At 63.5% G+C, this 57,359-nt stretch carries 53 protein-coding genes (2 of these 53 running past the window's edge); 16 read left to right on the forward strand and 37 right to left on the reverse strand.

Going from position 1 to position 57,359, the window contains the following annotated elements; translation table 11 throughout:
- A protein-coding gene (locus L8V00_RS03030; protein ID WP_269944178.1) for a neutral/alkaline non-lysosomal ceramidase N-terminal domain-containing protein crosses the window boundary here: on the reverse strand, positions 1-859 show its start. The gene continues 1,220 nt to the left of window position 1, outside the view; only the first 859 of its 2,079 coding nucleotides appear in the window; the start codon lies at positions 857-859; its stop codon lies off the left edge, out of view.
- A 249-nt stretch (positions 860-1,108) separates the two neighbouring features.
- Here L8V00_RS03030 and hrpA point away from each other — a divergent pair, with 249 nt between their 5' ends.
- On the forward strand, positions 1,109-5,110 hold the full coding sequence (hrpA, locus tag L8V00_RS03035) for an ATP-dependent RNA helicase HrpA (protein ID WP_269944179.1): 4,002 nt from the start codon (positions 1,109-1,111) through the stop codon (positions 5,108-5,110).
- 13 nt (positions 5,111-5,123) lie between these two features.
- On the opposite strand, the gene nrdR is transcribed toward hrpA, so the two are convergent.
- Both nrdR and L8V00_RS03045 read right to left on the reverse strand, forming a co-directional pair.
- Positions 5,124-5,615, reverse strand: coding sequence for a transcriptional regulator NrdR (gene nrdR, locus L8V00_RS03040; protein ID WP_035003731.1), 492 nt, complete (start codon positions 5,613-5,615; stop codon positions 5,124-5,126).
- A 90-nt stretch (positions 5,616-5,705) separates the two neighbouring features.
- The gene (locus tag L8V00_RS03045; protein WP_035003728.1) at positions 5,706-6,089 is read right to left on the reverse strand and encodes a hypothetical protein; all 384 of its coding nucleotides are present in this window, start codon (positions 6,087-6,089) and stop codon (positions 5,706-5,708) included.
- 333 nt (positions 6,090-6,422) lie between these two features.
- On the opposite strand from L8V00_RS03045, the gene lexA reads away from it, so the two are divergent.
- Together lexA and L8V00_RS03055 are read left to right on the forward strand one after the other, a co-directional pair.
- A complete protein-coding gene (gene lexA, locus L8V00_RS03050; RefSeq protein ID WP_035003725.1) occupies positions 6,423-7,223 on the forward strand; it encodes a transcriptional repressor LexA in 801 nt (266 codons plus the stop codon).
- Between the two features lie 60 nt (positions 7,224-7,283).
- On the forward strand, positions 7,284-8,081 hold the full coding sequence (locus tag L8V00_RS03055; protein WP_035003720.1) for a DeoR/GlpR family DNA-binding transcription regulator: 798 nt from the start codon (positions 7,284-7,286) through the stop codon (positions 8,079-8,081).
- 27 nt (positions 8,082-8,108) lie between these two features.
- Here L8V00_RS03055 and hflX read toward each other — a convergent pair whose 3' ends face one another.
- On the reverse strand, positions 8,109-9,563 hold the full coding sequence (gene hflX / locus L8V00_RS03060) for a GTPase HflX (RefSeq protein WP_035003718.1): 1,455 nt from the start codon (positions 9,561-9,563) through the stop codon (positions 8,109-8,111).
- Between the two features lie 68 nt (positions 9,564-9,631).
- Here hflX and L8V00_RS03065 point away from each other — a divergent pair, with 68 nt between their 5' ends.
- Positions 9,632-10,411, forward strand: a complete 780-nt coding sequence (locus L8V00_RS03065; protein ID WP_269944180.1) for a hypothetical protein — start codon at positions 9,632-9,634, stop codon at positions 10,409-10,411.
- On the opposite strand, the gene dapF is transcribed toward L8V00_RS03065, so the two are convergent.
- Positions 10,408-11,274, reverse strand: a complete 867-nt coding sequence (gene dapF / locus L8V00_RS03070; RefSeq protein ID WP_269944181.1) for a diaminopimelate epimerase — start codon at positions 11,272-11,274, stop codon at positions 10,408-10,410. The genes L8V00_RS03065 and dapF overlap by 4 nt on opposite strands.
- 34 nt (positions 11,275-11,308) lie before the next feature.
- Positions 11,309-12,241 (reverse strand): tRNA (adenosine(37)-N6)-dimethylallyltransferase MiaA, encoded by a 933-nt coding sequence (gene miaA, locus L8V00_RS03075; protein ID WP_035003715.1) that lies wholly within the window; start codon positions 12,239-12,241, stop codon positions 11,309-11,311.
- Between the two features lie 105 nt (positions 12,242-12,346).
- Here miaA and L8V00_RS03080 point away from each other — a divergent pair, with 105 nt between their 5' ends.
- Positions 12,347-13,690 carry a DUF349 domain-containing protein gene (locus L8V00_RS03080; RefSeq protein WP_269944182.1) on the forward strand — a complete coding sequence of 448 codons (1,344 nt, stop codon included), beginning with the start codon at positions 12,347-12,349 and terminating at the stop codon, positions 13,688-13,690.
- Here the strand turns inward: L8V00_RS03080 and L8V00_RS03085 are convergent.
- The 5 genes from L8V00_RS03085 to L8V00_RS03105 all read right to left on the reverse strand — a co-directional run bounded on the left by L8V00_RS03085 (position 13,687) and on the right by L8V00_RS03105 (position 18,203).
- Positions 13,687-14,430, reverse strand: a complete 744-nt coding sequence (locus L8V00_RS03085) for an Rv2732c family membrane protein (RefSeq protein ID WP_269944183.1) — start codon at positions 14,428-14,430, stop codon at positions 13,687-13,689. The genes L8V00_RS03080 and L8V00_RS03085 overlap by 4 nt on opposite strands.
- Positions 14,423-15,961 (reverse strand): tRNA (N6-isopentenyl adenosine(37)-C2)-methylthiotransferase MiaB, encoded by a 1,539-nt coding sequence (gene miaB / locus L8V00_RS03090; RefSeq protein ID WP_269944184.1) that lies wholly within the window; start codon positions 15,959-15,961, stop codon positions 14,423-14,425. The genes L8V00_RS03085 and miaB overlap by 8 nt, the downstream gene beginning before the upstream one ends.
- A 64-nt stretch (positions 15,962-16,025) precedes the next feature.
- Complete coding sequence (gene recX, locus L8V00_RS03095) at positions 16,026-16,622, reverse strand: recombination regulator RecX (RefSeq protein WP_269944185.1); 597 nt, start codon at positions 16,620-16,622, stop codon at positions 16,026-16,028.
- Positions 16,623-16,624: 2 nt separating this feature from the next.
- Positions 16,625-17,752 carry a recombinase RecA gene (gene recA, locus L8V00_RS03100; RefSeq protein ID WP_070487618.1) on the reverse strand — a complete coding sequence of 376 codons (1,128 nt, stop codon included), beginning with the start codon at positions 17,750-17,752 and terminating at the stop codon, positions 16,625-16,627.
- 244 nt (positions 17,753-17,996) lie between these two features.
- Positions 17,997-18,203 carry a DUF3046 domain-containing protein gene (locus L8V00_RS03105; RefSeq protein ID WP_035003702.1) on the reverse strand — a complete coding sequence of 69 codons (207 nt, stop codon included), beginning with the start codon at positions 18,201-18,203 and terminating at the stop codon, positions 17,997-17,999.
- Positions 18,204-18,286: 83 nt separating this feature from the next.
- On the opposite strand from L8V00_RS03105, the gene L8V00_RS03110 reads away from it, so the two are divergent.
- The 3 genes from L8V00_RS03110 to L8V00_RS03120 are packed head-to-tail and all read left to right on the forward strand — an operon-like array spanning position 18,287 to position 20,201.
- On the forward strand, positions 18,287-18,868 hold the full coding sequence (locus L8V00_RS03110) for a biotin transporter BioY (RefSeq protein WP_269944186.1): 582 nt from the start codon (positions 18,287-18,289) through the stop codon (positions 18,866-18,868).
- 3 nt (positions 18,869-18,871) lie between these two features.
- Positions 18,872-19,567: an energy-coupling factor ABC transporter ATP-binding protein gene (locus L8V00_RS03115; RefSeq protein ID WP_269944187.1), complete on the forward strand. Its 696-nt coding sequence runs from the start codon at positions 18,872-18,874 to the stop codon at positions 19,565-19,567.
- A gap of 7 nt (positions 19,568-19,574) precedes the next feature.
- On the forward strand, positions 19,575-20,201 hold the full coding sequence (locus L8V00_RS03120) for a CbiQ family ECF transporter T component (RefSeq protein WP_070487623.1): 627 nt from the start codon (positions 19,575-19,577) through the stop codon (positions 20,199-20,201).
- A gap of 9 nt (positions 20,202-20,210) precedes the next feature.
- Here L8V00_RS03120 and L8V00_RS03125 read toward each other — a convergent pair whose 3' ends face one another.
- The 14 genes from L8V00_RS03125 to L8V00_RS03190 form a co-directional block, all read right to left on the reverse strand.
- Positions 20,211-21,053 (reverse strand): PspA/IM30 family protein, encoded by an 843-nt coding sequence (locus tag L8V00_RS03125; protein ID WP_269944188.1) that lies wholly within the window; start codon positions 21,051-21,053, stop codon positions 20,211-20,213.
- Between the two features lie 94 nt (positions 21,054-21,147).
- Positions 21,148-21,489, reverse strand: a complete 342-nt coding sequence (locus L8V00_RS03130; RefSeq protein ID WP_034987723.1) for a helix-turn-helix domain-containing protein — start codon at positions 21,487-21,489, stop codon at positions 21,148-21,150.
- A gap of 58 nt (positions 21,490-21,547) precedes the next feature.
- Complete coding sequence (locus tag L8V00_RS03135; RefSeq protein ID WP_034987719.1) at positions 21,548-22,063, reverse strand: CinA family protein; 516 nt, start codon at positions 22,061-22,063, stop codon at positions 21,548-21,550.
- Positions 22,064-22,666 (reverse strand): CDP-diacylglycerol--glycerol-3-phosphate 3-phosphatidyltransferase, encoded by a 603-nt coding sequence (gene pgsA, locus L8V00_RS03140; protein WP_034964962.1) that lies wholly within the window; start codon positions 22,664-22,666, stop codon positions 22,064-22,066.
- A 6-nt stretch (positions 22,667-22,672) separates the two neighbouring features.
- Positions 22,673-23,692: a TerC family protein gene (locus L8V00_RS03145; protein WP_034964964.1), complete on the reverse strand. Its 1,020-nt coding sequence runs from the start codon at positions 23,690-23,692 to the stop codon at positions 22,673-22,675.
- 224 nt (positions 23,693-23,916) lie between these two features.
- Positions 23,917-27,030: an FtsK/SpoIIIE family DNA translocase gene (locus L8V00_RS03150; RefSeq protein ID WP_269944189.1), complete on the reverse strand. Its 3,114-nt coding sequence runs from the start codon at positions 27,028-27,030 to the stop codon at positions 23,917-23,919.
- Between the two features lie 91 nt (positions 27,031-27,121).
- Positions 27,122-27,766, reverse strand: a complete 645-nt coding sequence (locus L8V00_RS03155; RefSeq protein WP_269944190.1) for a TIGR03085 family metal-binding protein — start codon at positions 27,764-27,766, stop codon at positions 27,122-27,124.
- A gap of 27 nt (positions 27,767-27,793) precedes the next feature.
- The gene (locus tag L8V00_RS03160) at positions 27,794-29,929 is read right to left on the reverse strand and encodes a ribonuclease J (protein WP_269944191.1); all 2,136 of its coding nucleotides are present in this window, start codon (positions 29,927-29,929) and stop codon (positions 27,794-27,796) included.
- A 7-nt stretch (positions 29,930-29,936) separates the two neighbouring features.
- Positions 29,937-30,839, reverse strand: coding sequence for a 4-hydroxy-tetrahydrodipicolinate synthase (gene dapA, locus L8V00_RS03165; protein ID WP_070487627.1), 903 nt, complete (start codon positions 30,837-30,839; stop codon positions 29,937-29,939).
- A 92-nt stretch (positions 30,840-30,931) separates the two neighbouring features.
- A complete protein-coding gene (gene thyX, locus L8V00_RS03170) occupies positions 30,932-31,684 on the reverse strand; it encodes an FAD-dependent thymidylate synthase (protein WP_239315911.1) in 753 nt (250 codons plus the stop codon).
- Positions 31,685-31,687: 3 nt separating this feature from the next.
- Entirely contained in the window at positions 31,688-32,461 is a 774-nt protein-coding gene (gene dapB, locus L8V00_RS03175) for a 4-hydroxy-tetrahydrodipicolinate reductase (protein WP_239315909.1), read from the reverse strand.
- A gap of 46 nt (positions 32,462-32,507) precedes the next feature.
- Complete coding sequence (locus L8V00_RS03180) at positions 32,508-34,802, reverse strand: polyribonucleotide nucleotidyltransferase (protein ID WP_269944192.1); 2,295 nt, start codon at positions 34,800-34,802, stop codon at positions 32,508-32,510.
- A 216-nt stretch (positions 34,803-35,018) separates the two neighbouring features.
- On the reverse strand, positions 35,019-35,288 hold the full coding sequence (rpsO, locus tag L8V00_RS03185; RefSeq protein WP_005295163.1) for a 30S ribosomal protein S15: 270 nt from the start codon (positions 35,286-35,288) through the stop codon (positions 35,019-35,021).
- A gap of 119 nt (positions 35,289-35,407) precedes the next feature.
- Positions 35,408-36,388, reverse strand: coding sequence for a bifunctional riboflavin kinase/FAD synthetase (locus L8V00_RS03190; RefSeq protein WP_192816674.1), 981 nt, complete (start codon positions 36,386-36,388; stop codon positions 35,408-35,410).
- A gap of 30 nt (positions 36,389-36,418) precedes the next feature.
- On the opposite strand from L8V00_RS03190, the gene truB reads away from it, so the two are divergent.
- Positions 36,419-37,345, forward strand: a complete 927-nt coding sequence (gene truB / locus L8V00_RS03195; protein WP_269944193.1) for a tRNA pseudouridine(55) synthase TruB — start codon at positions 36,419-36,421, stop codon at positions 37,343-37,345.
- On the opposite strand, the gene L8V00_RS03200 is transcribed toward truB, so the two are convergent.
- From L8V00_RS03200 to rimP, 8 genes are all read right to left on the reverse strand, one after another.
- Entirely contained in the window at positions 37,342-38,073 is a 732-nt protein-coding gene (locus L8V00_RS03200; RefSeq protein ID WP_269944194.1) for a 4'-phosphopantetheinyl transferase family protein, read from the reverse strand. The genes truB and L8V00_RS03200 overlap by 4 nt on opposite strands.
- On the reverse strand, positions 38,070-38,891 hold the full coding sequence (locus tag L8V00_RS03205) for a metallophosphoesterase family protein (protein ID WP_269944195.1): 822 nt from the start codon (positions 38,889-38,891) through the stop codon (positions 38,070-38,072). Before L8V00_RS03205 ends, L8V00_RS03200 begins: the two co-directional genes overlap by 4 nt.
- Positions 38,892-38,940: 49 nt before the next feature.
- Positions 38,941-40,254, reverse strand: coding sequence for an MATE family efflux transporter (locus L8V00_RS03210; protein WP_269944196.1), 1,314 nt, complete (start codon positions 40,252-40,254; stop codon positions 38,941-38,943).
- Positions 40,254-40,679, reverse strand: coding sequence for a 30S ribosome-binding factor RbfA (gene rbfA, locus L8V00_RS03215; protein WP_034986324.1), 426 nt, complete (start codon positions 40,677-40,679; stop codon positions 40,254-40,256). Before rbfA ends, L8V00_RS03210 begins: the two co-directional genes overlap by 1 nt.
- Positions 40,680-40,731: 52 nt before the next feature.
- The gene (gene infB / locus L8V00_RS03220) at positions 40,732-43,491 is read right to left on the reverse strand and encodes a translation initiation factor IF-2 (RefSeq protein ID WP_269944197.1); all 2,760 of its coding nucleotides are present in this window, start codon (positions 43,489-43,491) and stop codon (positions 40,732-40,734) included.
- A 140-nt stretch (positions 43,492-43,631) separates the two neighbouring features.
- Positions 43,632-43,976: a YlxR family protein gene (locus L8V00_RS03225; protein ID WP_269944198.1), complete on the reverse strand. Its 345-nt coding sequence runs from the start codon at positions 43,974-43,976 to the stop codon at positions 43,632-43,634.
- 33 nt (positions 43,977-44,009) lie between these two features.
- Entirely contained in the window at positions 44,010-45,023 is a 1,014-nt protein-coding gene (gene nusA, locus L8V00_RS03230; RefSeq protein WP_269944199.1) for a transcription termination factor NusA, read from the reverse strand.
- 9 nt (positions 45,024-45,032) lie between these two features.
- Positions 45,033-45,608: a ribosome maturation factor RimP gene (gene rimP, locus L8V00_RS03235; protein ID WP_035006012.1), complete on the reverse strand. Its 576-nt coding sequence runs from the start codon at positions 45,606-45,608 to the stop codon at positions 45,033-45,035.
- Positions 45,609-45,656: 48 nt separating this feature from the next.
- Between rimP and L8V00_RS03240 the strand changes: the two genes are divergently transcribed.
- Positions 45,657-46,580, forward strand: coding sequence for a twin-arginine translocation signal domain-containing protein (locus L8V00_RS03240; RefSeq protein ID WP_269944200.1), 924 nt, complete (start codon positions 45,657-45,659; stop codon positions 46,578-46,580).
- On the opposite strand, the gene L8V00_RS03245 is transcribed toward L8V00_RS03240, so the two are convergent.
- A complete protein-coding gene (locus L8V00_RS03245) occupies positions 46,546-48,336 on the reverse strand; it encodes a proline--tRNA ligase (protein ID WP_269944201.1) in 1,791 nt (596 codons plus the stop codon). The two genes, L8V00_RS03240 and L8V00_RS03245, sit on opposite strands and share 35 nt — an antisense overlap.
- Positions 48,337-48,405: 69 nt before the next feature.
- On the opposite strand from L8V00_RS03245, the gene yaaA reads away from it, so the two are divergent.
- Positions 48,406-49,131: a peroxide stress protein YaaA gene (gene yaaA, locus L8V00_RS03250; protein ID WP_035006019.1), complete on the forward strand. Its 726-nt coding sequence runs from the start codon at positions 48,406-48,408 to the stop codon at positions 49,129-49,131.
- On the opposite strand, the gene cobA is transcribed toward yaaA, so the two are convergent.
- Positions 49,128-49,859 (reverse strand): uroporphyrinogen-III C-methyltransferase, encoded by a 732-nt coding sequence (gene cobA, locus L8V00_RS03255; protein ID WP_239317065.1) that lies wholly within the window; start codon positions 49,857-49,859, stop codon positions 49,128-49,130. The genes yaaA and cobA overlap by 4 nt on opposite strands.
- On the opposite strand from cobA, the gene L8V00_RS03260 reads away from it, so the two are divergent.
- Positions 49,858-51,228 carry a protein adenylyltransferase SelO family protein gene (locus tag L8V00_RS03260; RefSeq protein ID WP_420840020.1) on the forward strand — a complete coding sequence of 457 codons (1,371 nt, stop codon included), beginning with the start codon at positions 49,858-49,860 and terminating at the stop codon, positions 51,226-51,228. The two genes, cobA and L8V00_RS03260, sit on opposite strands and share 2 nt — an antisense overlap.
- Here the strand turns inward: L8V00_RS03260 and mqo are convergent.
- Positions 51,225-52,697, reverse strand: coding sequence for a malate dehydrogenase (quinone) (mqo, locus tag L8V00_RS03265; protein WP_080971965.1), 1,473 nt, complete (start codon positions 52,695-52,697; stop codon positions 51,225-51,227). The two genes, L8V00_RS03260 and mqo, sit on opposite strands and share 4 nt — an antisense overlap.
- A gap of 117 nt (positions 52,698-52,814) precedes the next feature.
- Between mqo and L8V00_RS03270 the strand changes: the two genes are divergently transcribed.
- Genes L8V00_RS03270 through L8V00_RS03280 form a run of 3 tightly spaced genes read left to right on the forward strand, consistent with a single transcriptional unit; the run spans position 52,815 to position 56,079 of the window.
- Positions 52,815-53,858 (forward strand): alpha/beta hydrolase, encoded by a 1,044-nt coding sequence (locus L8V00_RS03270; RefSeq protein ID WP_269944203.1) that lies wholly within the window; start codon positions 52,815-52,817, stop codon positions 53,856-53,858.
- Positions 53,833-55,221, forward strand: coding sequence for a mycothione reductase (gene mtr / locus L8V00_RS03275; RefSeq protein ID WP_269944204.1), 1,389 nt, complete (start codon positions 53,833-53,835; stop codon positions 55,219-55,221). Before L8V00_RS03270 ends, mtr begins: the two co-directional genes overlap by 26 nt.
- 18 nt (positions 55,222-55,239) lie before the next feature.
- On the forward strand, positions 55,240-56,079 hold the full coding sequence (locus tag L8V00_RS03280) for an SDR family oxidoreductase (protein ID WP_070487652.1): 840 nt from the start codon (positions 55,240-55,242) through the stop codon (positions 56,077-56,079).
- On the opposite strand, the gene L8V00_RS03285 is transcribed toward L8V00_RS03280, so the two are convergent.
- On the reverse strand, positions 56,071-56,706 hold the full coding sequence (locus L8V00_RS03285) for a DUF1648 domain-containing protein (protein WP_053088985.1): 636 nt from the start codon (positions 56,704-56,706) through the stop codon (positions 56,071-56,073). The two genes, L8V00_RS03280 and L8V00_RS03285, sit on opposite strands and share 9 nt — an antisense overlap.
- 160 nt (positions 56,707-56,866) lie before the next feature.
- Here L8V00_RS03285 and L8V00_RS03290 point away from each other — a divergent pair, with 160 nt between their 5' ends.
- Positions 56,867-57,359: the 5' portion of an HNH endonuclease signature motif containing protein gene (locus tag L8V00_RS03290; RefSeq protein WP_239317050.1), read on the forward strand. The gene runs 659 nt beyond the window's last position; the window shows 493 of its 1,152 coding nt (coding positions 1-493); the start codon lies at positions 56,867-56,869; the stop codon falls past the right edge of the window.

Here is a 57,359-nt window from a genome sequence, read left to right on the forward strand (position 1 = left end):
CTTCCTCGGTCGCCCAGGCGGCGTACCCCTTGTTGTCGCCTGCGATGTGCTTGTACTCCGCGCCGAAGCTCGTCGGGTGCAGCGAGTACCAGTTGATCAAGCCGACCTGCTTGCCACCGCGCGAAACATGGAGGGTCACACTGCGGGTGTCCACCCCGTTGGGTAGCGCCTTCTTGTCCTCTTCGGGGTTGCGGTCCCACGAGGTCTTTGACCTATTGACGCCCGCATCAGCGACCGTCGTCTCAGCAACCGTGACGTCTGAAGGCTGGATGTCCGCGTGCGCTCGTTCAATGGCGGTAACAATGCCCGCCACCGTAGCCTCGAAGGTCTTCGGACGGAAGCCACCGTGGGTGATGTCGACCATCAGGTGCTGAGACGTGCCGCCTGGAGCCACGTGAGTGTGGGTGGCCGTAAGCACGACGTTGGTCTGGTCGTACAGGTCCCCGAACTTCTCCTTGAGGCGGCGGAGCACCTCCAGGTGGATGGACTGGAACATCAGCCCAACGTCGCAGGTGACGTGGACGAAACGGGAGTTGTCGCGGTTGGCGTCAACAAAAATAAACGCGCGGGCGTACTGGCGGCGCTGAATACCGACGGTCTTCTGCTCGTCCACGGCGTAGCCGAACATGCCGGCGCCCCAGGGCTCGCCGGTCATGTCCGCCAGACCGCGGCCGACGTGGAAGCCTCCTCCACTGCCGCCACTAGCTTCCTGCGCGCTTGCTCCGGGCGCACCGGCGGAGGCCCAGAGTACGGTGCCGGATACCGCAGCCATTCCACGGAAGAAGTTGCGGCGGCTGAGCTGGGACTTCAGCGGGTTCTGCAGATCGTTCGGGGTGGCGTTCTGGCCGTGTTCACACATGAGGTCTCTCGTTTCTCAAAACTACTTAAAAAGTTAGATTGTTTTGACTAGCGAAAGACTAGACCGAATCCATGGGGCTGCGGGATAGTTTGTGTATATTAAGCAAACATTTATGGTCCTCTAATCTTGTTTGGGGGTAAAAACTGTTCAGGGGTGCAGGTTCCTCCTCTGGAGGCTCATTGCTAGAATCGGCCTGTTCAGCCCCGTAAACACGGGGAAATTCTGGCAAGCGAGACGGGTGATTCACACATGACGGACGCGCACGGGTCGGCCTCCCCCACCAACGAAGGCCGCGCCCAGGGCAAGCCGCAGGGGCGCAGGCGCTCCCGGCGACGCTCAAACAAGCGCCGCCGCCCGCAATTCATCCGCACCATTCCGCCGATTACCTACCCCGACCTGCCGGTCTCCGAGCGGCGAGAAGACATCAAAAAGGCCATCGAGGACAACCAGGTGGTCATCATCGCCGGTGAAACCGGCTCGGGTAAGACCACCCAGATTCCCAAGATGTGCCTGGAACTCGGCCGCGGACGCACCAAGGTCATTGGTCACACCCAGCCGCGCCGCATCGCGGCCCGCAGCGTGGCCGAGCGCATCGCGGAGGAACTTGACCAACAGATCAGCGACGATACTTCCCTGGTCGGCTACAAGATCCGCTTTGACGATACGATCTCGAAGCACACCGCCGTAAAGCTCATGACCGACGGTGTGCTGCTCAACGAGATCCAGCGCGACCGCCTCTTGCGGGACTACGACACGATCATCGTCGACGAGGCCCACGAGCGCAGCCTCAACATCGACTTCCTCCTGGGCTACCTGAAGCAGCTGCTGCCGAAGCGGCCGGACTTGAAGGTCATCATCACCTCCGCGACGATCGACCCCGAGAGCTTCGCGGAGCACTTTGCGGACGCTTCCGGTTCCCCCGCCCCCATCATCGAGGTCTCGGGGCGTACCTACCCGGTGGAGATTCGCTATCGCCCGCTCGTGACGGAACGGGAGAACCCGAAAACCGGCGAGGTCATCGAGGTGGAGACCGACCCCCTGGACGGACTCGTCGCTGCGTGTAAGGAACTGATGCGCGCCGGCGAGGGCGACATCCTGTGCTTCTTCTCCGGCGAACGCGAGATCCGCGATGCCGCCGAGGCACTGGAAGGTGAGTTCGCCGGCGCCGGCGGGGCACGCAAAGTAGACGTGTTACCGCTGTTCGGCCGCCTTTCGAACGCCGAGCAGCATCGTGTGTTCCGCACCGGGCCACGCCGCCGCATCGTGCTGGCCACCAACATCGCGGAAACCTCGCTGACGGTTCCTGGCATCCACTACGTCGTGGACACTGGCTATGCCCGCATCTCCCGCTACTCCAACCGCACCAAGGTTCAGCGCCTGCCGGTGGAGCCCATCAGCCAGGCCAGCGCCAAGCAGCGCTCCGGCCGCTCGGGCCGCATCGCCGACGGCATCGCCATCCGCCTGTACTCCGAAGAGGACTTCGAGGCGCGCCCCGAGTTCACCGACCCGGAGATCCTGCGCACCCACCTGTCCAGCGTGATCCTGTCCATGGCCGCCCTTGGCCTAGGCGATATTGAACGCTTCCCGTTCCTGCAGGCACCCGACAACAAGTCCATCCGTGACGGTGTAGCTCTACTGCAGGAGCTCGGAGCGTTGGCGTCAACAAAGGACGCAGCGCTTACCCCCATCGGCCGCGACATGGCGCGCATCCCCACCGATCCGCGGCTCGCGCGCATGCTGGCGGCCGGGCATGCGAACAACATCATCGAGCCCATCGCGGTCATCGTATCCGCCCTGTCCATCCAGGACGTGCGCGAGCGGCCCCTGGAAAAGCAGCAACAGGCTGACGAAATGCACGCGCGTTTCAAGGCGAACTCCGACTTTGTGAGCCTGCTGAAGCTCTGGAACTACCTGCAGGAACAGCGCCAGGAGCTGTCCGCGAACAAGTTCCGCAAGCTGTGCCAGCGGGAGTTCATCCACTATGTGCGCGTCCGCGAGTGGATGGATCTGGTGCGCCAGATGCTTTCCGTCGTGCAGGATCTAAGCTGGAAGATTCCGAATATTCGCCACGTGAGGGAGCTCGTTTTCGAGCCGGAGGCGATCGACGAGGATCTGGTTCACAAGTCCATCCTTACCGGCCTTTTGACACACGTGGGAATGCGCGAAGGCAACTCCAAGCAGTTCACCGGCACCCGCGGCTCGCACTTTGTGGTGCACCCTTCCTCGCACGTGTCCAAGAAGCCCCCGCAGTGGCTTATGGCCGCTGAGCTGGTGGAAACCTCGCAGGTGTTCGCCCGCACCGTAGGGCCCATCGACCCGAGCTGGATCGAGGCAATCGCCCCGCACATGGTGAAGTACAACTATTCCGAGCCGGTGTGGTCGTCCTCCCGCGGGGCGGCAATGGTGCACGAAAAGGTGCTGCTTTTGGGGTTGCCGATCGTCGCCGACCGGATGGTCAATGCGTCGAAGGTGGACCGGGCATTGGCGCGCGAGTTGTTCATTCGGCACGCGCTTGTGGAGGGCGATTGGAGAACCCGCCACCATTTCTTCGCCCACAACCAGAAGCTTCTCTCCGAGGCGACCGAATTGGAGGACAAGGCTCGCCGCCGCGACATCGTCGTCGACGATCAAGCGCTCTTTGATTTTTATGACGCCCGCTTGCCAGAAAAAATCGTTTCCTCCCGGCACTTTGATTCCTGGTGGAAGAAGGCTCGCCATAAAGACCCGCACCAGCTTGATTTCACGCTCGACGCGCTGATCGACTCGGAGGAAGCCGCGAAGGCTGCCGATGAGTTCCCCGACGTGTGGCGGCAGGGCAGCCTGGAGTTCGAGCTCAGCTATGTCTTTATGCCTGGCGACCCGGACGACGGCATGACGATGCGCGTGCCGATACCCCTGCTGGCGAACGTCTCCGAACCGGAAACTCGCTGGTTGGTGGCCGGTATGCGGGAGGAGCTGGCGATCGCCCTTATCCGTTCCCTGCCCAAGCCTTTGCGCACGAGTGTGGTGCCCGCCAGCAACTTCGCCGCTGCTGCTCTGCGTCGGATGGTTCCCTTTGACGGGGAGTTTGGGTTTGCGCTGGCCGAGGCGCTGCGCGAGCTCGGCGGCCAGGGGATCTCCGCACAGGACTTCGACTGGTCGCGAGTTCCCGGGCACTTGCGCATGCAGTTCGCCGCCATCGACCGCCGAGGAAACGTGATCGAGAAGTCGCGCGACCTGCAGTACCTGCAGAACAAGCTGGCCGGGCAGGTCACGTCCGCGATTGCGCAGGCCGCCGCGCGTTCCAAGACCGCTGCCCCGAGCGATGTGGCGCAGCATACGCCGTCGCGCCGGAAGGGGTCGAAGAAGCAGGCCGGAACGTCCACCGGTGTGCTGGCCACTGCAGATGAGTGGACCGTGGATGGCATCGGCGTACTACCGGAAACGGTGGAAACGGTGGTGGATGGTCAGACCCTCAACACCTACCCTGCGATCGTCATCTCTAAGCGCGGCGCAGAGGGGGCAGCCAAGGACCGGGTGACCTTGAAGGCCTTCCCCACCAAGCAGGCGGCGGACGGCCAGCAGTTTACGACGGTGCTGAACATGATGGTTGCGGCCTGCACGGTGTCGCCGAAGCAGATGATCAAGGGGCTGCCGCTGCGCCAGCGGGTGGCTATGGAGAATACTCCCGGTGGCGTGGACGGCCTGGTGAACGACGTCGTGGCTCTCGCGTGCCGGGACATGCTGATGAAGCTGGGGCCGGTGATCCGCGATCCGGAGAAGTGCGAGGAGGTCGTTGGGACTGCACGATCCCAGGGGCCGGGCCGGGTGCGGCAGTATGTCGTTGCCCTGGCTCCTGCGGTGCTGGCGGTAGCCGATATGTCAGCGGAGCTTAAGGGCTGGTCGGGCGAGGCTATCGACGATATGCGCGCACAACTCGACTTCTTCTTGGGCAAGCACGCTATCGCTCGTAATGGCATTGAGCACATGCGCCATGTTCCGCGTTATGTGGAGGCGATGCGTGCACGCCTGGAGCTGATGAAGACGGATCCGGACAAGGAGGAGGATCTGGACGATGAGGTCCAGGAGGCCTTCGAGTTATTAGAAAAGACCAAGAAGCGCCTACCTACTGCGCGGGCTGCCTCGCCGCAGATTAAGGAGGTGCGCTGGATGATCGAGGAGCTCCGGGTCAGCCTCTTCGCCCAGAACCTCGGCACGGCTCATTCGGTTTCCCTGCAGCGAATCCGGAAGAAGCTGGAGAAGATTCGCTAGGTTATCCTCGCCGCTAGTTTTCTTCGTCGGTGGGTTCCAGTTGAGGCTCAGCTAGGGCGTGGCGGTGCGCCCGCAGGGATTCGATCTCCTGCTCGAAGTCTTCGGCGCAGTTGAAGGACTTATACACCGAGGCAAAGCGCAGATATGCAACCTCGTCTAGGGTGCGCAACGGGTCGAGGATCGCCAAGCCGATCTGGTTAGCGGGGACTTGTGACCCATGTGCCACGCGCACTGCCTGCTCCACCTCGTGTGCAAGGCGCTTCAAAGCGTCATCAGAGACGTCTCGCCCTTGGCATGCCCGCCGAACGCCCTTGATGACCTTTTCCCTGCTGAACTCCTCGGTCACCCCGTTTCGCTTGACCACCAACAGGACGGATCTTTCGATGGTCGTGAAACGCGTCTGACACTCGCTGCACTCACGGCGGCGGCGAATGGATACGCCCATTTCGATAGAGCGCGAGTCGACTACGCGGGAGGATTCAGAACTGCAAGAGGGGCACAACACGCCACCCAGCTTAGTCCTTCACCTCAACGGGACAGAAGATACAGAAGCTACAGACGCGACAGATTTGTTCGCCACCTAGATGGATCCTCCTTAAGGGATCAGCATGGGCGCGAGGCCAACTAGTGCGGACATTGCCCCCAAGGACACCATGGTCGCACCCGGAGAGTGAACCACGCGATCCACACGCGCCCGAATCGCCTCGATACGGTTCGGCTGTACTTCGAACACCCTTTCGTTAGCGCCCGAAATCCGCGCAGCCCTCTCCCTGGATATCGAACGGGCTACCGGCGCCGTAGAGTAGCCGTAGGTGTTCGATTTGCGCCCCTCACTCACCTGATCCCAATCCGGCTTAAGCACCCGCGGCTGGCGCAGCGGGGCTACCCGATCGTGGCGCGTCACCCGGGCGCGCGTGGCAGAAGAACGGAAGGTCGCAGACTGGCGAGACGTTGCAGGGCGTACGATCGAGGTGGTCATCTACTTACTCCTTGGTGTATTGGCGGCATATCAGCAGCGCATCGGCGCCACCTTCGAGGCGGTGCACAAGACTTGCTTCGCTGCGATTCACAGTGAACCATCTGCGCCAGACATGTTGTGGATAATTAATAGAACACTAGATCACGTGTTCTAATTCCGGTTACACTCAGAAATTTAGCACGCCCGTTCGAACGTGTCTAGCGGAATCTAAACTTTTTCGAACACACACACTAGAAATTCTCCTTTTATCGGGTAAAGTCGATTGAGACAGCTGAAGCGAACAGCTACTGCCGAGTACCGAATCCACACCGAATACCGAGCGAGGTAGATCCCGTGAGCACCGACGATTCCACCGATAGCCCCACACCGCGCCCGCGGCTTGGCCGCCCGCCGAAGTCGGAAGCCGACAAGCGTGCGGAGAAGCAGGCCCAGAAGGATGGCCAGAAGCCTGCCTTGAGCACCCGCCAGCGCCGCATTCTGGAGGTCATTAAGGATTCGACGGTCATCCGTGGCTATCCACCGAGCATCCGCGAGATTGCGGACGCAGTGGGGCTGCACTCCACATCTTCGGTCTCCTACCACCTCACCCAACTCGAGAAGCGCGGCTACCTTCGCCGTGATGGCAAGCGCCCCCGCGCCGTCGACGTGCGGGCATTCGACGGTGGCCAGCTGGGCAACGAGGGCACGAAGAACAACACCAGCAAGCCCAAGGCCAACGCTTCGGCTCCGGAGCCGGCCGCCGACGGCGAGATCATGCCGGAGGCAACTTACGTTCCGGTCGTCGGCCAGATCGCTGCCGGCGCCCCGATTCTCGCGGAGCAGAACGTCGAAGCCCACTTCCCCCTCCCTCAGGAGCTCGTGGGCAACGGCGAACTCTTCCTGCTTCAGGTCGTGGGCGAGTCGATGCACGACGCGGGCATTTTCAACGGTGACTGGGTTGTCGTCCGCTCGCAGTCTGTCGCCGAGTTCGGCGACTTCGTGGCGGCAATGATCGACGGGGAGGCAACGGTCAAGGAGTTCCAAAAGGATTCCGACGGCCTGTGGCTGATCCCCCACAATCCGCTGTTCGAACCCATTCCCGCCGAGGAAGCGACGATCCTGGGCAAGGTCGCCGCGGTCCTGCGCAAGATCTAGGTTCCCCCCATTGGTTCTGACGCCGCCGTTTCCCACCCGCAAGCAACTAAAATGACGCTTATGGAATCAGCAGAACGGCGCCGTCAGATACTCTCCCTCACCGCCATTCACGGCAGGGTAACTGTGAATGAGTTGGCGGAGAAGTTCGGCGTCACCGCAGAAACAATTCGCCGCGACCTAGCGGTCCTCGACGACGGCGGCGAGCTCTTCCGCGTCCACGGCGGCGCCGTACCCGTACAGAACTTCCGTACGGACTTCACCACGCTCGCCACCAGGTCGAAGGCCGCCCTCGGGGCCAAGCGCGCAATCGCCCGGGCAGCGGTGCAGCTGCTGCCACCCTCTGGAACCGTGTTCATCGACGCAGGCACCACCACGGGCGTATTCGCCGAAGCAATCGCGGAAGCCAACGCAACGAACGACCCGAAGCTCATGGCGCCGAAGCTGAACATCGTCACGAACTCGTTGTTCATCGCCACTACCCTGGCGGAATCCTCGCGCTGCGATGTGCAGCTGATCGGCGGGCACGTCCGGGCGGCCTCCCAGGCCGTCGTCGGCGACCTAGCCACCCGCGCCCTCGGTGTACTACATGCGGACGTGTCCTTTATCGGCACCAACGCGCTCACCATCGACCACGGCCTATCCACCCCAGATGCTCAAGAGGGGGCAATCAAGCGCGCCATGGTCGCCAACTCCGATTCGGTAGTCGCCCTGTGCGATTCCACCAAGTTCGGCCTCGATTACCTCGTCAGTTTCGCCAGCATCGATGACATCGCCGCCATCGTCACCGACCGCGGCGCCCCCGAGCCGTACGTCAACGAACTAAGAAACTTAGGCATCGACGTCACCTTTGCCGACTAGCTCCGCCCGACTAGCTCCGCCGACTAGCTACTCAGTGACGACAAATTCCTCCAGCTCGGCGGCGACCACCTTCGGCAGCCGGACGTCCAGCTTGGTTCCGGCCGCGTCGTAATCCTCCGCAATCACCGTTCCCAGCTCGTGGACCTTGGCCACCACATCGCCACGGTCAAATGGAACGTGCAGGGTCACGTGAGAATCCAGCGAGTTGAGGAACAACTCCAGCTGGGCCTCCAATTCCGGAATGCCCTCCCCTGTCTTCGCGGACACATACACGGCATCCGGAATGCGGTGCCGCAGCTCCGCCAGCACCAGCGGGTCGGCTGCGTCGATCTTGTTGATGACCAAGATCTCCGGCGGCGCCTCCTGCCCGGATTCCTCCACGATCCCACCGATCACGGTGTTCACTGCCTTGATCTGCTCCAGCGGGAACGGGTCGGAGCCATCCACAACGTGCAGCACCACATCGGCGGCCAGGACTTCCTCCAGAGTGGAACGGAACGCCTCCACCAGCTGCGTGGGCAGGTGACGGACGAAGCCCACCGTGTCGCTGAACACCACTGTGCGACCGTCCGCCAGGCTCGCGCGGCGCGTCGTCGGATCCAGGGTGGCGAACAGGGCATCCTCAACCAACACACCCGCACCCGTCAGTGCGTTAATCAGGGAGGACTTGCCCGCGTTCGTGTATCCCGCAATCGCGATCTGAGGGATGGCCGAGGCGTCACGCCGCTCTCGCTTGACCTCGCGGGAGGTCTTCATCGCCGCAATCTCCTTGCGTAGCTTCGCCATGTCGGAACGCAGGCGGCGGCGATCCGCCTCGATCTTCGTCTCACCCGGACCGCGCAGGCCCACGCCGCCGTTGGATCCCGCACGACCGCCGGCCTGCCGGGACAGCGCGCCACCCCAGCCGCGCACGCGGGTGATGAGGTACTCCATCTGCGCCAGCGAGACTTGCGCCTTGCCTTCCTTGGACTTCGCATGCTGGGCGAAGATATCCAGAATTAGCATGGTTCGGTCGATCACCTTGACGTCCAGTGCCTTCTCGAGCGCGATCATCTGGCCCGGGCTCAGCTCACCGTCGCAGACCACCGTATCGGCGCCGGTTTCCTGCACCACGGACTTCAGCTCCTCGACCTTGCCGCGGCCGATGTAGGTTCCGGAGTCGGGCTTGTCGCGCCGCTGGTAGAGCATCTCCGCCACCTCGGAGCCTGCGGTTTCGGCTAGGGCTCGCAGTTCCTCCAGGCTCGCCTCCACCTGCGCGATCGTCCCGGTGGTCCACACGCCGACCAGCACGACCTTCTCCAGCCTCAGCTTGCGGTACTCAACGTCGTAGCCGTCGGACTGTTCGTCTGTGTAGGTATTTACTCCGCGGGATAGCCGTCGGAGGCTCGAGCGCTCCTCCAGATCGAGCTCGCCGACCGTGGGCGCCGCGTGCGAATCATAAAGGTGTGTAGTGTGTTCGGTTTTATCCGTCTTTTCCGTCATTACGCTCTATTTTTACCTGTCAGGGGCGGTAAATAGGAAATTTGGTGCGGCGGACTAGAGTGGTGGGCATGATTCCTGAACTCCGCAGCATTGGTATGGATTTCCCCAAGTGGCAGCAGGCCCTCGAGGCCGCATATGGCTCCGGCAACCTGGGCGTGTCGGGTGAGGTTCGCGGCGGCCAGGTTCTGCAGTTCGATGACCCCTCGGGCGCCCGCATGGTCGTGCTTGCCGTCGAGCCCTTCGGCTCCTTCGCCAGCTACACCGGCGGAGTGCCCGCCACGGCGCACCTGTCGATGCTGAACGACATCATCGGCGTACTCGACGTTGTGGACGATAGCCCCATGCTGCAGATCTCCGGTCAGCAGGCCCCGACGATCGCTTCCCTCACCGCCACCATCGCTCAAGGCCCTTTGCTTGTGGACGCCCCCTCGTTGGAGTACCACCAGTTCCACATTGGGGCTCTGGCCAATTCCGTGCGCGTGTACGGGGACTCGACTGAGTTCGCCAAGGACGGCGGACTGAAGGTCGGCGTGGTGGATTCGAGTGGTTTGCGGGACATCAACTCCCCGTCTGCTGCCCCGCATGCCACGGCGGAGATCGCGGTGGAGGCCAGTGACTGGTCCCGCAAGGTCAACGCTCTGACGGGGCAGAAGTTCTGGACCGCGAGCGTGACCTCCCCCTTCGAGTTCACGGTAGTTCTACCCGAGAATGCGGTCGACGAGGAGCTCGCACAGTCCGATGCCCCACTGATCGTGGCCGGAACCGTGCAGTTCACCGCCAGCACCGTGGATGCCGCTGGCTGCGGCGGCGCCTGCGGCTCCGGTAGCTGCGGCTGCGGGGGCCACTAAAGCACAGTCTGTCCCCAGGCCACGATCGCCGAGGGGCCGCGGAGGATCGAGCCATCCTCGGATACCTCCACCTGCACGGCACCCCCTGGAACGTGCACGGTGACGGTGCCTGTGGCCAGTTCGGCGTCAGCAAGGGCAGAAACAGCGGCGGCGACAGTGCCGGTGCCACAGGAGCGAGTCTCCCCCACCCCGCGCTCATGGACGCGCATGTGCACCGCGCCCGCATCGTCCAGGGGCGTGAGTACCTCGAGGTTGACCCCCGCCGGGAAGAACTCCGGGTCGAACTGCACCTGCTGGTCGATCGGCAGCTCCTGCAGTTCCTGCGCCGTGAGGTTCGGCACCACCGCGGCTAGGTGCGGGTTGCCCATATCCACGCCGAGGCCGGCGACCTTCATGTCTCCCACCTGTGCGGTGGACACGCCCAGCACTTCCGGGGCGCCCATCTCCACGCTCACGATCGCGTGCTCCTGGTTCTCCCCACTCAGCTCGTGGACCTCCACCAGCTTGCGGCCCGCCCGGGTGCCGATGCCGAATTTCTCGCCGACCATGACCTTCCCCTGTCGGCACAGCACATGGGCGAAGGCACGTACCCCGTTGCCGCACATCTCCGCCTGGGAGCCGTCGGCGTTGCGGTAGTCCATGAACCATTCTTCGCCGTGCACGCCCGCGGGCAGTTCGGCCAGCACGCCCGCGCTCACCAGCGCGTCGCCGGTGGCAATGCGAATCACGCCGTCGCCGCCGATCCCGGCCCGGCGGTCAGCAAGGTGCCGCACGCGCTCCTCGGTGAGGTTCACCTGGGTTGCCTCGTCCATCAGGACAACGAAGTCGTTCTCCGTGCCGTGGGCCTTGATGAATTCGATCATGCGGAACACTTCCCTTGCTTAATAATGGCCTTGCTTACTGCTGGCCGCCAATCCCTAGCGCTTCCGTGGCCGCGCGGACCGGGTCGGACGAGTTGGCGTCAATCCAAATAATGCGCTTATCCCTGCGGAACCAGGAACGCTGCCGTCGAGCATAGCGACGGGTGCCGGTTATCGTGCGGTCCACGGCTTCCTCAAAAGTGAGCTCGCCCGCGAAATAGTCCAGCACCTGCGCGTATCCGATGGCCTGACCGGCGGTGGACTCGCGGACCAACCCATCGGCAACCAGGGCACGTACTTCCTCCACCAGGCCTTGGTCGAACATCTGGCGCACGCGCAACTCGATACGGGGGTTCAGCCACTCGGCGGGCGCGTTCAGCCCCAACAGGCGCATGTTCCAGCGGGGCGTGGAATTCTTCGGCGGCTGTGAGGCCGCGAAAGGCTTGCCGGTTAGCTCGATGACTTCGAGGGCGCGGACGGTGCGGCGCGGGTCGTTGTCCTCGATAATGCGCGCGGCCTCGGGGTCGATCGTCGCCAGGTGCTGGTGCATGGCGGCCACCCCACGGACGTCGAGCTCACGCTGCCACTTCTCGCGCACCATCGGATCCGTGGGCGGAAAGTCCCACTCGTCCACCAGCGCCTGGATGTACATCATGGAGCCGCCGACGATTATGGGCGTCTTGCCCCTGGAAAAAATTTTTTCCACCGTCTCGATCGCCCCCGCGCGATACTCCGCGACGCTTGCGGGCTTGGTCACCGGCCAAATATCCAGCTGGTGGTGCGGGATCCCCTGTCGCTCTGACGGCGGAACCTTGGCCGTTCCGATATCCATGCCGCGGTACAGTTGCATGGAGTCGATGTTCACCACCTCCCCGTCCAGCCGCTTGGCCAGCTCCAGGGAGATCGCCGTCTTGCCAGAGGCGGTGGGGCCAACGACTGCGATCGGGCGGATCTCAGTGGAAGAACTCATAGAAACCCAGTCTAGCGGTGCGGCTGGTGTAATAATTACTTCATTGCCCTATACAAGGCGTATAAGGCGATTGGCATGTTTTGGTTTTAGGTAGGAGTACCCGCAATGACTGATCCCACGAATCCTCGTCCGGTCCCGAAGCCCGGCCCGAAGCCGGGGCCCAAGCCCGGCGCCAAGCCTGGGCTGAAGGGAGTGCAGACCGGGGGTGTCAGCATCCCCAAGAACGACCCCGCGAAGTTCGGCCGCGTGGATGCGGACGGCGTGGCATGGCTGAAGACCGCCGACGGCGAGCGCCAGATCGGCGAGTTCAAGGCCGGTACTCCCGAAGAAGGGCTGAAGCACTTCGGCGCCCGCTACGACGACCTCAGCACCGAGGTGCAGATGCTCGAGGCGCGTCTGCAAAGCCACCCGGAACAAGCCCAGACTATTCGCCACGACGCGAAAATTCTGCAGGATTCCCTTCCCACCGCAGCCGTCATCGGCGACATTGCCGCGCTGGATGCCCGCCTAGAAAAAATTTCCCAGCGCACCCAGACCGCCGAGAAGCAGGTCGCGGAGGCGAAGCAGGAGCGCCGCGATTCCGCACTGGCGCAGAAGGAAGAGCTGCTGGGAGAGGTCGAGGGCATCGCCGTGGCCGATCCGTCCACCCTGAACTGGAAGCGCTCCGGCGAGCGCATCCGCGCGATCGTCGAGCAGTGGCGCAGCATCAAGGGCGTGGAGCGCTCCACCGACGACGAACTGTGGAAGCGCTTCTCTAAGGCTCGCTCCGAATTCAACCGCAAGCGTCAGGCGCACTTCGACGAGCTGGATCGCAACCGCGAGCGGGCGCGGCTAAAGAAGGAAGATCTGATCAAACAGGCCGAGGCGCTGCAGGATTCCACCGACTGGGGGCCAACCAGCGCCAAGTACCGCGACCTGATGAGCCAGTGGAAGGCCGCAGGCCGCGCCCCGCGCAACGTGGACGACCAGCTATGGGAGCGATTCCGCAAGGCACAGGACGTGTTCTTCGCCGCCCGCAAGGCGGATTCCGCCGAGCGCGACAAGGAGTTCGAATCCAACGCGGAGGCCAAGCAGGCCCTCATCGACGAGTACTCCCCGAAGGTAGATCCGCAGGCGCACGGAGTGGACAAGGCCCGCAAGGTTCTGCACGAGCTGCAGGAAAAGTGGGAACAGATCGGCTTCGTACCGCGCGGCCGCGTGCGTGAATTCGAGGACAAGATCAAGGCCATTGAGGCCCGCGTGGAGGAGGCTGCGGATGCCGAGTGGCGCCGCACCGACCCGGAGGCCCAGGCGCGCGTGGCCCAGTTCCAGGCAAAGGTGGACCAGTTCAACCGCGAGGCCGAGGCCGCGGAGAAGGCCGGCAAGTCCGCGAAGGCGGAGAAGCTACGCGGCCAGGCCGCGCAGTGGCAGGAGTGGGCGGACGCCGCCGCTGCCGCTGTGGAGGGCTAGTCCTCCTCGCTCTCCTGCTGGGGCTCGCTCTCCTGCTTTTCGAGCTCGGCCTTGCGCTCGCGGCGAGCCTTCGCGCGGGCGCGGCGGTCATCGACGATCTCCGCATCCTCGCGGTCCTCGATGCCCGTGCGCAGCCGCTGCTGTGCCAGGCGGGATTCTTCGTCGCGGTGGGCCTCCTCGCGGCGCGCTGCCGCTAGCGCCCGCTGCAGGGGATTCTTTTGAAATACAACCGCGGACAGTGCGTAGAAAAGCACCGTTAGACCCACCAGGCTGAACAGCAGCGGGATGGCCGGGCCGTCGCCCGACTCCGTCGGCGGCTGGGTCTGGCGCACCCAAATCGCAAACACGTTGTACCACCAGGCCACACCTGCAAAGGCCCAGTTCACCCAAGCCACGATCCATGATTTCGAAACCAGGGTTCCGATGGTCAAAAGGATCGTGATAAGGCGCAGCCAGGAGAAAATCATTTCCGGCTTAGCCGTCGCGCCGTCCTGCGCCACCTGGGTGTTAAACAGCACGTCGTAGCCGCGCACGTCGCCCGCGTGCGGCAGGAAGATCATAACGAGGGGAACCAGGAAGCCGAAGACGATCAGCGGCACGTAGCGGCCCAGCACCACGCGCCCGGCTATCTTGCGCTCGGCACCGCTGAGGTCGCCTCGGTACTGCGCCAGCGCGTCTTCTCCGGCTTCCTGTTCGGAGCTCTTGGCGCTGCTCTTGGCGCTCTTGCTCTCACTACTCACAGCCGCATCCTCCCGTGCTGCATCCGCCCGCCGCCGTCGGCTCGGGCTTCTTTATGCTCGGCATTCCTAGTCCGACGCCCACAGGCGCCGTAGTCGGAGTCTCTCCCAACTCTGTCATGTCCCCCGCCCGGGTGCGCGTGTGGCTCGTGACTCCGCCGTCGGCGATGAGGAAGTGCGGCGCGGCGTCAGTAATAACAACCTCCACAACGTCACCTGCCCGGATGTCGCCTTCGGGCGTGAAGTGCACGAGGCGGCCGTCGCGGGAGCGGCCGGAGCGGCGGTGGGTGCGGTCGTTCTTACGCCCGTCGGCCTGCACCAGCAGTTCCTGCGTGGTGCCGATGAGCTTGCGGTTTTCCTCTTCGCTGATGCGCTCCTGCAGTGCGAGGAGGCGCTCGTAGCGGTCCTGCACGACGGCCTTCGGCACCTGGTTTTCCATCTCCGCGGCCGGAGTGCCGGGTCGCGGAGAATATTGGAACGTGAAGGCGCTGGCGAAGCGGGCCTTCTCCACTACGTCCATGGTCGCCTGGAAGTCCTCCTCAGTTTCACCGGGGAAACCGACGATGATGTCGGTGGTGATCGCCGCGTGCGGGATGCGCTCGCGCACCTTGTCGAGGATCGCCAGGAACTTCTTGGAGCGGTAGGAGCGCTTCATGTCCTTCAGCACCTTGTCCGACCCGGACTGCAGCGGCATGTGTAGCTGCGGGCACACGGCGGGGGTCTCCGCCATCGCGTCGATCACGTCATCGGTGAACTCGGCCGGGTGGGGGCTGGTGAAGCGGAGGCGTTCCAGGCCTTCGATTTCCCCGCAGGCGCGCAGCAGCTTGGAGAATGCGGTGCGGTCGCGCTCGAGGGTTTCGTCGGCGAAGTTCACGCCGTAGGCGTTCACATTCTGCCCAAGCAGCGTCACTTCGCTCACGCCCTGCTCCACCAGCGCTTTGACCTCGGCCAGGATCTCGCCGGGGCGGCGGTCCTGCTCCTTGCCGCGCAGCGAGGGCACGATGCAAAAGGTGCAGGTGTTGTTGCAGCCGACGGATACGGAAACCCAGCCGGCATAGGCGGACTCGCGCTTGGCGGGGAGCACGGAGGGGAACTCCTCGAGCGCGTCGAAGATCTCCACCTCTGCCTTGTGGTTGTGCGCCGAGCGCTCCAGCAGGGTGGGCAGCGAGCCTAGGTTGTGGGTGCCGAAGACCACGTCGACCCAGGGGGCTTTGTCCACCACGGTCTGCTTGTCCTTCTGCGCCATGCATCCGCCCACGGCGATCTGCATGCCGGGGTGCTCGTCCTTGATGGCCTTCATCTGGCCCAGGGTTCCGTAGAGGCGCTTGTCCGCGTTCTCGCGGACGGCGCAGGTGTTAAACACCACGACGTCCGGCGTGGCGCCCTCGTTTGCGGGCACGTACCCGGAGTCTTCCAGCAGGCCGGACAGTCGCTCGGAATCGTGGACGTTCATCTGGCAGCCGAAGGTGCGCACTTCGTAGGTGCGACCGGCGCCAGAGTTCTCGCTCGTTTGCGTCTGAATCGTCTGTGTCACGTGGATTACCCTACCCCTTTGCCCACCGCGTTTAGAAAAGTGAGGTCTTAGCTAGTGACGCCCGCTACAACTCCTCTATTCGCGCGTCCAGCGCGCGGCGAGCGTATGCCAGGGCTACGCCTTGCGGAAATCCGCGGCGGGCGGCCACGCCCACTACTCGGCGCAGTGCTTTGTCGTATTCCTTGCGGTCGGCGGGGCGGGTCTTTAGGCTGGCCGCCTTCTTGGTCACGAGTTCTTCCAGGATCTGCTCCTGGGATTCCTCGTCCACTTGTGCCAGCGCGTCCTCGATCAGTACTGCGGCGATGCCCTTGCGTTGTAGTTCCCGGCGCAGCACGGAAACGGATTTCTTCTGGTTCTTCTCCCGCTGTCGCACCCACTCTTTGGCGAACTCGGCGTCGTCCAGCATCCCGTTTGCCGTGCAGCGGTCGATGACCTCCTCCACGCCCTCGGGCTCGAACTCCGCATCGAGCAGCCTTTGGCGCAGCTCCTCCGTGGAGCGTGCTCGGTGATTGATCAAGCGCACCGCCTTGGCCTTGATCGGCGCGAGTCTTTCCTCTTCCGCCGCATCCAGGAACAGCTCGCCCTCGCCGGGCGAGTAGTTGGCGATCGCCTGCCGCAGCGCTTCTACCTTTTGGTCGCGCTCGCTTTGCCTAATCGGCATCGTCAGTTGGCATCGTCATCGTCGAAGTTCGGGCTCAGCTCTATGGGCTTGTCCTCGTCCGCCTGATCCTCAGCGGCTTCCCCAGCCGGCTCGTCCTTCATCTTGGCGTAGGGGCCGATCTTCAGTTCGCGGGCGATACGGTCCTCCAGCTCCGCGGACAGGTCCGGGTTGTTCTTGAGGAACTCGCGGGCCTTCTCCTTACCCTGGCCCAGCTGGTCGCCGTCGTAGGTGAACCAGGAACCGGATTTCTTAATCAGGCCGGTCTCCACACCCAGGTCAATGATGGAGCCCTCCCGCGAAATGCCCTCGCCGTAGAGGATGTCGAACTCCGCGATCTTGAACGGCGGCGAGACCTTGTTCTTCACGATCTTCAGGCGGGTTCGGTTACCCACCACATCCTGGCCATCCTTCAGCGCCTGGATACGGCGAATGTCGCAGCGCACGGAAGCGTAGAACTTCAGCGCCTTACCACCGGTGGTGGTCTCCGGAGAACCGAACATCACGCCGATCTTCTCACGCAGCTGGTTAATGAAGATCGCGGTCGTACCCGTCTGGTACAGCGCGCCGGTCATCTTGCGCAACGCCTGGCTCATCAGACGGGCCTGCAGGCCAACGTGCGAGTCGCCCATTTCGCCGTCGATCTCCGCCTTGGGCGTCAGCGCCGCCACGGAGTCCACCACGATGATGTCGATGGCGCCCGAGCGGATCAGCATGTCCGCGATCTCCAGCGCCTGCTCGCCCGTGTCCGGCTGGGAGACCAGCAGCGCGTCGGTATCCACACCCAGCGCGCGGGCGTACTCCGGGTCCAGCGCGTGCTCCGCATCCACGAAAGCCGCGATGCCGCCGGCACGCTGCGCCTCCGCGATTGCGTGCAGGGCCACGGTGGTCTTACCGGAGGACTCCGGCCCGTAGATCTCCACCACACGACCGCGCGGGAAACCGCCGATGCCCAGTGCCGCGTTAATTGCGATGTTGCCAGAAGAAATCGCCTGGATCGGCGGGCGAGTGTCGTCGCCCAGGCGCATGATCGCACCCTTGCCGAAATCCTTCTCGATCTGCGCCATCGCAAGCTCCAGCGCCTTCGACCGATCCTTCCCCGCCGCGGCGGTCTGCTTCTTCTTCGGTGGCATAGAGTTGCTGCTCCTTACATCTGCTGTGACGTCCGGTGTGTTCAATTCCGGTGTATTCAATATCGTCATCTTCTTCGCACCCCCGATCTCCTTAGACCGGGAGTACTCCGAAAAGGTTCATTGATAGTTGTACTCGACCTCGCGGACAACCATCGTTTCCGACACACACCCTACACGAACCTTTGTTCGATTGTTTAACTGACCATCCCACCAGTCCAGACTGTGGGCGTCAATAAAGAAAAGGCTAGATATCCTCACCCAGGCGACGCTCTTCGGGCACGTCGAAATCATCACACAGCGCCAACCACACATCGCGCGGATCATACCCCTGTTCGATTAGCGCGGCGGGCGTATCCCCCAGCGAGCTCAGTACGTGAGTATCCGCAATAAAAGCCCGAAAGCTATCGCCGAACTCGCCCAAAGTCAGCCGATCAAACTCTGTTCTGCGCATGGTCTACAAATGTACACCCCCACCCAAGAGCCTCGCCTTGAACGGTGTTCAAGTTCTGGCTCATCTGGGTTATCATCATACTTATGTCATCCTCAGAAACTACAAAATTTAAGGCGGTAGATCTCGCGTACATCGCTGTCTTCGCAGCACTCATTATCGTCCTCGGCGGCGTGCAGTTGCCTGTCGGCGTGGCCGGCGTGCCTATCGTCCTGCAAAACATGGGCATCGTCCTGGCCTCCCTCATCCTCGGCTTCTGGCGCGGCGGCCTGGCCACTACCCTCTTCATCGCCGTGGGCTTCGTCGGCGTCCCCAACATGGCCGGCTGGAAACCCGCAGCCGCAGCCGTCGCGGGTCCCACCGTCGGTTACATCGTCGGCTACATCATCGCCGCCTTCGTCATCGGCCTGATCGCCCAGAACGCTCCACGCAACGCGAGGGCACGTACCGCCGTGTTCTTCCTCGCGGGCATCGTTGGCGTGATCATCCAATACCTCTGTGGTTCGATCGGCCTGATGGTGCGCCTCGGCTACGACTTCAGCACCGCCCTGGCGGCCAACACCCCATTCATCCCCGGAGACCTCATCAAGGTCACAATCGCCGTCGCCATCGCGCTGACCGTCACCAAGGCAGTGCCAGACCTGCTGCCAACGAAGCGCAAGGCCTAGAACATGCCCCAAATCGAGTTCGAAAACGTGGGCGTCACCTTCGATACCTCAACAGGCCAGCGGACCGTCCTCCGAGACATCAACCTCTCCCTCAACGAACGCCGAATCGGCATCATCGGCGCTAACGGCTCCGGCAAGTCCACCCTGGTGCGTCTCATCAACGGACTCGCCGAACCCACCAGTGGGCAGGTGCGCGTCGCTGGGCTCAATGTAGCCAAACGCGGACGCGAGGTGCGGCGCAAGGTGGGGTTCGTCTTTAGTGACGCCGACAACCAGATCATCATGCCCACGGTCGCCGAGGACGTCGCGTTCTCCTTGCACGCAACCACCAAAAACGGCCGCGAAAGAGAAGAAAGGGCAACCGCCATGCTGCGCGCCATGGGGCTGGAGCACCTCGCGGACGCCTCCCCCCATTTTCTTTCCGGTGGCGAAAAACAACTGCTGGCTCTGGCCTCGGTGCTGGTCGTGGAGCCAGAGCTGGTGATCGCAGATGAGCCCACCACCCTGCTGGACCTCGGCAACCGAAAAATGATCGCCCGCAGGCTGGCGGAGCTACCGCAGCAGCTGATCGTGGTGACTCATGACCTGGAGCTTGTAGAAGGCATGGACCGCGTTCTGTGGATCTCCGATGGCGAGGTACGCGGCGACGGCCCGCCCGACCGCGTGATTGCCGACTACGTGGCGAGCTTCGGCGGGTAGGTAAGTTATGGCAAAGTCCCTGCACATCAACGTTCCGCTGTCGGTGTACCACCCGGGGCAGTCGATTCTGCACCGCGCCCGCCCGGGTCTAAAAATTTTTTTGCTCTTCTTTTTCCTGGTCGGCAGCGCAATCTGGGCGACCGCGCCGTGGCAGTCAGGGGTTGTCGCCGGATTCACCGTCGCGTGCTACGTGGTGGCGCGAATCCCGGTGAGCTTAGCGTTGCGCCAGCTGTTGGCGCCCGCCGTGCTGCTGCTGGCCTTCGCCGCGCTGCTGTGGTGGCAACGGGACTTCCCTACAGCGCTGACCTACTTCGTGGTGATCCTCTCCGCGGTGGCCATGGCGACCCTGCTGACCCTGACCACCACCATTGGGCAGCTCATGGACGCTGTCGAGGCCGGCCTGCGGCCCCTGGGCAAAATCGGCCTGCCGGTGGAAACTATCAGTCTGCTGGTGGCGCTGACCATCCGCCTGATTCCGCTGACGGCACTGACGGTCAACGAGGTACTGGACGCAAGAAAAGCACGGGGCGCGTCGCGCTCCGTGCTTGCTTTCGGCGTGCCCGTGATTGTTCGCAGCCTTTTGCGAGCCCGTCGCCTCGGAGAGGCGCTGAAGTCCCGCGGAGTCGGTAACTAGCCGGAAAAACTAGCTTTCGCCTCGCAGCTGGCGCATACGCTCGGCCACTGCGTCCTGGCTGACGTTGCCCGCCTGCGGCTGGGCCTGCTCGATGGCCTCCTGCTGCTGCGCGCCGCTCAGCTGATTGTTCGCGCCGCCCTGCATCTCCGCACGGATCTGCTCCAGGCGGGAGTGTCCGGCCATCTGGATGCCCGCCTGCTCGACCTCCGCCATGCGGCCCTGCACGGAGTTCTGTGCCAGCTCGGCCTGCCCCAAAGCGTTGGCGTAGCGGCGCTCGATCTTCTCGCGCACCTGATCCAGGTTCGGGGAACCATTCGAGGTAACGGCGTTCATGGACTGCAGGGAATCGGCGACCTTCTCCTGCATCTTCGCCTGCTCGAGCTGGCTCAGCAACTTGGTGCGCTCTGCGGCCTTCTGCTGCAGCTGCATGGAGTTGCGCTCCACGGCCTGCTTGGCTTGCGCGGCCTGCTGTAGAGCCTGGTCGTGCAGGCTCTTCATGTCCTCCACCGACTGCTCCGCCGTCACCAGCTGTGCAGCAAAGGCCTCGGCGGCATTTTCATACTCCATGGCCTTCTGCTGGTCGCCCTGTGCGCGAGCCTTGTCGGCGAGGTTCAGCGCCTGCTTGGTGTTGGCCTGCAGCTTCTCTACCTCTTCGAGCTGGCGGTTCAGCTTCATCTCCAGCTGACGCTGGTTACCGATAACAGCCGCTGCCTGCTGGGATAGTGCCTGGTGCTGCTTCTGCGCCTCTGCGATGGCCTGTTCGATCTGAATCTTCGGATCAGCGTTTTCTTCGATCTTGTTGTCGAAGAGCGCCATCAGGTACTTCCACGCCTTCACGAACGGATTGGCCATGAGCTATTGCTCCTTCATTGAGAGGTAAAAACGGGCTAAAAATATTTCTTTTGCGCGGATAATACTACCAAGAATCCGTCGCACACCCCTGCACTTAGGCTCGTTCGACGGCCCCCGCCGCCATGTTCGCAGCCAGCTCGGCAGCCGCCGCATCCAGAGCCATCATCGACGCAGCTTCCAGGATCACCGAAGCCACCGAAACGGCCATCGCATGGCACACGCTGGCCAGCAGCTCAGAGGAAACTTCCTTGCGGCCACGCTCCAGCTCGGACAGGTAGCCCGGGCTGACATTTGCCAGCGAGGCCAGCTGCCGCAACGTAAAACCGTTATTGGTGCGGTATTCCTTCAGGGTCGCCCCCAGCGCCTCCCGCAGCAGCGGTTCGTCCGCGGGCATCCGCTCGGCCGGACGCTCCACCGCAACCGTATCCATGACCATAGTATTGTGACTCATCAATCATCCCAACGTCTCGGGCGGCGCATTTGTTCCCGCCAGTTTACGCGCTAGCCATTTCCAGCGCGCGGTTTACGCTGAACTGGCGAATTTTCGCACGCAACTGCGCCGCATCCAGCCCTGCGAACTCTCCTTCGTTAACCAGCCGCACATACTCTGCGTACAGGTTTTCCACTCGCGCCCCCCGCGCACTGTCGTAGACGGCTATGAAGACCTCTCCCACCGGGTGCCCATCCTGCGGGTCGGGCCCGGCCACGCCCGTCAGCGCCACGCCAACATCTGCTCCGCAACGCCGCGCCGCCCCCTTTGCCAACTCCGCCGCGGTCTCCGCCGCCACCGGTCCGTGCGCGCGCAGGGTTTCCTCGCTCACTCCCGCCAGGTCGTGCTTGAGTTCTGTTGCATAGACAATGACGCCACCGCGTAGGACCGCCGAAGCCCCAGGCACCTCTGCAATCGTGGCCGAGCACAGACCTGCGGTTAGGGATTCTGCCGTCGCGATGGTCAGCCCCCGCCGGGTGAACTCCCGGACTAGGTGTTCGGCGGCAGGGTTCACCGTCATTTAAGCGTTTTCCTTGCGCGAGTCAAGGATGTACTGCACGCCGGTGACAACGGTCTGCACCACGGCCACACCCATCACGATCACAGCGATGGTCTGCACGACCCCGCCGAACGGCAGGATGTAGAGGAACACCGCCAGGGTCTGCAGAACCGTCTTCAGTTTTCCGCCCTTGGAGGCCGGAACGACATTGCCCTTGCGCGCCAACACCATGCGCCAAACGGTAATTCCCAGCTCGCGTACCACGACGATCGCGGTGACCCACCACGGCAGCTCGCCCAAAATGTTCAGACTGACGAAAGCGGAGATCATCAGTGCCTTATCCGCGATCGGGTCGGCCAGCTTGCCGAAGTCGGTGATGACCTCGTAGCGCCGAGCCAGGTAACCGTCCAGCTGGTCGGTGAACATCAGCAGGCTAAAGGCGAGCAGTGCCCACCAACGGTGGGCGCGGTCAGGCTCGGCTCCCGCTACGTCCCAATCCCCCGAGGTCAGGATCAGCCAGAGGAACACCGGGATCAGGGCGATGCGAATGCACGTGAGTACATTCGGCAAGCTCACGCTGTGGACGAACGTGCCAAACGAAGATCGCGGTGCTGAAGTATTCACAAGTACCTATCCTACCGTGGAGCTCTCTTCGTTTTCGGCCAGCTTCTTCTTGCCGACCGTCATGCTCAGGACCGTGGTAACCACCAGCACGCCGACGATGACGATAAGCGACAGCTCCACGGAAACCTCAGGAACGGCAACTCCCTCGCCGCCGTTGATAAACGGCAGGTTGTTCTCGTGCAGCGCATGCAGGATCAGCTTGGTACCGATGAAAGCCAGGATAATGAAAAGGCCGTAGCCGAGGTACACCAGGCGTTCCAGCAGGCCGTCCAGCAGGAAGTACAGCTGTCGCAGCCCCATCAGGGCCAGGGCGTTGGTCGTGAACACGATATAAGGCTCGCTGGTAATGCCGTAGATGGCAGGGATGGAGTCGAGGGCGAACAACACGTCCACGAAGCCGATGGCCACCAGGGCGATGAAAAGTGGCGTCAAAACCCTCTTGCCGTTTTCCTTAAACCACAGACGGTCCGACTCGTAGTGATCCGAGACATGGATAAACTTCCGGGTCATCTTGATGACCATCATGTCCTGCGGGTCCTTCTCTTCCTCGCCAGAGACCTCGTCCCACAGCAGCTTCGCCGCGGTCCACAGCAGGAACAGGCCGAACAGGTAGAAGACGTCAGACCACGCCTCGATGATCGCCGCACCCAGGGCGATGAAGATACCGCGCAGGATCAGTGCCAGCGCAATGCCGATGAGCAGGACCTTCTGCTGGTACTTGCGGGGGATCTTAAAGGAGCTCAGGATAAGCGCGAAGATAAAGAGGTTATCCATGCTCAAGGCCTTCTCGGTGATGTAACCGGCGAAGAACTCCAGGCCGTGCTGGTGCGGGTTACCCGGCTCACCCCAGGTCAGCCAGAGGAAACCGCCGAAGAGGCAGGCGAGAGCCACGTAGAACAGGCTCCACAGCGCCGACTCCTTGATGCTCGGCTCGTGGGGTGTTTTGACGTGGCTGTAGAAATCGAAGACAAAGAATCCGGCGACCACCAGGATGGTGATGGTCCACGTTAAGGCATTTACTTCCATGGAAAACCTCCGGTCGATAAAAACTCATCACTAAATAGACCGGAGGTCTCCCCCGCCCGTTCCATGAAAGTTGCGGGCCGACATGACCGGGAGGTTCGCGGCTTCACCGCAACCTGCCGTGCTGACGATCAATGTCGAGGGCACCAAGCAAGCTTGGCGTTAGGGTACTCCCCTCCAACTGCCGACTACTCTACACCCGCCAGAGGCCGGCTGCGCCATAGGGGCTACACGGCTCCGCTCGGCGGGTTGGCCGCGACCACGCGCGTCCCGTCATCGCCGGAATCATCGCCGTCGTGAACGCCTTCGGCCCCCTCGGCATCTGCCTCTATGACTTCCTTGGGTGCGTCCTCGGGGTTCGCGCCCTTGATCATCCAAAGCATCGTGTCGAGCTCCTCGGGCTTCACCAGCACCTCACGTGCCTTCGACCCCTCGGACGGCCCGACCACTCCGCGGGTCTCCATCAGATCCATCAGGCGCCCGGCCTTGGCGAAGCCGATGCGCAGCTTGCGCTGCAGCATGGAGGTAGAGCCGAACTGGCTGGTGACCACCAACTCCACTGCCTGCAGTAGATCCTCCAGGTCGTTGCCGATGTCCGGGTCGATGTCCTTCTTCGCCTCGGCGGCCTTGTCCTCGGTGACACCCTCGGTGTAGTCGGGCTCGGCCTGGTCCTTGGCGGCTTCCACGACGGCGTTGATCTCCTCGTCCGTCACGAAGGCGCCCTGAATGCGCTGCGGCTTGCCCGCACCCTGCGGGATGAACAGACCATCGCCCATGCCGATCAGCTTCTCCGCGCCGCCCTGGTCCAGGATCACGCGGGAGTCGGTCGAGGAGCTGGTGGCGAAGGCAAGACGGGAAGGAACGTTCGTCTTGATCAGGCCGGTGACCACGTCCACCGACGGGCGCTGCGTTGCCAGCACCAGGTGGATACCGGCGGCGCGCGCCTTCTGGGTGATGCGCACAATCGAGTCCTCGATCTCGCGCGGGGCGGTCATCATCAGGTCGGCCAGCTCGTCGACTACGCACACGATGTACGGGTACGGGCGGTACTCGCGCTCCGAGCCCAGCGGAGTGGTGATCTCCCCGGACTTAACCTTGCGGTTGAAGTCCTTAATGTGGCGCACGCGGCTGGCCTTCATGTCCATGTAGCGCTGCTCCATCTCCTCCACTAGCCAGGTCAGAGCGGCTGCAGCCTTCTTCGGCTGGGTGATGATGGGCGTAATCAGGTGCGGGATGCCCTCGTAGGGAGTCAGCTCGACCATCTTCGGATCCACCAGGATCAGGCGCACATCCTCTGGCGTGGCACGGGTCAGCAGCGACACCAGCATGGAGTTCACGAAGGCCGACTTACCGGAGCCCGTGGAACCCGCAACCAGCAGGTGCGGCATCTTCTGAATCGAGTGGGCCACAAAGTCGCCTTCGATGTCTTTGCCCAGCCCGATGACCATCGGGTCGGCATCGCCGCGCACCTTAGGTGCCTCCAGCACGTCGCCGAGACGTACCATCTCGCGGTCGGTGTTGGGCACCTCGATGCCAACTGCGGACTTGCCCGGAATTGGCGTCAACAGGCGCACGTTGTCGGTGGCCACCGCGTACGCCAGGTTGGACTGGAGGTTCGTGATCTTGGAGACTTTCACGCCTGGTCCGAGCTCGACCTCGTAGCGGGTCACTGTCGGTCCGCGGCTAAAGCCCGTGACCTGCGCGTCGACTTTGAACTCCTCGAACACATCGGTGATCGCCTCGATCATCCGGTCGTTCGTTTCGCTGCGGGTCTTCGGCGCATCGCCGTTGAGCAGCAGGTCCGTCGACGGCAGCGCGTAGTCGCTGTCTTCCTTCTTCGTTGTGGCTTTCTCAGCAACCTCATCTGTGACGCCCTCAGCCACATCCTCTTCCAGCTCCGACTTCGGCGTAGAAGCTGGAACCGCGGCAGCGTCGATACCCGAGCGGGCGATGATGGCCTGTCGCACCGAGTCACGGGAGTCGGCTACGGGGTCCCGCTTGGGCTCCGGCTTGGACTTTACCTGGGGCTCCGGGTCGTCGTCTTCCAGCAGCTCTGCGACGTCCTCCACCTGTGGTGCAGGCTTCGGCTGGGTGCGCTTAGACTCCGGGCGCTTTGGCTGGGTGCGCTTGCGTCGCTGCGGTGTGTGGGAGGCCGCAGTGTCGAGCACCAGAGTCTCATTGGAGTCAGCCGCGTCGTCTACGCCGCTCCCCTGCTCCTCCACCGGGTAGTTGTCCATCGGCGTCCGGCGGGCGGCGCGGGTGATCTGACGATCGACGTGGCCATACTGATCGTCCTCGTCAACGTCGTTGGATTGGTTTTCGTAGTCGGCGTAATCATCGTTACCGCGACCATCGCGCCAACTGCCCACTCCCAGGAAGTCTGCTGCGAGGGTGTAAATCTGCTTCACCGTCAGCCCTGTGAGCTGCAGTGCGCCGTACACAATGGCCAGCAACAGTAGAGGAACGGCCAGGTAAGCACTAAAGCCAACGGCCATCGGCGTACCGATAGCCTGGCCAACCAGGCCACCCGCGCTCGCCTTCCCGGCGCTGTCGGTGGGCTGGCCTGCCAAGATGTGAATGAGTCCCAGCATCGGCAGCACCACCAGCGCAGAGCCGATCCACAGGCGGGCGGTAGAACGCTGGGTGCGCTCGATGCCAACCATCAGCACCCAGGCGGCGAAGGCCATGGCGATCGGGACTACGTATCCGCCCGCGCCGATGATCCAGGTGAGAATTCCCGCAATGCCGTTGCCCACGGCACCGCCCACTCCAAACCACAAGGTTCCGGCCAGGATCAAAGCCACCGCGAACACGCCAATGGCGGCGCCGTCATAGGAACCGCCGATACGCATAGGCTCGGTGCCTTCGCGGGCATCCTGAGCACTGAAGTCGGCGTCAAAACCGTCGTCCTCGGTGTCCGGCGTCCAGCCGTCGTTAGCGCGCGCACCGCGGCCAGAGTCAAGCTTCTTTGCTTGACCATTGCGCGATTTCCGCTGTTTCTCCCGTTTGGAGATCACCTGGGTTTCCGCCTCCTCTAGCAAATCTGCATCGTCATAAGAATCAAAGTCACCTGTGTCACGGCGGGTCGCCAGGCGGCGAGTCAAGCCACCGATGCCCCGTGCCGCTCCGCTAAACGCAGCCCCCAACGAGTGGCCGACCACGCCGAAGGCGCTGCCGGTCCTCTCGAAGTCCTCGCCCCTGGCATAGCCAGAATAACCGGCACCGACCGGCGCGGCGGTTCGAGTATCTTCGAACCCACCACGACGGCTGGAGCTCGGTCGGTTGGCGTGTGCGCCCCTTCCGCGGGGCGCAGAGCTGCGAGAACGACTAGTGACAGACATGGCCACCACTCTAGTCGCACCGATCACAGTAGTCACATGAGCAACACGCGTTTTGTTCTAAAAAAAATGCTCAGATTCGGCGGAAGAATATTTAGAAGACGTGTCGCTTAATGCGTGCGGTCGTGTCCTCATCCGCAGGGTTCAGAACAACGTCCACGGCACCGTCGCGGCCATACAGCCACAGCAACAGCTCCCCGGCTTCACCGCTTACCCGTACCTCGTCGGTGCTGTCGGCGCCCGCACGAACCACCGTCGGTGCAGAGGCGTCGGTACGCTCCAGAACCACGTGAATGGTCGAGGAGCGCAGGAAGAACTTCGCCATCTTCCCCACCGCCTTCCACAGATCATCTCGGGCGGACTGCGGAAGGTCGCGGGGAACGTACTCCCCTCCCCCACGGCGCAGATCCTCGTGGTGAACGAAGTTCTCGGCTAGATTGGCGTATTTGTCCGCCAGACGCAGCGGGTTCCACGCTGGCGGGCCGTTGTGGTACATCTCCACCAGCTCAGCATACGGCTTGGACTCGTAGTCGTGGCTGACGGAATCCAGACGGTTAGCCAGCCCCTTGAAGAACATGCCAGCGGCGGCATCCGGACGGTACTCGCGGATAACGAGGTGGACCACCAAATCGCGAGCAGTCCAGCCCGCGCACAACGTAGGTGCGTCAGGACTGGACTGCTGTAGAAGGTTCGCCAGGGCTTCGCGTTCCGCTTGGGAGGTGTTCATGTTGTGTTCCATGCCACCCCAGCGTAGCGAAACCTTAGGCTATACGGATTCGCGCGACTCTTCTTCCTCGAGCTCCTCGACGATCTCGGAGCTCATCGGCACGACAGTCGGCACGATCATCGGCTTGCGGTTCCACTTGTCGGAGATCAGCTTGCCCACCTTGCGGCGGATGGCCTGTGCCATGCGGTAGGGATCGTTCTCGCCCTCGCCGGCCAGGTCGATCATGACGTTGTCGACCTTCTCCTGGATCTCCTTGAGCATGTCGCGGGCGTCGTCGGAGAAGCCCTTGGCCTGCACGCTCGGGGCCTCCAGCGGACGGCCGGTGCGGTTGTCGATGACGGTGGTGATCGAAATCAGGCCGCCCTCGGACATCGCGGTGCGGTCCTCCAGGACTCCGCTGTCGATGTCGCCCATACGGGTGCCGTCGACGTACAGGTTACCGACGGTGATCTGGCCGACCACCTTCGCGTGACCATTGTGCAGGTCGACAACCACGCCGTTCTGCGCCAGCGGAATGTTGTTCGGGTTCACACCGGTGCTGATCGCCAGCTCCTTGTTGGCGCGCAGGTGGCGCCACTCGCCGTGCACCGGCATCGCGTTGCGCGGGCGGGCGGCGTTGTATAGGAACAGCAGTTCGCCGGAGTAGCCGTGGCCGGAGGTGTGTACCTTCGCGTCACGGCCCGTGATCACGGTCGCGCCTATCTGGGACAGCATGTTGATCACGCCGAACACTGCTTCCTCGTTACCCGGAACCAGGGAGGAGGACAGGATGATCAGGTCGCCGTCGCGGACGGTGATCTGACGGTGCTCGCGGCGGGCCATGCGCGACAGTGCCGCCATCGGCTCGCCCTGTGTACCGGTGGTAATCAGCACGACCTTGTGCGGAGCCATCTTGGAGGCCTCGTCCATAGAGACGATGGTGCCGCGCGGGACGTTCAGGTAGCCCATGCGCTCGGCGATCTCCATATTGCGGATCATGGAACGGCCGTTGAAGGCAACCTTGCGGTTGGCCGCCACGGCGGCGTCCACAGCCGACTGCACGCGGGAGACGTTCGATGCGAAGGAGGCGATGATGACGCGCTGCTTAGCGTCGCGCACCAGGCGCTTCAGCGTCGGCGCGATATCAGCCTCAGAGCCGGAGACGCCCGGGGTGGTGGCATTGGTGGAGTCACACAGGAACAGGTCCACGCCCTCGTCGCCGAAACGAGACAGCGCCGGCAGGTCCGTCGGGCGGCCGTCCAGCGGGGTCTGATCCAGCTTAATATCGCCGGTTTGCACCAGCAGGCCAGCCCCGGTCTTCAGGGCGATGCCCAGGCAGTCCGGGATGGAGTGGTTCACGGCGAAAAAGCGCAGATCGAACGGACCGCGGCTTTCGTGCGAGTTCTCGTCCACCTCGATCAGCTTCGGACGCTGACGGTGCTCCTGAGTCTTTGCAGAGATCAGAGCACAGGTAAAGCGGGAGGCGATGATCGGAATGTCCGCGCGCTGCTTCAGCAGCCACGGGATAGCACCGATGTGGTCCTCGTGGCCGTGGGTGATGACCAGAGCGTCCACGCGGTCCCACTTGCCCTCCAGGTAGCTGAAGTCCGGCAGGATCAGGTCCACGCCCGGCTCACCGGAGCTCGGGAACAGCACACCACAGTCGATGATCAGCAGGCGGCCTTCGTACTCAAAGACCGTCATGTTGCGGCCGATCTCGGAGATACCGCCCAGCGCGACGATACGCAGGCTGCCCTTCGGCTGCTTCGGCGGCTTCGGCAGGCGCTGCGTCAGGTCCGCGCCCTGCATGGCCTTCAGTGCGCCCTTGCGACGGTCACCACCGCGACCCCGGCCGCGACCCTTGCCGCCGCCGTTGTTGTTGCGATTACCGCCGTTGTTGCCACCGTTGTTGCCGCCGTTGTTGCCGTTGCCGCGGCCACGGCCACGGGAACGACGGTTACGGTTGCGGTTACCGCCACCGTTGTTGTTCTTGTTGCCGCCGTTGTCGGCAGAGCTGTTGTTGTCGTTGCCGTCGGAGTTGTTGTTGGCGTTGTTCTTAGCGACGCCACCGTCGTTGAAAACCGTCGCAGCCTCAGCGTTGGAGACAGCGGTGTTATCCGATTGTGCTTCCGCCTCAGCGCTCGGCGGAGCGGCCTTCCGAGTAACCTTGCGGCCTCGGGAACGTTGTTCAGTCATATTTTCCCTATACCCCTGCTGCTTGCAGGTCTTGAGCCAGCTGATCCAACTCAGCGGCTGTTGGTTCGATAATGGGAAGACGCGGTGCACCCACGTCCTTCCCCTTTAGCTTTAGCGCTGCCTTCGCGAATGTCACGCCTCCGAGGCGGGCCTGGGCCTTTTGTAGCGGCTGCAGTTGCACTGCGATGCTACGGGCGGTGGCGATGTCGCCTGCGTCGAACGCATCCCTCATCTGCTTGAGCTGTCGCGTTGCTACGTGGCCAATCACAGAGATGAAGCCGGTGGCACCTGCGGCCAACCAAGGCAGGTTCAACGGGTCATCGCCCGAGTACCAAGCCAGGTCGGTGTTCTCAATCAGTTCCATGCCGGCGGCCAGGTCGCCCTTTGCATCCTTGACGGCTGCGATCTGTGGATGATCGGCCAGTCGGTGCAGGGTCTCCGGTTCCACCGGGACGACGGATCGAGAGGGAATGTCGTAGACGCACACTGGAATATCCACCGCGTCCGCAACGGTCGTGAAGTGCTGGTAGATGCCCTCTTGGCTGGGACGAGAGTAGTAAGGAGTCACAACCAGCAGAGAGTCAGCCCCCGCCTCTTGCGATGCGCGAGACATTTCTACGGTGACAGCTGTGTCATAAGATCCGCTTCCGGCGATCAGTTTTACACGGTCGCCGAGCTCGGATCGTACTGCTCTGAGCAGGTCAAGCTTCTCGGTCGCACCCGTGGTGGGTGATTCTCCGGTAGTTCCGGCCAAGACCAAAGAATCGCAGCCCTCATCCACGAAGTGGCCAGCAAGGGCCACGCCCGCGTCCAAGTCGATGGAGCCGTCCTTCTTAAAGGGGGTCACCATCGCAAGAGAGATAGTTCCGAAGTGCGCGGATCCCCTTGTTGCTGCGTTACCTGTACTCATGACTCCCCAGACTACCTTCCTTCACGAGAAACTCACGTATTTGGGTGTTGATTTCGGCGGGTTGTACTCAATGGCCCTAAGACCCGTCATCCTTAAGATTCACCGACGTACGGGCTCGTCGCCATTTCCCCGCCATCGTGCAACTGCGTGATCGAGAAGTCCTCGAACACGTTCGGCGCTACTTCCTGCAGTTTACGCAAGCACGCGACAGCGATCCGGCGGATCTCCGGATCCGCATGCTCAGCGGCACGCATGGCGATGAAGTGTCGCCAGCTGCGGAAGTTGCCGGTCATGACAAAGCGAGTTTCGATGCAGTTCGGCAACACCGCTCGAGCCGCCTGCCGTGCCTGCTTCGTGCGCAACACGGCGTTTGGCTCCTCAGCGAAGTCCTCGCCCAAGCCATCCAAGATCTCCCGGTAGGCATCGTAGGCCACGTCCGCGGCCTGCAGGAACAGCTTCTTCAAGTCCTCATTGCCGGCTACCGCTTCGGGCACTACGACCCGCGCCTCATCGGCAGGTACGTAGCGCTGCGAAAGCTGGCTGAAGCTGAAATGCCGGTGGCGCATGATCTCGTGGCTGCACGAGCGAGATACTCCGCGTAGGTACATCGAGGCACTGGCGTGCTCCAGCAGCGTGGTGTGGCCGACGTCCATGATGTGGCGGACGTACGCCGCATTCGTCGCGGTGTGCGGGTTGGGCTTGTCCCACGTTTCGTAGCAAGCCCTGCCTGCGAACTCGACCAAAGCGGCACTATCATCCACGTCGCTTTGCCAGTCCAGGTCTGGCGCTGAGTCAAAGGCGGTGTGACCCACCAGGTCGATCTGTAGGGGTGCAACAGTAGCCATGAACTAGGCCTTAGCACCGCCGTTGACATCGCCGTCCAGTCCCAGGAACTTCTCCAAACCGACGGTCAGGCCCGGGTTTTCACCAATCCTCTCCACGCCGATCATGATTCCCGGCACGAAGGACTCGCGGTCGTAGGAATCCTGCTTCAGGGTCAGGGTCTGCCCCTTGGTGCCGAAGATGACCTGCTCGTGGGCGACCATGCCGGTCATGCGTACGGCGTGTACAGGCACTCCCTGCACGTCAGCGCCACGCGCCCCGTCCAGGGACTGCGTGGTGGCGTCGGGCTGCTCGGCCAGACCGGCTGCCTTACGAGCGCGCGCGATGCCTTCCGCGGTGTGCACCGCAGTACCCGAAGGCGCGTCCACCTTGTTCGGGTGGTGCAGCTCCACGACCTCGGCGGACTCGAAGAAGGGCGCAGCAATCTCCGCAAACTTCATGGTCAGCACGGCGGAGATGGCGAAGTTCGGGGCGACGAGCACCCCAGTCTCCGGGGATTCCTGCAGCCAATCGCGGACGGTCTCGAAGCGCTCCTCCGTCCAGCCGGTGGTACCGACGACGGCGTGGATGCCGTTGTTGATGCAAAATTCCAGGTTGCCCATCACGGCATCCGGAACGGTGAAGTCCACCACGACCTCAGCGTTGTTATCCACCAGCGCCTGCAGGTCATCACCGTGGTCGATTGCGGCCACCAGCTCGTGGTTTGCGTCAGCCTCAACGGCGGCTACAACGGCGCTGCCCACACGCCCGCGGGCACCCAAAACACCAATGCGAGTCATAGATCAATCGCTCCTTAATAGCTCTCAATTAGCCCGTGGCAAGTGGTTAGTTGTCTTCGACCAGGACCAGGGAGATCTTGCCGCGGTTATCGATGTCCGCGATCTCCACCTCGAGCTTGTCGCCCACCGAGACCTCGTCCTCCACGCGCTCGATGCGGCGGTCGCCACCCAGGTTGGAGATGTGGATCAGGCCGTCACGCCCCGGCAGCAGGGAGACGAATGCACCGAAAGCGGTGGTCTTCACTACTGTGCCCAGGAAGCGGTCGCCCACCTTCGGCTGCTGCGGGTTCGCGATGGCGTTGATCTTCTCCTCCGCCTCGCGCGCGGCCTCGCCGCCGACGGCGGAGATGAACACCGTGCCATCGTCCTCGATGGTGATGTTCGCGCCGGTCTCCTCCGTGATCTGGTTGATGGTCTTACCCTTCGGGCCGATGACCTCACCGATCTTGTTCTGCGGAATGTTGATGCTGGTGATCTGCGGAGCCAGGTCGCTCATGTCATCCGGAGAGTCAATGGCCTCGCCCATCAGCTGCAGGATCTCCAGGCGCGCGGTGCGCGCCTGCTGCAGAGCCTCGGCCAGCACGTCGGACGGAATACCGTCGAGCTTGGTATCCAGCTGCAGAGCCGTCACGAAGTCGGGAGTACCCGCAACCTTAAAGTCCATGTCGCCGAAGGCATCCTCGGCGCCCAGGATGTCGGTCAGGGTGACGTACTTGTCCTTGCCGGCCTTGCCAACCTTGCCGGTCACCAGACCCATTGCAATGCCCGCCACCGGCGCCTTCAGCGGCACGCCGGCGTTGTACAGGCTCAAGGTCGAGGCGCACACGGAACCCATGGAGGTCGAACCGTTGGAGCCCAGAGCCTCCGAGACCTGGCGAATGGTGTACGGGAAGTCATCGCGGCTGGGGATCACGGGCGTCAAGGCGCGCTCCGCGAGCGCACCATGGCCGATCTCGCGGCGCTTCGGGGAGCCCACGCGGCCGGTTTCGCCGGTGGAGTACGGCGGGAAGTTGTAGTGGTGGATGTATCGCTTCGTGGTCTCCGGCCCCAGCGAGTCGATCTGCTGTTCCATCTTCAGCATGTCCAGCGTGGTCACGCCCAGGATCTGGGTCTCGCCGCGCTCGAACAGGGCGGAACCGTGCGCACGCGGCAGCAGCTGGACGACGATGCCCAGGTCGCGGATCGTGGTGCTGTCGCGGCCGTCGATGCGGAAGCCGTCCTCCAGGATGCGGCGGCGCACTACGGTCTTGGTGACCTCATTGTGCGCCGCGCGAATCTCCGCCTCGCGCTCCGGGAACTCCGGCAGCAGATCGTCAACGCTGGCCTGCATGTTCGCGGCCAGCGCCTCGTCGCGCTCCTGCTTGTCGGCGATGGCCATGATGTCTTCCAGCGCATCCAGCGCTTCCGCCTCGACAGAGGCGAAAACGTCCTCGCCATAGGGCGGGAACAGCTCGAATTCGCGCGTTTCGGCGTCCACAGCCTTGGCCAGAGCGTCCTGCGCCTCACAGAGCGTGGCGATGAACGGCTTAGCGGCCTCGATACCCTGCGCCACAACCTCTTCGGTCGGCGCCGGCGCGCCCTCGGCGATGCGCTCAACGACGGTGTCGGTAGCGCCGGCCTCGACCATCATGACGGCAACGTTCGGCTCGCCGCTGCCCGCCCCCTTGCCACGACCGCGACCACGGCCACGGGCGGGCTTCACCGGCTCGGTTACACGACCGGCCACGACCAGCTCGAAAATGGCCTTTTCTTCCTGCTCGCGCGTCGGGAAAGCAACCCACTGGCCCTCCGGGTGGTCGGAATCCACGACGAGCGCCATGCGCACGCCACCCACCGGACCGGAAACCGGCAGGCCAGACAGCTGGGTGGAGGCGGAAGCGCCATTGATAGCCAGCACGTCGTAGCGATCCTTCGGATCCATCGACAGCACGGTCACGATGACCTGCACCTCGTTACGCAGACCGCGCACGAAGGTGGGGCGCAGCGGGCGGTCGATCAGGCGGGCGGCCAGAATCGCATCCGTGCCCGGACGACCCTCGCGGCGGAAGAAGCTGCCCGGGATGCGGCCGACGGAGTACATGCGCTCTTCCACGTCCACGGTCAGCGGGAAGAAATCGATGCCCTCGCGCGGCTGGCGGGAGGCGGCGGTGGTGGACAGCAGCATCGTGTCCTCGTCCAGGTAGGCCGTCACTGCCCCATCGGCCTGGCGGGCCAGCAGCCCGGTTTCAAAGCGGATGCTGCGGGTGCCGAAGTCGCCGTTATCAATGGTGGCCTCTACTTCCCACACACCGGCGTCCGGGTCAACGAGCTCTGCTTGGATGTTCTGCTTCTTCGTACTCATAATGGAGTTTCGCAATCGCCTTTCTGCGTTACCTTGCGTTGCACTCCACGGCGGTTGCCTGTTCGTCTGGTCTTCGGTGCCGACGCCACCGACGTGGAATTTTCTTGAACTATTCGATTGGCTTTTAGGTTTTAACCGGCATCAAGACTAGCACGAAATAGCACAAACGCCCGCCACCTCGTCTTTTGAGAGGTGGCGGGCGTTTGATTTAAAGCTTTAGCGACGCAGACCCAGGCGCTCGATCAGGGAGCGGTAACGGTCAACGTTGTTCTCGGCCAGGTACTTCAGCAGACCCTTGCGGCGACCAACCAGCAGCAGCAGGCCACGGCGGGAGTGGTGGTCGTGCTTGTGGTACTTCAGGTGCTCGGTCAGCTGACGGATGCGAACGGTCAGCAGTGCAATCTGAGCCTCCGGGGAGCCCGTGTCGGTCTCGTGCAGGCCGAACTCCTTGAGAGTCTCGGTCTTCTGTTCCTTGGACAGTGCCATGGATGAATCTCCTTGATAGTTATTTCAGTCCGCGCGAAAGGTTTAACCAGCGACTACCGCAGACCACAGTCGCTAGACCTGGGGATTCTAGCACGCCCATGCCCCAGTTCCCAAAACGCTTAGCCCAGCGCCTTGCGGGTTTCAGTTACGTCCCGGCCGATCGCCTCGATCAGCTCGTCTAGCGAGTTGTAGGTTTCCATTCCCCGCAGGTGGTGTACAAACTCCACCGCGATGTCCAGGCCGTATAGGTCGGCGTCGTGGTCCAGGATGAAGCTCTCCACGCTGCGTGGCTCGTGGCCGAACGTGGGGTTGGTGCCAACGGAGATCGCGGCCGGCAGACGCTCGCCCACCGGCATGGTGCCGATGGTCGCCCCGGTGGAGATCCCATGCCCCGGCAGGATCGTCACGTAGCCCGCGTAAACGCCGTCAGCGGGCAGCGCGAACTTCTCGGCGAAGTACAGGTTGGCCGTGGGGAATCCCAGCGCCCTGCCGCCGCGGCCAGCACCGTGGGTTACTTCCCCGGCTACTCGGAAGTGCCGACCCAGCGCCTCGTTCGCGCCGTCCACGTTGCCCTCGGCCAGGGCCCGGCGGATCCACGTAGAGCAGACCACGTGGTCGCCGTCTTCCAGCAGCTTCAGCACGTCCACCCGCATGCCGCGCGCCTCGCCCAACTCGCGCAGCGTCTCGGGCGTGCCCGCCGCCTTGTGGCCGAAGGTGAAGTTATCCCCCACCACCACGGCCTTGGCATTCAGCATCTTGACCAGCACCTGGTCCACGTATTCCTCCGGCGACCAGCTGGCGATCTCCTTGGTAAAGGAAACGACCACCACGTGGTCAATGCCGTACTCGTGCGCCAGCTCCGCGCGACGGCGCACGCTCGACAGCAGCGGCGGCACCGCCTCCGGCTTAAAGACGACGGTCGGGTGCGGGTCGAAGGTGAACATCACACTCGGCACGCCCCGTTCGCGCGCCAGCTCCACCGCCCGCTGCAGCAGTTCTTGGTGCCCGCGATGCACGCCGTCGAACACGCCGATGGTGACGACGGTGCCGCCGGCTGCCAGGTGCTCGGGAATTCTGTCCAGTCCGTACCAGATACTCACACGTTGCATGCTAGTCGATAGTCTGTGGGTATGAACCAACGCAGTGCCCGTTCCGTACTGAGCCGCTCCGGGGTTGTCCTCGTGGACAAGCCCTCCGGCCCCACCTCGCACGACATGGTGGCCAAACTGCGCCGGATCATGGGTACGCGCCGGGTCGGCCATTCGGGCACCCTCGATCCGATGGCCACCGGGCTGCTGGTTGTGGGCGTCGAAAGAGGAACAAAGTTCCTGGCCCACGTCGTCGCGCACGACAAGCGCTACGAGGCCACCGTTCGTTTGGGCTCCGCCACCCACACCGACGATGCACAGGGCGATGTGCTTTCCACCGCCTCTGCCCAAGTGCTGCAGGCGCTCACCGAACAGCAGGTCCGTGAGGCTTTCGCTACTCAGCGGGGCGACATCATGCAGCGCCCGACCTCGGTTTCCTCCATCAAGATCGACGGCAAGCGCGCCCACGAGCTCGTCCGCGAAGGGCACGACGTGGTGCTGCCCCAGCGGCCCGTCACGATCTTTTCTCTGGAGGTTCTCGATGTTGTTGTGGATGACGCCACCTCGTGCATCGACGCCCGCATTTCCGTGCACTGTTCCAGCGGTACCTACATCCGGGCGATTGCCCGGGACGTCGGCGAGGCTCTGGGTGTGGGCGGACACCTGACACAGCTCCGCCGCACTTCGGTGGGACCCTTCGACGTCTCCGAAGCACGCACTCTGGAGCAGCTCGAGGAGGATTCGAGGCTTACGCTCACCTTGGACGAGGCGATGGTGCGCTGCTTTGAGACCCGCGAGATCAGCGAGTCGGAGGGAGTAGACCTTTCCCTCGGCAAGTGGCTGGAACCCGTCGGCAACCAGGGTGTACGTGCGGCGATCACGCCGTCCGGGCAGGCCATCGCGCTGATCAAGGAGAAAGGCAAGCGCGCTTCCAGCGTGTTCGTCGCCCGCCCGGCGGGAATGGACTAGCGAGCAGGAACGGCCGCGGCGGTGATCACGTATCCGTTGCGGATGGTCCAGCGCCCCTGAATGAACGGCACCGGCACCGGGCGCGCCAACAGGTACGAGGTAAACGTGCCATCGGTGCGCAGGTCGATGTCGGCCTGGTCGAAGTCCAGGAAGCGGTGCGTCAACGGGAACCACGTCTTGTAGGTGGCTTCCTTAGCGCTGAACAGCACGGTATCCAGCAGCTGCAGGTCCTCGGAGCGCATTGCCTTGTGGATGCGACGCTGCTCGCCCAAGTTGGCGATCGTGTTGAACACGCCTTCCGGCAGCGGGCGTGCCACTTCTACGTCGATACCGACGGACGCCCAGCGCTCGGATGGCGCCAGCAGGGCCGCGCGGAAGCCGTCGGTGTGGGTCAGCGATCCGGAAATTCCCTGTGGGAACAGCGGCATCCCGCGCGGCCCGCGCAGGATAGGCGGGTGCGCGTCCATGAAGTTCTTCAGCGCCTGGTGTGCGCACCAGCGCGAATCGCCGAAGTCGGCCTTGCGCCGGTCCACTGCCCCTTCCACCAGCGCCTGCTCCTCCGCCGGGAGGGCGTCGAACTGGCTCAGATCCCCCTGCACACTGTGCAGCTCTGCGCAGACCGTACCCTGGGGCAGCAATCCGCGCGGAATGGTCGGCTGCTGCGCACCGAAAGTCTCCACGATCGCCAGATCCCCTGGCGCCGTTGCGAGTGTTCCGTTGTGCCTCATGCTGTCACCTCCTCGACGAGTACTGGGTAGGGCCACAAATTTTTTTCCAAGCGGGGCGGAAGGCTGATCTTCCGTTCCCTCGGATAACCGAGGGAGACCTCCGCATGCGTTACATTTCCGAGCGAAAACTCTACCGGAATATGTAAATGGCCATAAATCACCGCGCGCGCTCGGTAGCGCTCTGGCCACTCCTGTGTGTGCCGCGTTCCCGACCACAGGCCGATCTCCTGATGCCGGACGTTCCCCATCGCCTCCCGCGCCAGCGGCCAGTGGTTGACCAGAATGGTCGGTCCCTCCACATTCGCCAGCCGGCGCACCGAGTAGCGCAGCCGCTCCCGGCACCACAGAATCACGTCCTCATACGGCGCAATCGCCAGGTCGTCCATCAACACGATGCCTTTGTCGCGGGCTGCCGCCAGCGCTTCAGTGGGCGTCATAGAAGGGTCGCGCCACGAGTGATCGTAAAGAGTAAACAGCGGCACCACGGTGTGGCCCGCGAACATCGGGAAGGGATCCTCCGGGGTGAGCACCCCGAGGCGCTGGGCGACCGCGATGACTGCGTCGTACTTCGCCCGACCTTGGGTGGTATCGCTGGTGCGGCTATAGAGTTCGTGGTTTCCGGGCGCGTAGATGACCTGGGCGAAGCGGCTCTGCAGCAGCCCCAGGGTGCGCTCGATGGTGGGCAGATCCTCTGCAATGTCCCCGGCGACGATGAGCCAGTCGCCCGCGTTAGCAGGCCGGACGTGTTCGCGGACCAGATCCAGGTTGCCGGGGGCGCGTACATGCAGGTCGCTGACGGCCCATAGGGTTCGGGACATCGGGGCGCCCCCTCTCTGAATCAGATCACAACGGTTAACAAGCTTAACACTAGCTAACCCACTTATCACCGGCGAAGCGCCAAGAAACGAAGGCCAAGCGAATCAGGATGAAGCTAAACAGGCCCCACCAGATACCGACCAAACCCCAGCCAAAGATCCAGGAAAGCCACACCAGCGGAATAAACCCGGCCAGCACAGAGACAATCGTGGCGGTGCGCAGGAAGGCCGCATCCGCCGCCCCGAGCAGCACGCCATCCAAGGCGAAAACCACACCCCCGGCCAGCACCAACAGCACCAATAGCCACCACGGGCCGCCGATCGTGGCCAGCACATCGGCATCCGTCGTGAAGATGCGCGGGATAAAATGAGCTCCCGCAGTCAGCCCCGCAGCGAGCACCAGGCTGGCGCCGACGGAGAAGCGCAGCACGGAGACTCCGACCTTGCGTGCCGTCGCGGCCGACCCAGCGCCCAAGGCCGCGCCCACCAGCGCCTGGGCTGCAATGGCCACGGAATCCAGCACCAACGTCAGGAAATTCCACAGCTGCAGCAGCACCTGGTGGGCAGCCAGCGGAGCCGGCCCCATGCGACCGGCCACCACCGCCGCGGAAATGAAAGCCACCTGGAAGCTCAGGCTGCGCAGGATCAAGTCCCGCCCCATCACCAGCTGCGACTTAATCACCGGCCAGTTGGGAGTCAGCGACTTTCCGTCCCCCTCCGCGCGCCAGTACACGACCAGCGCCCCGAGGAAGCAGGCGGCGATGATGACCTCCCCCAGCACGTTGGCGTACGCCGAGCCCACGAGCCCGTAGCCTCTGACCGCCAGCGGGACTATTACCGCCATCGGAATCACCCCGGCGAGTGTGAACCACAGCGGCAGCTTCGTGTTGGACATTCCCCGCAGCCAACCATTGCCCGCCATGGTGCACAGCGCCGGGATGATCGACGCGCACGTCACCCGCATCCACTTCGTGGCCTCGGAGACGACGGTGGCGTCACTAGAAAAGAAGCCCATGATCGCCGGGGCGAAGGCGAAAACAACGCCGGCCAACAGCGCGCCCACGGCCAGGGCAACCCACGTCGCCTGCACGCCCTCGTAGATCGCGTCGGAACGGCGGCCGGCACCGTAGTGCCGCGCGGCGCGGGCGGTCGTGCCATAGGACAGGAACGTCAGCTGGGTAGTAACGGTACCCAACACCGTCGCGCCCGCAGCCAGCGCGGCCAGATCAGCCGCACCCAGGCGGCCAACGACCGCAGTATCCAGCAACAGGTACAACGGCGTGGCCGCCAATACAACGAGAGCCGGCCAGGCCAGCCCCAAGATAGTGCGGGCATCGGCCTGGCCGGTAGAAGCGGGAGCAGTCACTACGACTTGTACGGATCCTCGTCGCCCGCCGGGCGGGCGCCCGCGGACTGCGCACGCAGAGCCTCGTCCTGGGCCTTCGCGCGAGCCAGCAGCTCCTCGAAGTGCGCGGAAGCCTCCGGAACTGTGTCCAAGCTGAAGCTCAAGGTCGGGGTGAAGCGCACGCTCAGCTGATCGCCGACGATCTTGCGCAACTGTCCCGTTGCCTTAGCCAGCGCTGCCTCCGCCGCATCCGTATCCGGCTCTGCGTCCACGGTCTTACCGCGCACGGTGTAGAACACCGTCGCGTCGTGGAGGTCGCCGGTTACGCGCGCGTCCGTGATCGTCACGAACTCCAGGCGCGGATCCTTGATCTGCCGCTCGATGGCCGTGGCAACAATCTGCTGAATGCGCTTGGCCATGCGCGCAGCACGCGCGTGATCAACCATTAACTTCTCCTTTACAAGACCTTGGACACTAGACAGTTTAGGTGCGCGGCTTTTAGGTGCGCGGCACCTCGACCAGCTCGAATACCTCGATGATGTCGTCGACCTGGATGTCAGGGTACGACAGCACCATACCGCACTCGTAACCTGCGGAGACCTCGGTGACGTCGTCCTTCTCGCGGCGCAGCGACTCGATAGTCGCCTTCTCCGCCACGACGTTGCCGTCGCGCACCAGGCGCGCCTGGGCGTTGCGGCGGACCTTGCCGGTCTCCACCATGCAACCTGCAATGAGGCCGACGGAGGAAGCCTTGAAGATCTGGCGGATCTCCGCGGTACCGATCTCCTTCTCCTCGTAGATCGGCTTCAGCATGCCCTTCAGCGCTGCCTCTACCTCCTCGATCGCCTTGTAGATGATCGAGTAGTAGCGGATATCCACGCCCTCGGCGTTGGCCACCTCGGTGGCCTTGCCTTCTGCGCGGACGTTGAAGCCGATGATCACTGCGTCGGAGGCCGCTGCAAGGTTGACGTTGGTCTCCGTCACAGCACCAACACCGCGGTCGATGATGTTCAGGTCCACCTCGTCGTCGACCTCGATCTTCAGCAGCGCGTCCTCCAGGGCCTCGACCGTACCGGCGTTGTCGCCCTTCAGGATCAGGTTCAGGGTGTTGGTTTCCTTCAACACCGCATCCAGATCCTCCAGGGAGACGCGCTTGCGGCTGCGTGCTGCCAGCGCGTTACGACGGCGGGCGTCGCGGCGGTCCGCGATCTGGCGGGCGGTGCGGTCCTCGTCGACAACCAGCAGGTTATCGCCAGCACCGGACACGCTGGTCAGACCCAGAACCTGGACCGGGCGGGACGGGCCGGCTTCCTTGACGTCGTTGCCGTGCTCGTCGATCATGCGGCGCACGCGGCCGTAGGCGTCACCAACGACGATGGAGTCACCAACGCGCAGGGTACCGCGCTGGACGATGATCGTCGCGACCGGACCGCGACCGCGGTCGAGGTGTGCCTCAATGGCGACACCCTGTGCGTCCATATCCGGGTTAGCGCGCAGATCCAGCGATGCATCGGCCGTCAGCAGGACGGATTCCAGCAGCTGGTCGATGTTGGTTCCCTGCTTTGCAGAGATGTCCACGAACATCGTCTCGCCACCGTACTCCTCCGGGATGAGACCGTACTCGGTCAGCTGGCCACGGATCTTGTCCGGCTGGGCGCCTTCCTTATCGATCTTGTTCACCGCGACCACGACCGGAATGTCGGCGGCCTTGGCGTGGTTGATCGCCTCCACGGTCTGCGGCATCACGCCGTCGTCCGCGGCGACCACCAGGATCGCAATATCGGTGGACTTCGCACCACGGGCACGCATGGCGGTGAACGCCTCGTGACCCGGGGTATCCAGGAAGGTAACCAGGCGGTCGTCGCCCTCCATGTTCACGGAGACCTGGTAAGCACCGATGTGCTGGGTGATGCCGCCGGCCTCGCCGGAACCGACGTTGGCCTTACGAATCGTATCCAGCAGGCGGGTCTTACCGTGGTCGACGTGACCCATGACGGTAACCACCGGCGGGCGCTGGGCCAGGTCTTCGTCCTCGCCCTCGTCCTCACCAAACTGCAGGTCGAAGGATTCCAGCAGCTCGCGGTCCTCGTCCTCGGGGGAGACGACCTCGACCTTGTAATCCATTTCCTCGCCGAGCAGCATCAGGGTTTCGTCGGAGACCGACTGAGTAGCGGTCACCATCTCGCCCAGGTTGAACAGTGCCTGAACCAGTGCTGCCGCATCCGCCTGGATCTTCTCTGCGAAGTCCATCAGGGAGGCACCACGAGCGAGGCGAATCTTCGCGCCCTTGCCGTTAGGCAGCTTCACGCCGCCAACGACGCTCGGCGCCTGCATTGCCTCGTACTCGTTGCGCTTCTGACGCTTCGACTTGCGCCCCTTACGCGGTGCGCCACCCGGACGGCCGAATGCACCTGCGGTGCCGCCACGACGCCCACCGCGTCCACCGCGCGGGCCTCCCGGGCCACCTGGACCGCCGGGGCCACCGTGACGTCCACCGCGACCACGGCCACCGCCGAAGTTGTCGGACTTCGACGGCATCTGGGCCGGGTTCGGGTGGCTCGGCATCATGGCCGGCGACGGACGGCGGCCGCCGCCCTGCTTAGCGCCTGGCTTCGGACCCGACTTCTTGGCCCCACCCGGGCGGTTACCCGGACGCGGCATGTCGCCTGGGCCTGCCTGCCCACCGCGCGGACGCGGTGCGGGGCGCTCGGCCGGAGTGCCGGAGGAAAACGGGTTGTTGGCCACACGCGGGGCGCGACCGCCCGGCTTGGGCCCTGGCTTGGCGCCTGGCTTCGGGCCCGGCTTTGCACCACCTGGTTTCGGACCCGGCTTGGGCCCCGGCTTGGCACCGCCCGGCTTCGGGCCCGGCTTGGCACCGGGCTTCGGAGCTGGCTTCTCGCCAGGCTTCACGGAGGAGGTGGGCTTGGTGCCAGCGCCCGCAACCGGGTTGGTGTTCTTCACTGGCTGCGGACCCGGCTTGGGTCCGGGCTTCGGCCCCGGCTTCGCGGCGGCCTTCGGAGCTGCCTTGGCGGCAGGCTTCGGCCCCGGCGTTGCTGCGGGCTTGGGGGTAGCTGCACCTTCCTTGGCAGACTCTTCGCCCACCCCGTAGTGCTTCTTCATCTTCTTCACGACGGGCGGCTGCACCGTCGAAGAAGCGGTCTTAACGAACTCGCCTTGTTCCTTCAGGGTGGCGAGCAACTCCTTGCTCGTCACTCCGAGTTCCTTGGCCAACTCGTGTACGCGTAGCTTTCCGGCCACTACTCTCCTTCATGTTTGCGGAGCCGTAGTGCGCTCTAGCGTGCAGGTGCGCCTGCAGCCGGGCTACTTACGACTCCCGTACTTGTAGATACTCATCGCTGATGCTGCTTCATCGCGTGCTCATCAGGGTTGATTGTTCTTCATGTCGACGTAACTTCCTCGTCTTTACTTGTCACTGTCACTGGCAGTGTGACGATGTATTCACGTACAGGGTCTGCATCCACGTTGGCGGATACCCTCAACGCACGGCCAAAGGCCCTGCGTTTCACGGCGATTTCCCATGCCTCCACTGTGGGGGTGATCCATGCGCCTCGCCCGGGAAGTTTCCGACCCGGATCGGGGACAACCTGGAGTTCACCCTCGGCTCCTTCCGCGCTTTTCCGCACAACGCAACGCAACAGCTGATCTATTCCCATCACCTGCTTCGTTGCAATGCACGTCCTCACCGGAAGGTGCTTGCTTGTGGGACACTCATGGAATACCACCAGTCCAGTGTATCGCGCCGGCCCCCGAAACAGTTAACTGGGCGTGTCCTCCGCGGCGGCGTCCGTCTCCGAACGGATGTCGATCTTCCACCCTGTCAGGCGTGCGGCCAGACGGGCATTCTGCCCCTCGCGGCCAATGGCGAGGCTCAGCTGATAGTCCGGCACGACGGCGCGGGCGATCTGCATCTCCGGGTCGGTCACCTTCACGCTGACGACCTTCGACGGCGACAGCGCATTGCCGACGAAAGTAGCCGGGTCCTCGGAGTAGTCGATAATGTCGATCTTCTCCCCGCCCAGCTCCTGCATGATGTTGGACACCCGCTGGCCGCGCGGACCGATGCAGGCGCCCTTGGCGTTCAGCCCCTTGACGGTCGAGCGCACGGCGATCTTGGTGCGGTGCCCCGCCTCGCGGGCCACGGAGACGATCTCGACGGAACCGTCGGCAACCTCCGGAACCTCCAGGGCGAACAGTCCCTTAACTAGCTCCGGGTGCGTGCGGGAAAGGTTGATCTGCACCATGCGGTTGGCGTTGTTGATCACGTCCGTAACGAAGGCCTTCACACGCATACCGTGCTCCAGCTCCTCGCCGGGGATGTGCTCGGCGGGCAGGATCTGCCCGTCCTGGCCGTTCGCCTCGGTGCCCAGGTGCACGATGGTCACACCGCGCTCGTTGGCGCGGGCATCGGCGGAAACCACGCCGGAGACCACGCGGTAGCGCAGCTCGGCGTACTCGTCGTAGCGGTTCTGCACGCGAGCGGAGTTGATGCGGAAGCGAATGGCTTCACGCACAGCCAGCGCGCCGTCGCGACCAAAATTTTTCGGAGTGTCGTCGATGCGCCCGGTGACGTTCCCCTCTTCGTCCTTTTCCACCTGGTAGATGGTCACCTCGCCACTAATCGGGTCGATGTCCACATCGACCGGACCGGTGAAGTGGCTTTTCGCCCGGTACGCCTCCCGCAGCCCCCGCTTAACCCCTTCCAGCAGGTCGTCGAAATCCACCGACTCCTGCTTTTCGACTGCACGCAGCGCGGCCATATCAATATTCACTTGTTACTCCTAGTCTTCCGCCGGACTATCCTGCTGATCTTCTGCACGGGGCAACCCGTAGGCGTCAATAGCCAATCCGACAAGATCGACCTCGGCGGCGGGTGCCTGTGAGAATTCCACTTCTACCACCGCACCAGCTACATCTGCGAATCGCACGCGGCGCACGCTGGGCTGTTTCTTATCTGGTGTGATCAAAACGACATCGTCGCCGTCTACCTGCGCGATGCGCTCTACCCCGTCGGCCAGCCGCACGAGGCGCCCGATGTTGCGCACCCAGTGGCGTTGCTCCAGAAGAGGGAAATCGACGCCAGGCGTCGTCAATTCCAGGGTGTATCCGGCCCCAAAGCTCATCTCCCCCGCCGCCTCGGCGTCATCCAAGTGCTTCGATACCTCGCGGCTCAGTTCTTCCAACTGGTCCAGATCCGGGCGCTCGGCGCGGGGGTCGGCGGTATCCACTGCGATCCGAATGGCGGACTTCGCTCCAGCCTTCGTGATCTTGATGTCCTCGATCACCAGTCCGAACTCTTTTACCAATCCGCGCAGCGAGTCTTCGAGCTGCTCCTTGTTTGGAAATGCCATGACCATGCAGTCTAGCAGCAGCTGGCTTCTAGTAGACTCCTAGTCTTGATGAATATGACCAGCTCTCGCCCTCTCCTCACCCGTCGCCGCTTCCTGGGAGCCAGCACGCTTCTAGGCGCCGGATTGGCGATCTCCGCCTGCGAGTTCGGCGAGGAGCCACAAGCAAACGAGCAGCTCATCGACCTCGCCACGGCGCTGCGCAGTGCTCAGAAAAATTTTCAGGCCAAGCAGGCGAAGAAGTGGTCCGGATTCCTCGGCATGCAGTACGACCTGGTCACGGAGGAAACCCTGCGCCAGTGCGGCACCGATAGCGAGGGCAACGCGCCCCAGGGCTGCCAAGAAAAAATTTCCGAGACCAAGAACGCACCCAGGAAAGCTGTTTCCCTGGAAAAGGCCTACGATCGCGCCCTCACAAGCGAGCTGGGCGCACAGGCCTCCCTCATCGCCGGGCTATTCGCTGCTTACAAGGCCGCCGGCGACAACGAGCGTCCTAACCACCCCACCGAGGTCAGCGCTGAGGTCGTCGAGGGCTTTTCTAACCCGGATGTCGATGTGGCAGCGGAGTTTCGTACTTTGTTGACGCTAACTTACGGCGCGATCTACGCCTCGGGCGTGGCGCTGGCCAAGAGCCCAGAGGACAAGCCCCGTTCGCAGATCCAATCCTTGGCCGATCAGCTGCGCGTGCTACGCGACCTCACGGATGACGTCCTGGAAGAGCTGGGCGCGGAGATCCCCGCCCCCGAACCCGGATACACGCAGGGCGAGGCCGATGGGAAGTCGGATGCTGTGGAGTACTTCCACCCCACCGTGCTGCCCATTAGCACCCAGCTTCGCCGTATCACGGAGCTGGCCTCCAACGAGAAGGCAGTCGCCTACGCCGCCGACTGGCTAAAGACCACCGCCTGCGGCGAAGCTGCCCTCGAGCGGCTCCAGGGCAAGGACCCTAAGGACGTGCCTCTCCGCGGAGAGCCCGCTTAGCCTCCGGCAGCGCGTCGGTGTAGTCGACCTCGTAGGTCTCTCCGGTCAGGCGGTTGCGCAGCTCCACCTTGCCGTCGGCGAACCCGCGGCCGACCACGACCACCAGGGGCATGCCCAGCAGCTCGGAATCCTTGAACTTCACACCCGGGGAAACCTTCGGACGGTCGTCGAAGAGGACCTCCAAGCCGTCGTTGGACAGCGTCTCCACCAGCTCCACGGCGGCCTCGCCCGCGGCGGCGTCCTTGTTGGCGATCACCACGTGCACATCGAAAGGCGCGACGGATGCCGGCCAGCGCAGCCCGGACTCGTCCAGCATCTGCTCGGCGATCACGCCCACCAGGCGGGAAACGCCCACACCGTAGGAGCCCATCGTCGGCACGGAGCGCTTACCGGACTCGTCCAGGATCTTCACGTCGAAGGCCTCGGTGTACTTGCGCCCCAGCTGGAAGATGTGGCCGATCTCGATGCCACGAGCCAGCGTCAGGGTGCCCTTGCCGTCCGGGGACGGGTCGCCCTCCAGCACCTCGGCGGCCTCCACGAAGCCGTCCGGGGTGAAGTCGCGCCCTGCGACCAGGCCCACGACGTGGCGGTTCTTAGCGTCCGCACCGGCGATCCAAGAGGTTCCCTCCACCACACGCGGGTCGGCCAGCAGGCGAACACCGTTTGCAGCCAGCCCCTTCGGCCCCACGTACCCCTTGACCAGGAAGGGGTGCTTCTTGAAGTCCGCCTCTTCGGCCAGCTCCACCTGCGCGGGCTCCATGGCCGCCTCGAGCCTCTTCATGTCCACCTCGCGGTTGCCCGGCACCAGCACGCCGGCCAGGGACTCGCCGCGTGGCTTGCCCTCTTCGTCCAGCGTCGGGTCGTTGACCTTGATCACGATGCACTTCAGCGTGTCCGCAGCCTCCACGGCACGGCCGTCGATGGTGATGCCTTCGTCGTTGGCCCAGTCCACCAACGCCTCGATGGTCTCGCTGTCCGGGGTCTCGTACTCCTTGGCCTCCGGCTGGCCCTCGATCGGCTGAGCCGGCGGGACCTGCGTCACTACCGCCTCGACGTTCGCGGCGTAGTCGCTCTCGGTGGAGCGCACGAAGGTGTCCTCGCCGGTGTCGGCCTCAGCCAGGAACTCCTCGGATGCCGAGCCGCCCATAGCGCCAGAGGTCGCAGAGCAGATCGCGTACTTGATGCCCAGGCGGTCGAAGATGTTCTGGTAGGCCTTGCGGTGCAGCTGGTAGGACTCCTCCAGCCCCTCATCGTCCATGTTGAAGGAGTAGGAATCCTTCATGATGAACTCGCGGCCGCGCAGGATGCCGGCGCGCGGGCGTTCCTCGTCGCGGTACTTCGTCTGCACCTGGTACAGGATCACGGGGAAGTCCTTGTAGGAGTTGTACTCGGACTTCACGACCGAGGTGAACATCTCCTCGTGCGTCGGCCCCAGCAGGTAGTCCGCGTTCTTGCGATCCTTCAGGCGGAACAGCGCATCACCGTACTCGACCCAGCGGCCGGTCGTCTCGTAGGGCTCACGCGGCAGCAGCGCGGGGAAGGAAATCTCCTGCGCGCCGATGGCGTTCATCTCCTCGCGTACGACCTCTTCGACGTTGCGAAGCACCCGCAGGCCGAGCGGCAGCCACGAGTACACGCCGGGGGCAACGCGGCGGATGTATCCCGCGCGTACCAGCAGCTTGTGGCTGGGCACCTCTGCGTCTGCGGGGTCGTCACGCAGGGTGCGCAAGAATAGTTGTGACATCCGAGTAATCATGAGTCATGACTTTACCTTTTCGCCCTTTGACTTGTGTCGTTTGGTAGGGGTTTTAGCTAGTCTGTGGGAATGCTGATCGTGCTTCCTCCGTCCGAAACCAAGGCTCCCGGTGGCTCGCTGCCCGCCGGGGAGCCGTTACACTTCCCGGAACTCGACCCCATCCGCGAGGAGCTCACCCGCGATCTGGTCGCTCTGTGCACCGAAGATCCGGAGGCCGCCATGCAGGTCCTGGGCCTTTCCGAGAAACTGCGCGGCGAGGTCGAGGCTAATCAAGTGCTGCGCACCGCCCCGACGATGCCGGCCCTGCGCCGTTACACGGGCGTGCTCTACGATGCGCTCGATGTGTCTTCTCTTTCTGACGCCACCACGCCCCACCTAGCCATCGGCTCAGCACTGTATGGCCTGGTCATGGGCGGGGATCCGATCCCCCACTACCGGCTTTCGGGTAGTACTAAGCTCACCCCCGGCACCACCATGAAGAAGCGCTGGGGTTCTGCTATCACCGAGGCGCTGCAGCGCGCTGAGCAAGAACACGGCCTGGTGGTGGACTTACGTTCCGGGGCCTACCAGCAGCTTGGCAAGCTGAAGACTGCGGTGACTGTGCGGGTGGAATCCGTGCAACCCGATGGCAGCCGCAAGGTCGTCAGCCACTTCAACAAGCACTACAAGGGCCTGCTCGCTCGCGCGCTGGCTCAGGATCCCAGCGGCACCACCGCCACGGAGGTTGCCGACATCGCCCGCGCCGCCGGCTTCACCGTGGAGCAAGACTCCACGGAGCTCACCCTCGTCGTCTAGAGGCCCGCGACCTCGCCGATCACGTACACCGCCGGCGAGCCGACCTCGTTGGCTTCGAAAGTTTCGGCCAGCGTACCCAGTGTGCAGCGGAACCCACGCTGCTGGTCGGTGGTGCCCTCCTGGATCACGGCGGCCGGCGTGTCGGCCGCCAATCCCCCGGCCTGCAGCTCCGCGGCAATCGCGGCCACGTTCCGCACGCCCATGATCACGCACAGCGTGGCCCCCGAGGCCGCCAGCGCACGCCAGTCCACCAAGCTGCTCGGGTTATCCGGCGCCACGTGGCCGGATACGACGGTGAAGGCGTGCACCACGCCCCGCTGAGTCACGGGCACGCCGATGGCCGCAGGCACGCTCACGGCACTGGTCACGCCCGGGATAACCTCGCAGGGCACACCCGCCGCAGCGCACGCCTGCACCTCCTCGAAGCCGCGCCCGAACACGAACGGGTCCCCGCCCTTGAGCCGGGCAACGGTCTTGCCCGCCCGTGCGTGCTCCACCAGCAGCTCGTTGGTCTTTTCCTGGCTGACCTGCCGGGAGTACGGCAGCTTCGCCACGTCGATGACCTCCTTGGCCTCCACGTCGCACAGCTTGTCCAGCTCGCTGGTGGGGCCCAGGTGATCGGTCAGGATCACGTCGGCTGCCTGCAGCGCGCGCATCCCGCGCACTGTAATCAGGTCCCATGCCCCAGGCCCGCCGCCGATCAGCACCACTTTCCCTGTGTCACTCATGGCAATTCAGCCTACCCCTACAATGGGCAACACCATGAATACGTTTGCCGAGCAATTCCCGGAACTCGCCCTCCCCTGCACCGGGGAGGTATTCCCCGACCCGCAGATCCTCGTGCTCAACGAGCCCCTCGCCGCCGAGCTGGGCCTGGATCCGCAGTGGCTCCGCAGCCCCGAGGGCATGGCCTTCCTCACCGGCCAGAACGGCGGCCATGCACTCGGCTACGCCGGCCACCAGTTCGGGCAGTTCAACCCGCGCATGGGCGATGGCCGCGCCCTCCTACTGTCTGAGCACACGGATCCCCAGGGCAAGGTCTGGGACATCCACGCCAAGGGCACCGGCCGCACCCCCTTCTCCCGCGGGGGCGATGGCCACTATCCCCTCGATGCCGCACTCAAGGAGTATGCCTTCGCCGAGTCCCTCCACGCCCTGGGCGTCCCTACCGCCCGCTCGCTGGCTGTCCTCTCCACCGGCCACACCGTGCGGCGCAACCGCCTCCACCCGGGCGCGGTCGGGGTGCGCGTCGCCAGCTCCCACATCCGCATCGGCACCTTCCAATACGCCGCGCTCATGGGCTCGCAGGTCACCGAACGCCTCGTCGACTACGCCCTCGCTCGCCACTTCCCCCAAGGCACGTCGCCGCTCGATCTTTTTGACGCCACCGTTTCCCGCCAAGCCGAACTCGTCGCCAGCTGGATGCGCTTCGGCTTTATCCACGGGGTGATGAACACCGACAACATCGCAGTCTCCGGGGAGACCATCGACTTCGGCCCGTGCGCCTTCATGGACTACTTCGCCACCGACACGGTGTATAGCTCCATAGACACTCGTGGCCGCTACGCTTACGCTAGGCAGCCCGCCGTCATGATGTGGAACCTTGCACGCCTGGCTGAGGCGCTCGTGCCGCTGGTAGATGAGGGCGTCAAAAATCTTACAGAGCGCTTGCACCGCTTCCAGCCGCAGTACGCCGCGGCGTGGGACGAGCAGATGGCGGCCGCTCTCGGAGCCCCGGACTGCGCCGAACAGTTGCTTGACCTGCTGCAGGTAGCGGCTCCCGACTACGGTGCTCTCCTGGCCAACCTGAACCCGGGCGAAATCCCCCAGGGTCTAGAGAACATTCCGGGTGCCGCCGAGTGGACCGAACATTGGACGGCCCAGGACCCCCACCCGCGCAATCCCATCTACCTGCCCCGCAACCACGGCATGCAGGCCGCGCTAGAGCAGGCCGAGGCGGGTGACCTCAGCCGCTACCTACTGGCGCTCGAGGCGCTACGTAGCCCCTTCGAATGGAACGACAAATACGAAAAACTCGGCCTCCATGCGACGGTGCCGCGCGAGGAAGCCGAGTTCACGACCTACTGCGGTACTTAGACCAGCTTCAGGGCCTTCTGGGAACGATCCCACTGCTCGTTGAACAGGTTGGCATCCTTAGCCAGGCGAGTGCCGTAGGAAGGAATCATTTCCTTCAGCTTCGGAGCCCAGTCGGCGATGCGGTTGCCGAAGCAGCGCTCCAGAACCTCGAGCATTGCGGACGGTGCAATGGACGCACCCGGGGAAGCACCCATCAGGCCGGCGATGGTGCCGTCGTTGGAGTTAATCAGCGCGGTGCCGAACTCCAGGGAGCCGAACTTCGGCGCGCCGATCGGCTTGATGACCTGCACGCGCTGGCCGGCGGTGACCAGCTCCCAATCCTCGGCACGTGCCTCCGGCATGTACTCGCGCAGGGATTCCACGCGGGCTGCCTGGTCCTTCAGCACCTCCTCGATCAGGTACTTGGTCAGGCCCATCTCCTGCACGCCCACGCCCAGGTAGGACGGGAGGTTGCCCACGCGCAGGGACTTAAACAGATCCAGGTAGCTGCCCTTCTTCAGGAACTTCGGAGTCCAGCCGGCGTACGGACCGAACAGCAGGCCCTTCTTGCCGTCGATCACACGGGTGTCCAGGTGCGGAACGGACATCGGCGGAGCGCCAACGGAAGCCTTACCGTAGACCTTGGCCTGGTGCTGCTCCACCAGCTCCGGGTTGGTGCAGCGCAGCCACTGGCCGGAAACCGGGAAACCGCCGTAGCCCTTGATCTCCGGGATGCCGGACTTCTGCAGCAGCGGCAGAGCCATGCCGCCGGCACCGACGAAGACGAAGTTCGCGGTGATCACGGAGGTGTCGCCGGTGTGCAGGTTCTTGGTGGTGATCTTCCACTTGGAACCGTCGCGGTTGATGTTCTTGACCTCGTTGCCGTAGCGAACCTCGACACCCTGAGCGGTGACGGCGTCCAGGTACTGGCGGGTCAGCGCACCGTAGTTGATGTCGGTGCCCTCGTCGAACCAAGAGATCGCAACCGGGTTGTTGAAGTCACGGCCACGGGCCATCAGCGGCAGGAACTCGGCGAACTTCTCGTCGGAGTCGCTGTACTGCATGTTCGGGAACAGCGGGTGGTCCTTCAGCGCCTCGTAGCGGGCCTTCAGGTAGTCCACCTGGTCCATACCCTGTGCGAAGGAGACGTGCGGAACCTTGTTGATGAACTCGGACGGGTCGCCCAGCACATTCTGCTCGACCAGGTAGCTCCAGAACTGGCGGGAGACCTGGAACTTCTCGTTCACACCGACGGCCTTGGAGATGTCGATCTTGCCGTTGACCTCGGGGGTGTAGTTCAGCTCGCACAGCGCGGAGTGGCCGGTACCAGCGTTGTTCCACGGGTCGGAGGATTCCGCACCAGGGGTGTCCAGACGCTCGATGATCACCTGGCTCCAGTCCGGCTGCAGCTGCTTCAGCATGACGGACAGGGTGGTGGAGATAACACCCGCACCAATTAGTGCAACGTCCACAGAATCTTTATGTGCCACTATCTATTCATTCCTTCAAAGGCGAAAAAGTCAGACCGTTATTGTGTCATATTTACTCTACGCCTATAGGCCAATGTTTCAATGTTCTTTGCCTGTTCGTGGCGCTAGCATGAGTACATGCCTAATAGCCCCGCACTCCCTACCTCCGCCGCCGATCTCAAGTTTGTGCCCGATGAGCTGGGCGAAGGCTTCGGCCAATGCTTCCTCGAGCTGGGCGACGACCCGGATGGCGAGTCCCCCATTCGTTGCACCCTGGTGCGTTACTGCCCGGATGCGCCCGACGATTCCTTTTTCTCTCGCCCCGCCATGCTTTTTGTCCATGGAATGACGGACTATTTCTTTCAGGACCATGTAGCCCGCCATTTTCACGACTCCGGCTTTGCCGTCTATGGCCTGGATCTGCGCAAGTGCGGTCGCTCCTGGCGCGAGGGGCAAACCTGGCATCACGTCAGCGATCAGTCCCTCTACGACGTCGATCTCTCCACCGCCACGTCCCTCCTCGCCGCCGCCCACGCCGCGGTCGTTCCTGTTGGGCACTCGACCGGCGGGTTGGACGTCACAATGTGGGCTCATCGCCTTTTTGACGCCGGTTCCCCCCTCCACAGTTCCATCGCCGCCATCGTTTTGAATTCGCCGTGGTTTGGCCTGCAGTTCAACCCGGCCGTTCGCTTCGTTATCAACCGCGTGCTGCCGGTCGTCCACAAGCTGCGGCCCAACATGCTGCTACCCGGCGGGATCAACCCGACCTACGGCCGGTCCCTGCACGTCACCGAGGCCGGCGAGTGGAATTACAACCTGCGCCTCAAGCCCCTGGAGCCCCGCCCGAAGTATCTGCAGTGGCTCCTGGGCGTGGCTCGCGAAATCCGCCGCCTCCACTCCGGCAAGGGTGACACAGGCGTGCCGACGCTCCTTTTGACCAGCCACACCCATCACTTCTCCAAGAAGCTATCCCGCGAGTCCTACAACGCCGACCTCATCCTCATGCCCAGCCAGATGTGGCAGCAGGCCTCCAATGCCTCTTCCCTGTCCACCACCGTCGTCATCGAGGGCGCGCTTCACGACGTGTTCCTCTCCCGCCCCAAGGTTCGCGACCAAGCCTTCGCCGTCGCCGACGAGTGGCTTAGCGACGTCTTCAATGAAAGGAAGGTTCACCGTGCCTGATTTCGACCTCATCATCGTCGGCACCGGCTCTGGCAACTCCCTGCCCAGCCCCGCCAACGAGCACCAGAAGATCGCCATCGTGGAGAAAGGTACCTTCGGTGGCACCTGCATCAACGTGGGCTGTATCCCGACCAAGATGTTTGTGCACACCGCCGACGTCGCCCGCAGCTTCTCCGAGGCCTCCCGCCTGAGCCTCACCGGCGAGCTTCAGCACGTTGACTGGAAGGATATCCAGCGCCGTGTCTTCACAGACCGCATCGATCCCATCAGCGAGAGCGGCGCCGCCTACCGCGCGGGAGACGAAACCCCGAACATCACCCTCTTCGAAGGCACCGCCCGCTTCGTTGGCCCCCGCACGCTGCAGATCGACGACGGCCCCACCATCACCGGCGCCAACATCGTGCTCGCCACCGGCGGCCGCCCACGCATCCACCCCGCCCTCGCCGACGTGCGCTACCGCACCAACGAGGACATCATGCGCCTGGATGAACTGCCGAAGTCCCTCATCGTCGTCGGCGGCGGCATCGTCGCCGTGGAGTTCGCCGCCATGTTCTCTGGCCTCGGCACGCAGGTTACGCTCATCAATCGCTCGGAGAAGCTGTTGCGGAAGTTGGACGCCGACATCTCCGAAGCCTTCACCACTCAGGCCAAGCAGCAGTGGACGAACCACTTGGGGCGCACCATCACCGCCGCCGAGGAAGCCGACAATGGCCAGATCACCCTCACCCTTGATGACGGAACTACCGTCACCGGCGAGGAGGTTCTCGTTGCGATGGGGCGCGTCAACAATTCGGACACGTTGGACTGCGAAGCGGGTGGCGTCAAAACCCGAGAAGACGGCCTAATCGAGGTCGACGAATACGGCCGCACCAGCGCCGACGGCGTGTGGGCGCTGGGTGATGCGTGCAACGACTTCGAGCTCAAGCACGTCGCCAACGCCGAGGCGCGAGTGGTGGCGCACAACCTGGCTCACCCCGATGGCCTGCGAAAGTTCAACCACGACGTGGTCCCCAGCGGAGTGTTCACGCACCCGCAGATCGGCGTGGTGGGCATGACCGAGCAGGAGGCGCGCGAGACCGGCCGCCCCCTCACCGTCAAGATCCAGAAGTACGGCGACGTGGCCTACGGTTGGGCGATGGAAGACACCACCGGGTTCTGCAAGGTCATCGCCGACCGCAGCACCGGCGAGATCCTCGGCGCGCACATCATCGGGCCGGAGGCTAGCTCTTTGATCCAGTGCTTCGTCACCGCCATGACTTTCGGAATTAATGCCCGCGATTTCGCCGAAAAACAGTATTGGCCCCACCCCGCTCTGACAGAATTGGTCGAGAACGCCCTACTTGGGTTAGATTTCGAAAACTAACAAAGGAGCTTTCTCGCCATGTTTGCAGTAGTCACCGGAGCAGCCTCAGGTATCGGCCGGGAGGTGGCACTGCAACTGGCCGAACGTGGCTATGCAGTGGCCGTCAGCGACCGCGACGCGGAAGGCCTGGCCGCTACTGCCAAAGACATCACCTCCCGCGGAGGTACCGTCGCCGACCAACGCACCGTGGACGTAACCGACGTGGAAGCAGTGAAAGCCTGGGCAGACGACGTGGTCGCTACCCACGGCGCCCCGGACCAGGTACACCACGTGGCCGGCATCGCCATCTGGGGTGACGTGCGCCAGATGCCCCACGAAAAGTGGCAGCGCGTGATCGATGTGAACCTGATGGGTTCCGTGCACATGGTGGAGGCCTTCGCGCCCAAGATGATGGAGGACCAGCCTGTGCGCCGGCGCCGCCGCGACCGCCGGAAGCTGGTGTTCGTCTCGTCCGCCGCGGGCATCATCGGCCTGCCGTGGCACGCGGCCTATTCCGCCTCCAAGGGTGGCGTGCTGGGCATGTGCGAGGTGCTGCGCTTCGACCTGGCACCCTTCGGCGTGGACGTGCACGCCGTCGCCCCGGGAGCGGTGGACACTCCCCTGGTTCGCACCATCGACATCCACGGCGTGGATCGCTCCAAGAAGCGCATCCAGAAGGCAACTTCGCTGTTCCAGGGCCACGCCGTAAGCCCCGCCAAGGCGGCTCAAAAAATTTTGAAGGGCGTGGATAAGGGCAAGTACCTCATCAACACCAGCGGGGACATCCCTGTTGCCCGGTGGGCGCAAGTCAACGCCCCGTGGGCCTACAAGGGCGTGATGAAGGCGCTTAACGCTGGGTTCCGATGGGCGTCAAAGTAAGAAGGGCAACGAGATAGATCCGAGCAACACCAGAACGACAAAGATGCCGAACACCTTGCCCTGCCAGTGGGCATAGTTGAAGTCCACGCCCACCCCGACCCGCTTGTCGACCAGCACGGCCGGATCGTCCGGGTTGTAGTAGAACATGCCCCACTTGTAGTGCTCGTCGTTGTCCGTGCTCGGGCTCGTGGTGTTGTTCTGCTTCCTCGCCAACGCCACAACCATCGCGAGGCTAGACCCTAGCACCAGCACCAGCGAACCGACCATGACTGGAGCTACCCAGTTCGTGTGCAGTACGGTCACGACCTGCAGGCTGGCGAACATGATGGCCAGCGTAAGGTTCATCACGGCTAGCCACATCGCCGTGTAACCATGCGAGGGCTTCCAACGCAGTATCGCCGCAGCTATCAGCACGAAAGACAGCACCAATACCGCACCAAATATCGTCGGTAGGAATACCGACCCCACGGTCTTGTCACTCCAGCTGTCCGGCTCGAAGCGAGTACCAAAGTGGGTCGCGAAGCGCTCCGGAATGTCCTCCCACCGCGCGGCCACGTACCCGGCCGCCAGGCTAAGCAGCGCCAGCGCCGCCCAAATGAGCGCCCACGTGCGGTTTGCTGTTCTCATCGGTGTTCCTCAAAATTTTTCTGGTGCCAGGTGTTCGATTAATTCTACTTCTGTGCAAGGGGGTTGTCCGAGGCGGCTTATATACTGCACGCACAAGCCGGGAAAAATTTTTTGGCTACACCACAAAACCACCTCCGAACAGGCAATAAGGGGAAAGACCATGTTCGAGCATTCCACCACCACACCCTGCTGGCGCATCACCGACCCGAACGATCCACTAAGCGCAGCCGCGTGCGAAGTTAACCGCGGGCACGTGAACCTCGCCGTGGCCTGCACGCCCGAGATGAACGATTGCGTCATCGACGTATCCACCCGCCTGGCCGTGCGCCTGGGGCTAACGGAGTACCGCGCGCTCACGCTAGTCGAGATCGGCCACATGTTCCGCCGCTTCCCTAGCATCCTCGAGCTGGCCCGCACCGGCGCTTACTCGCTTGACCTGCTCCGATGCATGGCCGAATGCCTCAGCCCCGTCAAAGAAGACGTCCCCGAAATCTTCGAGGAAAAAATTTTTAAGGCCATCTCCCCGACCGTCCCGAACCAGGCCATGCTGGCCAGAGCAACCATCCGCAGCCGGATTGAGCAAGTGATTCGCAAGCACGATCCACAAGCGCTGCCGGAGGAGCCGAAGGATGCGGATACGGGTTCTTCCGCAC

It is taken from the genome of Corynebacterium evansiae (assembly GCF_027570065.1).
Taxonomy (GTDB): Bacteria; Actinomycetota; Actinomycetes; order Mycobacteriales; family Mycobacteriaceae; genus Corynebacterium; species Corynebacterium evansiae.

Coding starts and splice junctions, on each gene's coding strand:
- L8V00_RS03270 (WP_269944203.1), top strand. CDS start 52,815: ATGCCTAATAGCCCCGCACTCCCTACCTCCGCCGCCGATCTCAAGTTT.
- L8V00_RS03125 (WP_269944188.1), bottom strand. CDS start 21,053: ATGGCCAATCCGTTCGTGAAGGCGTGGAAGTACCTGATGGCGCTCTTC.
- L8V00_RS03135 (WP_034987719.1), bottom strand. CDS start 22,063: ATGACGGTGAACCCTGCCGCCGAACACCTAGTCCGGGAGTTCACCCGG.
- L8V00_RS03110 (WP_269944186.1), top strand. CDS start 18,287: ATGTCATCCTCAGAAACTACAAAATTTAAGGCGGTAGATCTCGCGTAC.
- L8V00_RS03055 (WP_035003720.1), top strand. CDS start 7,284: ATGGAATCAGCAGAACGGCGCCGTCAGATACTCTCCCTCACCGCCATT.
- L8V00_RS03160 (WP_269944191.1), bottom strand. CDS start 29,929: ATGACTGAACAACGTTCCCGAGGCCGCAAGGTTACTCGGAAGGCCGCT.
- L8V00_RS03200 (WP_269944194.1), bottom strand. CDS start 38,073: ATGAGGCACAACGGAACACTCGCAACGGCGCCAGGGGATCTGGCGATC.
- L8V00_RS03120 (WP_070487623.1), top strand. CDS start 19,575: ATGGCAAAGTCCCTGCACATCAACGTTCCGCTGTCGGTGTACCACCCG.
- rpsO (WP_005295163.1), bottom strand. CDS start 35,288: ATGGCACTGTCCAAGGAACAGAAGACCGAGACTCTCAAGGAGTTCGGC.
- truB (WP_269944193.1), top strand. CDS start 36,419: ATGAACCAACGCAGTGCCCGTTCCGTACTGAGCCGCTCCGGGGTTGTC.
- L8V00_RS03245 (WP_269944201.1), bottom strand. CDS start 48,336: ATGATTACTCGGATGTCACAACTATTCTTGCGCACCCTGCGTGACGAC.
- dapA (WP_070487627.1), bottom strand. CDS start 30,839: ATGAGTACAGGTAACGCAGCAACAAGGGGATCCGCGCACTTCGGAACT.
- L8V00_RS03280 (WP_070487652.1), top strand. CDS start 55,240: ATGTTTGCAGTAGTCACCGGAGCAGCCTCAGGTATCGGCCGGGAGGTG.
- L8V00_RS03155 (WP_269944190.1), bottom strand. CDS start 27,766: ATGGAACACAACATGAACACCTCCCAAGCGGAACGCGAAGCCCTGGCG.
- L8V00_RS03150 (WP_269944189.1), bottom strand. CDS start 27,030: ATGTCTGTCACTAGTCGTTCTCGCAGCTCTGCGCCCCGCGGAAGGGGC.
- L8V00_RS03105 (WP_035003702.1), bottom strand. CDS start 18,203: ATGCGCAGAACAGAGTTTGATCGGCTGACTTTGGGCGAGTTCGGCGAT.
- dapB (WP_239315909.1), bottom strand. CDS start 32,461: ATGACTCGCATTGGTGTTTTGGGTGCCCGCGGGCGTGTGGGCAGCGCC.
- cobA (WP_239317065.1), bottom strand. CDS start 49,859: ATGAGTGACACAGGGAAAGTGGTGCTGATCGGCGGCGGGCCTGGGGCA.
- L8V00_RS03130 (WP_034987723.1), bottom strand. CDS start 21,489: ATGGTCATGGATACGGTTGCGGTGGAGCGTCCGGCCGAGCGGATGCCC.
- L8V00_RS03240 (WP_269944200.1), top strand. CDS start 45,657: ATGACCAGCTCTCGCCCTCTCCTCACCCGTCGCCGCTTCCTGGGAGCC.
- recA (WP_070487618.1), bottom strand. CDS start 17,752: ATGCCACCGAAGAAGAAGCAGACCGCCGCGGCGGGGAAGGATCGGTCG.
- L8V00_RS03115 (WP_269944187.1), top strand. CDS start 18,872: ATGCCCCAAATCGAGTTCGAAAACGTGGGCGTCACCTTCGATACCTCA.
- L8V00_RS03285 (WP_053088985.1), bottom strand. CDS start 56,706: ATGAGAACAGCAAACCGCACGTGGGCGCTCATTTGGGCGGCGCTGGCG.
- rbfA (WP_034986324.1), bottom strand. CDS start 40,679: ATGGTTGATCACGCGCGTGCTGCGCGCATGGCCAAGCGCATTCAGCAG.
- thyX (WP_239315911.1), bottom strand. CDS start 31,684: ATGGCTACTGTTGCACCCCTACAGATCGACCTGGTGGGTCACACCGCC.
- hrpA (WP_269944179.1), top strand. CDS start 1,109: ATGACGGACGCGCACGGGTCGGCCTCCCCCACCAACGAAGGCCGCGCC.
- L8V00_RS03205 (WP_269944195.1), bottom strand. CDS start 38,891: ATGTCCCGAACCCTATGGGCCGTCAGCGACCTGCATGTACGCGCCCCC.
- L8V00_RS03080 (WP_269944182.1), top strand. CDS start 12,347: ATGACTGATCCCACGAATCCTCGTCCGGTCCCGAAGCCCGGCCCGAAG.
- L8V00_RS03145 (WP_034964964.1), bottom strand. CDS start 23,692: ATGGAAGTAAATGCCTTAACGTGGACCATCACCATCCTGGTGGTCGCC.
- hflX (WP_035003718.1), bottom strand. CDS start 9,563: ATGACGGAAAAGACGGATAAAACCGAACACACTACACACCTTTATGAT.
- miaA (WP_035003715.1), bottom strand. CDS start 12,241: ATGAGTTCTTCCACTGAGATCCGCCCGATCGCAGTCGTTGGCCCCACC.
- L8V00_RS03065 (WP_269944180.1), top strand. CDS start 9,632: ATGATTCCTGAACTCCGCAGCATTGGTATGGATTTCCCCAAGTGGCAG.
- dapF (WP_269944181.1), bottom strand. CDS start 11,274: ATGATCGAATTCATCAAGGCCCACGGCACGGAGAACGACTTCGTTGTC.
- L8V00_RS03180 (WP_269944192.1), bottom strand. CDS start 34,802: ATGAGTACGAAGAAGCAGAACATCCAAGCAGAGCTCGTTGACCCGGAC.
- rimP (WP_035006012.1), bottom strand. CDS start 45,608: ATGGTCATGGCATTTCCAAACAAGGAGCAGCTCGAAGACTCGCTGCGC.
- recX (WP_269944185.1), bottom strand. CDS start 16,622: ATGCCGATTAGGCAAAGCGAGCGCGACCAAAAGGTAGAAGCGCTGCGG.
- yaaA (WP_035006019.1), top strand. CDS start 48,406: ATGCTGATCGTGCTTCCTCCGTCCGAAACCAAGGCTCCCGGTGGCTCG.
- mtr (WP_269944204.1), top strand. CDS start 53,833: ATGAAAGGAAGGTTCACCGTGCCTGATTTCGACCTCATCATCGTCGGC.
- L8V00_RS03045 (WP_035003728.1), bottom strand. CDS start 6,089: ATGACCACCTCGATCGTACGCCCTGCAACGTCTCGCCAGTCTGCGACC.
- L8V00_RS03260 (WP_420840020.1), top strand. CDS start 49,858: ATGGCAATTCAGCCTACCCCTACAATGGGCAACACCATGAATACGTTT.